The sequence below is a fragment of the Apilactobacillus ozensis DSM 23829 = JCM 17196 genome (genome assembly GCF_001435995.1).
GTDB classification, from domain to species: Bacteria; Bacillota; Bacilli; order Lactobacillales; family Lactobacillaceae; genus Apilactobacillus; species Apilactobacillus ozensis.
Window position 1 is genome coordinate 1 of record NZ_AYYQ01000030.1, and the last position, 57671, is coordinate 57671.

Annotated in this window: 36 protein-coding genes (1 of these 36 running past the window's edge); 22 read left to right on the forward strand and 14 right to left on the reverse strand. The window is 33.1% G+C overall.

From position 1 onward, the window contains the following. The 8 genes from FD06_RS07670 to FD06_RS04105 all read left to right on the forward strand — a co-directional run. Positions 1-1952, forward strand: a 1952-nt coding sequence (locus FD06_RS07670) for a DUF5776 domain-containing protein (RefSeq protein WP_162256012.1), incomplete at its 5' end; no start/stop codon positions are given. 111 nt (positions 1953-2063) lie between these two features. Beyond that, positions 2064-6881, forward strand: a complete 4818-nt coding sequence (locus FD06_RS04075) for a DUF5776 domain-containing protein (protein WP_056966248.1) — start codon at positions 2064-2066, stop codon at positions 6879-6881. 79 nt (positions 6882-6960) lie between these two features. Continuing rightward, positions 6961-7419 carry a hypothetical protein gene (locus tag FD06_RS04080; RefSeq protein WP_056966250.1) on the forward strand — a complete coding sequence of 153 codons (459 nt, stop codon included), beginning with the start codon at positions 6961-6963 and terminating at the stop codon, positions 7417-7419. A gap of 101 nt (positions 7420-7520) precedes the next feature. Next, complete coding sequence (locus FD06_RS04085) at positions 7521-8282, forward strand: WxL domain-containing protein (RefSeq protein WP_054658718.1); 762 nt, start codon at positions 7521-7523, stop codon at positions 8280-8282. Positions 8283-8365: 83 nt separating this feature from the next. Further along, a complete protein-coding gene (locus FD06_RS04090) occupies positions 8366-9352 on the forward strand; it encodes a WxL protein host-binding domain-containing protein (protein ID WP_056966252.1) in 987 nt (328 codons plus the stop codon). Positions 9353-9373: 21 nt separating this feature from the next. Beyond that, on the forward strand, positions 9374-12061 hold the full coding sequence (locus tag FD06_RS04095; protein ID WP_056966254.1) for an L-type lectin family protein: 2688 nt from the start codon (positions 9374-9376) through the stop codon (positions 12059-12061). Positions 12062-12076: 15 nt separating this feature from the next. Further along, on the forward strand, positions 12077-13051 hold the full coding sequence (locus tag FD06_RS04100; protein WP_056966256.1) for a WxL protein peptidoglycan domain-containing protein: 975 nt from the start codon (positions 12077-12079) through the stop codon (positions 13049-13051). 64 nt (positions 13052-13115) lie between these two features. After that, a complete protein-coding gene (locus FD06_RS04105) occupies positions 13116-13370 on the forward strand; it encodes a hypothetical protein (RefSeq protein ID WP_191980344.1) in 255 nt (84 codons plus the stop codon). A gap of 39 nt (positions 13371-13409) precedes the next feature. On the opposite strand, the gene FD06_RS04110 is transcribed toward FD06_RS04105, so the two are convergent. From FD06_RS04110 to rlmD, 3 genes are all read right to left on the reverse strand, one after another. Continuing rightward, entirely contained in the window at positions 13410-15119 is a 1710-nt protein-coding gene (locus FD06_RS04110) for a leucine-rich repeat protein (RefSeq protein WP_056966258.1), read from the reverse strand. Between the two features lie 331 nt (positions 15120-15450). Beyond that, positions 15451-15852 (reverse strand): hypothetical protein, encoded by a 402-nt coding sequence (locus tag FD06_RS04115; RefSeq protein ID WP_054657971.1) that lies wholly within the window; start codon positions 15850-15852, stop codon positions 15451-15453. A 23-nt stretch (positions 15853-15875) separates the two neighbouring features. Beyond that, positions 15876-17282, reverse strand: a complete 1407-nt coding sequence (rlmD, locus tag FD06_RS04120; protein WP_056966260.1) for a 23S rRNA (uracil(1939)-C(5))-methyltransferase RlmD — start codon at positions 17280-17282, stop codon at positions 15876-15878. 576 nt (positions 17283-17858) lie between these two features. Between rlmD and FD06_RS04125 the strand changes: the two genes are divergently transcribed. Further along, positions 17859-18326, forward strand: a complete 468-nt coding sequence (locus FD06_RS04125; RefSeq protein ID WP_056966262.1) for a hypothetical protein — start codon at positions 17859-17861, stop codon at positions 18324-18326. Between the two features lie 107 nt (positions 18327-18433). Here the strand turns inward: FD06_RS04125 and tnpA are convergent, their stop codons facing one another. Continuing rightward, on the reverse strand, positions 18434-18862 hold the full coding sequence (gene tnpA / locus FD06_RS04130; protein WP_056966264.1) for an IS200/IS605 family transposase: 429 nt from the start codon (positions 18860-18862) through the stop codon (positions 18434-18436). A gap of 92 nt (positions 18863-18954) precedes the next feature. Here tnpA and FD06_RS04135 point away from each other — a divergent pair, with 92 nt between their 5' ends. Then, positions 18955-20211: an RNA-guided endonuclease InsQ/TnpB family protein gene (locus FD06_RS04135; RefSeq protein WP_056966266.1), complete on the forward strand. Its 1257-nt coding sequence runs from the start codon at positions 18955-18957 to the stop codon at positions 20209-20211. Between the two features lie 144 nt (positions 20212-20355). On the opposite strand, the gene FD06_RS04140 is transcribed toward FD06_RS04135, so the two are convergent. Further along, complete coding sequence (locus FD06_RS04140) at positions 20356-20622, reverse strand: hypothetical protein (RefSeq protein WP_056966269.1); 267 nt, start codon at positions 20620-20622, stop codon at positions 20356-20358. Positions 20623-20800: 178 nt separating this feature from the next. On the opposite strand from FD06_RS04140, the gene FD06_RS04145 reads away from it, so the two are divergent. Continuing rightward, positions 20801-22309, forward strand: a complete 1509-nt coding sequence (locus tag FD06_RS04145) for a hypothetical protein (protein ID WP_054657979.1) — start codon at positions 20801-20803, stop codon at positions 22307-22309. Between the two features lie 142 nt (positions 22310-22451). Here FD06_RS04145 and FD06_RS04150 read toward each other — a convergent pair whose 3' ends face one another. The 5 genes from FD06_RS04150 to FD06_RS04170 all read right to left on the reverse strand — a co-directional run bounded on the left by FD06_RS04150 (position 22452) and on the right by FD06_RS04170 (position 29215). Continuing rightward, positions 22452-23246, reverse strand: coding sequence for a WxL domain-containing protein (locus FD06_RS04150; protein WP_056966271.1), 795 nt, complete (start codon positions 23244-23246; stop codon positions 22452-22454). 58 nt (positions 23247-23304) lie between these two features. Beyond that, a complete protein-coding gene (locus tag FD06_RS04155) occupies positions 23305-24756 on the reverse strand; it encodes a hypothetical protein (RefSeq protein WP_054657983.1) in 1452 nt (483 codons plus the stop codon). 11 nt (positions 24757-24767) lie between these two features. Continuing rightward, on the reverse strand, positions 24768-25811 hold the full coding sequence (locus tag FD06_RS04160) for a DUF3324 domain-containing protein (protein ID WP_056966272.1): 1044 nt from the start codon (positions 25809-25811) through the stop codon (positions 24768-24770). 167 nt (positions 25812-25978) lie between these two features. After that, positions 25979-28660 carry an Ig-like domain-containing protein gene (locus tag FD06_RS04165; protein ID WP_056966275.1) on the reverse strand — a complete coding sequence of 894 codons (2682 nt, stop codon included), beginning with the start codon at positions 28658-28660 and terminating at the stop codon, positions 25979-25981. Between the two features lie 108 nt (positions 28661-28768). Next, positions 28769-29215 carry a GNAT family N-acetyltransferase gene (locus tag FD06_RS04170; protein WP_054657995.1) on the reverse strand — a complete coding sequence of 149 codons (447 nt, stop codon included), beginning with the start codon at positions 29213-29215 and terminating at the stop codon, positions 28769-28771. A 171-nt stretch (positions 29216-29386) separates the two neighbouring features. Between FD06_RS04170 and FD06_RS04175 the strand changes: the two genes are divergently transcribed. The 3 genes from FD06_RS04175 (at position 29387) to FD06_RS04185 (ending at position 30475) form a co-directional block, all read left to right on the forward strand. Next, positions 29387-29926, forward strand: coding sequence for a sigma-70 family RNA polymerase sigma factor (locus FD06_RS04175; protein ID WP_056966277.1), 540 nt, complete (start codon positions 29387-29389; stop codon positions 29924-29926). Positions 29927-30000: 74 nt separating this feature from the next. Next, a complete protein-coding gene (locus FD06_RS04180; protein ID WP_054657999.1) occupies positions 30001-30204 on the forward strand; it encodes a DUF1659 domain-containing protein in 204 nt (67 codons plus the stop codon). A gap of 43 nt (positions 30205-30247) precedes the next feature. Next, positions 30248-30475, forward strand: a complete 228-nt coding sequence (locus FD06_RS04185; RefSeq protein ID WP_054658001.1) for a DUF2922 domain-containing protein — start codon at positions 30248-30250, stop codon at positions 30473-30475. Positions 30476-30555: 80 nt separating this feature from the next. Here FD06_RS04185 and FD06_RS04190 read toward each other — a convergent pair whose 3' ends face one another. Next, positions 30556-31449 (reverse strand): LysR family transcriptional regulator, encoded by an 894-nt coding sequence (locus tag FD06_RS04190; protein ID WP_054658003.1) that lies wholly within the window; start codon positions 31447-31449, stop codon positions 30556-30558. Positions 31450-31801: 352 nt separating this feature from the next. Here FD06_RS04190 and FD06_RS04195 point away from each other — a divergent pair, with 352 nt between their 5' ends. From FD06_RS04195 to FD06_RS04205, 3 genes are all read left to right on the forward strand, one after another. After that, positions 31802-33922 carry a hypothetical protein gene (locus FD06_RS04195; RefSeq protein ID WP_054658005.1) on the forward strand — a complete coding sequence of 707 codons (2121 nt, stop codon included), beginning with the start codon at positions 31802-31804 and terminating at the stop codon, positions 33920-33922. A gap of 510 nt (positions 33923-34432) precedes the next feature. Continuing rightward, positions 34433-35911 carry a hypothetical protein gene (locus FD06_RS04200; protein ID WP_056966279.1) on the forward strand — a complete coding sequence of 493 codons (1479 nt, stop codon included), beginning with the start codon at positions 34433-34435 and terminating at the stop codon, positions 35909-35911. Positions 35912-36051: 140 nt separating this feature from the next. Continuing rightward, a complete protein-coding gene (locus FD06_RS04205) occupies positions 36052-36933 on the forward strand; it encodes a DNA/RNA non-specific endonuclease (RefSeq protein WP_056966281.1) in 882 nt (293 codons plus the stop codon). 38 nt (positions 36934-36971) lie between these two features. Here FD06_RS04205 and FD06_RS04210 read toward each other — a convergent pair whose 3' ends face one another. After that, positions 36972-37595: a hypothetical protein gene (locus tag FD06_RS04210; protein ID WP_056966283.1), complete on the reverse strand. Its 624-nt coding sequence runs from the start codon at positions 37593-37595 to the stop codon at positions 36972-36974. 173 nt (positions 37596-37768) lie between these two features. Beyond that, positions 37769-38398 carry an SGNH/GDSL hydrolase family protein gene (locus tag FD06_RS04215; RefSeq protein ID WP_054658015.1) on the reverse strand — a complete coding sequence of 210 codons (630 nt, stop codon included), beginning with the start codon at positions 38396-38398 and terminating at the stop codon, positions 37769-37771. 475 nt (positions 38399-38873) lie between these two features. On the opposite strand from FD06_RS04215, the gene FD06_RS04220 reads away from it, so the two are divergent. Together FD06_RS04220 and FD06_RS04225 are read left to right on the forward strand one after the other, a co-directional pair. Beyond that, positions 38874-39710, forward strand: a complete 837-nt coding sequence (locus FD06_RS04220; RefSeq protein ID WP_054658017.1) for an alkaline phosphatase family protein — start codon at positions 38874-38876, stop codon at positions 39708-39710. 96 nt (positions 39711-39806) lie between these two features. Further along, positions 39807-41057, forward strand: coding sequence for a NupC/NupG family nucleoside CNT transporter (locus tag FD06_RS04225; RefSeq protein WP_054658019.1), 1251 nt, complete (start codon positions 39807-39809; stop codon positions 41055-41057). Between the two features lie 58 nt (positions 41058-41115). Here FD06_RS04225 and FD06_RS04230 read toward each other — a convergent pair whose 3' ends face one another. Further along, on the reverse strand, positions 41116-42498 hold the full coding sequence (locus FD06_RS04230; RefSeq protein WP_056966285.1) for an aspartate ammonia-lyase: 1383 nt from the start codon (positions 42496-42498) through the stop codon (positions 41116-41118). A gap of 328 nt (positions 42499-42826) precedes the next feature. On the opposite strand from FD06_RS04230, the gene FD06_RS04235 reads away from it, so the two are divergent. The 3 genes from FD06_RS04235 to FD06_RS04245 all read left to right on the forward strand — a co-directional run. After that, positions 42827-44449, forward strand: a complete 1623-nt coding sequence (locus FD06_RS04235; protein WP_056966287.1) for a glycosyltransferase — start codon at positions 42827-42829, stop codon at positions 44447-44449. 9 nt (positions 44450-44458) lie between these two features. Continuing rightward, on the forward strand, positions 44459-45964 hold the full coding sequence (locus FD06_RS04240) for a glycosyltransferase (RefSeq protein WP_056966289.1): 1506 nt from the start codon (positions 44459-44461) through the stop codon (positions 45962-45964). Positions 45965-46013: 49 nt separating this feature from the next. After that, positions 46014-57671: part of a KxYKxGKxW signal peptide domain-containing protein coding region (locus FD06_RS04245; RefSeq protein WP_202812977.1), annotated on the forward strand (this coding region is incomplete at its 3' end). Its footprint extends 3345 nt past the window's final position; the window shows 11658 of its 15003 annotated nt.

Here is a 57671-nt window from a genome sequence, read left to right on the forward strand (position 1 = left end):
ATGAATCAGAACAAGCAGGATTTAATGCATATAAAGCAGGTAACGAAGGATTAACTACAGCGCAAACAGGAACTACTGCAGATCAGTTAAGTCCAGAACAAAAAAATAATCCAAGCTTTATGGATGGATATCAAGCTGGTCAACAAGGATTAAATGATGGTAAAGCAGGTAAGAATACACCTGTAGCTGATAAATCACAAGCATATCAAGATGCATATCAATCAGCCCAAGCAGCTGCAGCACAAGCTGCTAAAGCAGGAGCTGATAAATTCAACGATGCTAAGAGTAATGATGCTGCGGGTAAAACAGATGCACAATCAGTAGCTCAAAGTCAAGGATATGATGATGCGAAAGCTGGCTATGATTTAGCTAAGGGTAATCAAGAACTACCAAAAGATGCTAATGAATCAGAACAAGCAGGATTTAATGCATATAAAGCAGGTAACGAAGGATTATCGGCAGCCAATGCAGGAACTACTGCAGATCAGTTAAGTCCAGAACAAAAGGATAATTCAAGCTTTATGGATGGATATCAAGCTGGTCAACAAGGATTAAATGATGGTAAAGCAGGTAAGAATACACCTGTAGCTGATAAATCACAAGCATATCAAGATGCATATCAATCAGCCCAAGCAGCTGCAGCACAAGCTGCTAAAGCAGGAGCTGATAAATTCAACGATGCTAAGAGTAATGATGCTGCGGGTAAAACAGATGCACAATCAGTAGCTCAAAGTCAAGGATATGATGATGCGAAAGCTGGCTACAACAAAGCATTACAAAATCCAAATCAAGCATTATCGAATGTAAGTCCAGCTGAAAGTTCCGGATTTAATTATGGTAAGACTTTGGTATCAGGAGTTAATGATTTTGCTGCCGGTAAGAAGCCTACTAGTTCTGATTCAGCATATATGAAGGGTTATAATGCAGCTCAAGATGCTTCTAAACTAGGTTATCAAGATGCAACTAATAATCGTAAAGATACCTTTGCAGATGGTGATACATCTAAGGTTCCAAATGGTGATGATGTTAAAACTTATATTGGTAGCTATGAAGGCTCTTATAACGGTTATAAAGACGGATATTCAGGTAAAAAAGTAGATAATACTACTCAAAACATGCCTTATATTCAAGCTTATAAGAATGGCTTTAAACAAGGCCAATCTGCCGCTGCTGCTGATGCTGCAGCTATGGCTAATAGTCAAAAACCGGTGGACAGTAAAGCTCAAGCTATGAAAGACTTTTCAAGCGGTAAGTTTAACAAGTCTGGTAATCCTGAATACGATAGTATGTATAAAGAACTTAAGACTGGATTTGAAGTGGCTATTAAGAATAATACTAAGACCTTAAATTCTTCAGATTTATATAACTCTGGTTACCAAATGGCTAAGGATGCTTTAGCTGCAATTAAAGTTGCTAAGAGTGGACAAAATGCTGATTTTAATGGTAAATCTAAAGACTTTATTTCTGGAGTTAACGGATATAAAGCCGGTTTACAATCAGCTATCAAGAGTTCTAATAAATCCAAAGAAAATACTGGTATGGTTTATAAATTTGCCTACGATGAAGGATATAAGAATGGTGTAAAACGAGCAATTAAGATAGCTAACAATGATGGTCACAAGGCTGCTAAAAAATCTAAAAAATTACCTAACTTAAAGGGATATTCTAAGGAATATGTTAAAGCCTATACTAAGGCTTTTAAAGCCCAACAATTAGATAATCATTATTACACTAAGATTAGTGGCAGTGGTCATTTTAAAGTTATTTCAGATAGCGGAATATATGCACATAGTTCTAGTAAATTTACAAATGCTAATAAGACAAGAAAACTTCCTAGCAATGAAACTTTCGTTGTGAAAAAAGTTGTTAAAGTTAATGGAGTTACAAGATTTTATATTAACAGTAATGAATACGTAACTAGTAACAGAAATTTAGTTGAGTTTAATAAATAAATAAAAAAAAGCCTAGCAATATTATTTGTTAGGCTTTTTTGTGTATTTATTTTACTAATAGAATTATAATAAATGCGAAAGTCTATATATAATTAAGGATGTGTATACATATTGAAATATAATAAAAATATTTTTGATAAAGTCAATGAAAAAAAGATACTGAAAAAAGTTAAAAAGCAATGGGTAGTGGCATCGGTTACTACACTAGCTTTAATGGGTATGACTGCATTTAGTCTTAATGTAAGTAATGTTACGGTCAAGGCTGATGATGTTAGCGCTACACAAAGCAAACAAAATTCTGATAATACTAGTGAAGATCAAGGCGCTAGTGCAGCTACTAATTCTATGGCTGCTCAGAGTGGCGCAGACAGTACATACATAGATGCATATAATGGAGCTACCGCTGCTAAAAGTGCGTATGACAATTATGCAAAAAGTAATGGGACATCTTCTTATTATCCTGAATATAACTCTCAGGGAGATAGTACTACTTCTTCTAAGGACACCAATGTTGAAAATGGTGGACAAAACGAAGAATCCGGTCAACCTGAAAATAATAAACCAGTTGACAATACTACTGAAACCTCACAAACTAAAAATGCTGATTATGCAACTCAAACTAGTGCCGCCCAAGCCAGTGCTACTAGCTATGAAAGGAGCTTAACTAGCTCTGCTAATAGTAATAATGCTAGTGTTTCATTAGCCGAGGGTAAAGTATCGGTTCCAACTTCTGATAGTACCAAAGATGGCAGTACTAATGCATATAAATATGGAGCTAATTATTTCTTAGCTAGTCAAGGTGCTACTGATGCTCGTACTGGTAAATGGAATGGCTACTATTATGATAAAGATGGAAACAAACAATTGAGTTCCTATGCGCCTGATTCAACCAGTAGTAATGCCTATGACCAAGGTTACTTAGGAGCCCAATATGCTATTAGACAACAGTTCAATCAAGATGATAGCATCAATAGTTCTTTAAGCGCTGCTGATGTTTCAAAAAATAGTCAATATTATCAAGTAGCATATGATGAAACTTTTAAACAAATCCAAAGTGGTACGGCCTTTGTAGGTAATGAAACAGAATTCAATAGCGCTATATCTAACGGTAGAAAATCAGTAAAATTAATCAACGATGTTAATATTAAATCTGATAATACATTCAATATTAGTAATTTAGATATTGACGGTCAAAATCATATTATTGATATGAACAATATTAATGATAAGTTTTCTGGCAATAATCCTAACCTAACTGTGCAAAATTTCAGAACTATTTATGCACAAAACTATTATGGAGCTTTTTCAATTAATGGTAGTGGAACAATTAATTATAAAAACGTTAACTATATAGGTTCGCAAATGCTTAGCGCTGGATTAAATGATGTATATTTTGATGGCAATATTAATGCTATAAATGTTAAAAGCTACACATCTCCTTTTAATAATAATGTGGCTACTAATGGCGATAATCAACAAATTTTAGATGTTAAAGATTTTACCCTAATGCCTAATGCACATTTCTTTGGAGCTACTGCTAAAACTAACGGTGGTGACAATATTGAACTTAGTGGAAACATGATTTTAAGTCAAAATTCATCGATGAATTTAGTGGCTAGAGGTAATTCTGGTGAAAATGCACCTGCTGGTGATTATGCAGTATATTTAAAGAATGGGTCTTCCAATTTAACCTTACAAAAAGGTGCACAGTTAAATATTATTCCAACTACTTCGGATAATGATACTAATAACAATGCTAATGCTATTTACAACTTGGGTAGTATTTATAATAACGGTGGTCAAATTAACATTGAAGCTAATGGAAATTCACAAAATAATAATCGGTTAATTTATAATCAAAAGGATATCAAAGTTACTAATAATGGTTCGATTAATGTTCATTTAGCTAATTTAGGTAATAATACTTCTGATGGTATTATTTATAACGATGGAGGAACCATCTACATTGTTGATCAAGGTAATATGAGCATCAGTGCTGATGGTAGTGGAAAAGTGAATTTGATTAAAGGTAATTTAAATATTAACAATCCAGGTAGCCAAGGCGTTCATTTAGACTTAAGTCAAAATGGTAGAACTGACAGTACTTTCCACGACAATAACTCTATCGTAGCTTATTCAACTAAGGTTGATTTCAATGGTAATACTGAAAATGGTCCATTATATAAGTTTAAGTATGATGGTTCGAATGTGAACTATGTTAAAGTTGATGGAATTAATAATACCGCAACACCAAGTACTTCTATAAAATCGATTAGCTTTAATGGGGTTCCTTCAGTTTCCATGAACAATGTTTCTATTGATAATGATTCTAATGGAAAACCAATTTTAAATGGTTATGTAGTTATAAATAATTACGATGGAAAAGATAAAACCATTTATGTACAGTTTGCTAGTGGTAGTGGTAATGATTATAATCAATTAACACCACTTAATAGTAATACTATTGGCGATAAACCAACTAATGATGCACAGGTCTACAACTTAGTTATTCAAATTCCTAATAATTATAAATCTGGTGATTTGATTCCAATTAAAGATTCTAGTATTCCTTCTCTAAATAATGCTAATGATAAATCCACTGGAGTATTGATGCGCTACGGATTTACTGGTAGTACTTATGTATACAATAATTCTGATAGTACAAATCCTATTTACACTCGTCAAGTTGAAAATATTGGATTAAACAATCAACTTTCAGCTGATAGTACTAATGATTCAAATGCTAAACCATATATAGATACTCAAACTGGAAGTTATAATGACTTTAGGAATGGTTTTAATGACGGGGTTGCAGATGCTAATAACCAAAATGATGATGCTTTAACAAATAGAAATGCTCCGGTAACTGATGTGGACTATCATAATGCATATGATAGTGCTAAAGCTGGTTATCTAGCTTATATTGATAATCCAATTGCTAAAACAGATAATATACCTGATTCAGTGAAAGAAGCTGGGTCTTCAGCCTCTCATCCTAAGTCTTATGTTAACGGATATATTAAAGCGATGAATGATATTGATGCTGCTAAGCAAGATGGTAAAAAAGATGCTACTGATTACATTGTGGCTAATACATCAGCTACTAAACCAACTGATAATTCTTACACCAGTCAAGCTAAGGTTAATGCTTATAATGATGTACAAAATGGATTTAACAATGCAGCCGTAAACAAAGATAACGATAATCCGAATGGAAGTCCAATTTATAATGCGGCTTATAAAGAAACTAAATCTGGCATGCAATCTGCTCATAACGATTGGAATACAGATTCTAACGTACAAGGTAAAGTAAAGCTAGCTACTCTATCTGATAAGGCATACAATGATTTCTTGGACGGATTGCGTAAGGGGACCACTGATGCTAATAACGATTCAGAAGCTGATAAACAATCTAATCAAAGTCCAGTTTATAAATCAGCGTATGCTGATGCTAAAGCTGGTTATCAAGCTTACTTAGGTAATCCAATTTACAGTCAAGAAGTTCCAGCATCAGTAACTACTGATAGTAAACAAACAAATAATCCAGATGCATATGTTGATGGATATACGCAAGCTATGCGTGATATTGATGCTGCACGTGCTAAGGGTCAAGCCTCTGCTATCAAAGATATTGACAGCAATAATTATGGATTAAAAAATGATAATCTAACTACTGCAACTGCTAAAGCTCAACAACAAGCCTTTAATGACGTTAAGAATGGTTGGTTATTAGGTAAACAAAATGCACGTAATAACGTTGGTAATGATAATTATGGTGATAACCCGATTTATCGTGATGCTTATAAGAATGGTTATAATGGTACAATGGACAGCTATCAAGATGTTTTAAATGAGCATACTCGTAACATTAGTAATCAACCGGATTTATACCAAGATGCTTATAAGTTAGCCAATCCAGATGCTTTAAATGATAAAAATGCTGCGCTAAATGATTTTAAACAGAATGTTAATAAATCTAAAGATTATAGCGGAATGGATAAAGTTGTTTATGATCATTTTTATCCAGTAGTAAATGATTACTACATGCCAATGCAAAATAAACGTAATGGATTTAAAGATGCTATTGATAAATTAACCAATATGGATCCAGACTCAATTAAATATAATGACGATTACAAATTAGGAATTAATATGTTAGCAGGGATGAAAGCTGCTCAATCTGAAAATAATTTAACTGAATTTGAAAGACATTCAAAGCCATTAGGTTATGTCGACGGTTTTGATGGTTATAAAGCTGGTTATAAGTTAGGTGCTAGTGGCATTAATTATAGTAAAGCTAACAAGAATAAAGCTTATGACTATGCCTATGCCAAAGGATTTATTGCCGGTCAAAAAGATATATCTAAAGTGGCTGTAAATGAAGCACGTAAACAGGCTAAAAGATTAAAGCCAATGTTAAACCTAGATAATCGTTCAGCTACCTTCATTAACGCTTATGAAAAGGCTTATAAACAAGCTATTAGTAAACTTCTACCAGGATATATTTATAATCGTAGGGCGATTTATACTCATTCCAAGGCTGATTCTAATAAAAATAGTCAAGTTAGCAAATATGATAAAAAATCACGTGTCCATGCTAAAGTTTTTAAGGTTATTGGATATAAATTCAATAAGGCTGGCAATTTATATTATAAGTTAAGCAATGGTAACTACGTAGCTGCTGATAATAGCATTGCTAATTTGTATTACACTAAGTTAGGTGTTAGTAAGAAATATAAAGTAATCTCAAAAAATGGAATTAAATCTTATCATGATGATGCTCTATCTAATCAAAATGGTAAACTAGGCTACAATCATATTTTTAAAGCAGATAGAATAGTTAAAATAGGTAATGTAACTAGAATTCATTTAGTTGATGGTTCTTATGTAACAGGTAATAAAAAATTTGTTAATATAATTACTAAATAAATTAAAGCTTCTTTCTATGTTAATGTAGAAGGAAGCTTTAATAGTTTTTATAAAAATTTTTAATTAGGAGATGTTAAGTTTGTCAATTGTATTAAATATAGCTAATGTTTTAGGATTATTATTATTAATATTAGGCTTCTTGTATCTACTAACACTTTTGTTTAAAAAAGTGTTTTCTAAGCATAAAGAAAAATCTTTCTTCCATAAGTTAGTATACCGTTTATTAGTTATACTTTCAGGGACTTTAATATGCTATGTAGTTTCGCTTAATAGCATAGAATTAAATAACAAAAACACAATTAATAGTAGTGTTGATAATCCTAGTGCAATTACAATGAATCTTCACCAAAATGCTGAGGTAAAGTATTTATATGACAATAAATATGTAAGTTTAAGTTTTGACAATTCAGTGCCTTCTTTTAGGATAAAGGCTATCCCTTCCAAAAATATTAAAATAGTAACCATTCAAAAGTATAAAAATGCTTTTATGGTGAATACGGTTGAAACTACCGAAACAATTATTAAATATTCAGATTAAAAATTAAAATATTCTAAAATACGACATATAATTATTGATTATTGATTATTTTAAAAGTAATATAGTGGTCATGACATAATTGTTAAAAAGGAGTGTTTTATTTGATTAATAAAAAAAATGTAATTGCGCTATTTGCAGGATTAATGTTTGCATCTGTTCCAATGATTAATGTATTTGCTGATAAGACTGATGATTATGAAAATGCACCTCAACCAGTTCATCCAATGGATGGTGTTTATGCAATTAATCAGGATGGTAAAAACGTAAGTAATTCTTCCCAAAGTACATCTGCTAATTCTGATGCTAATGTTATTATCACAAAAGGATATTTAACTTTAGATGCGGTTCCTGATTTGAGTTTTGGGATAGTTGGACAAGGTGGTTCAGGTAATAATACCACTTTAAAACTAGCTGGTAATAATAGTATGATTGATGATAATGGTAATCAAGATGGACTACTAAGAGTGACAGATTCACGTGATGCTAAAAACTCCTCCGATTTGGACGGATATAAAGTAACTGCTAAATTAGGTAATTTCAATAAAATTGGAAGTAATGATTCTAGTTCACAAAGTAATTGGACATTAAATTTAAATCAGCCTAGCGATATTTCTAACGCCAATAACAGGAACGTTGTTTCATTTATAAATGCTTCTTTAGTTTCTGGCGGGAATTCATCACAAACTGTTATGAAGACTACTACAGCAAGTACAGGAACTACCTCTGCTTATTATAAAAATGCTAACAATGCCAGCTTGAATTTAAGTAATAACGTTGACCCTGGTAAATATGCTGCACCTATTACATGGACATTAACACCAGGCACTGCTACTGCTAACGATTCAGATTCTAAGCAACAATAAAAATAATGTTTTATAAAATTCAGCAGAAAAGCACTACCTCTCGGAGGCAGAGTTTTTCTGCTATTTATTTAGTGGGGAATAGTATGAATAATATAAAGGCAAAAATGTTACTTATAGCTTCTTTTATCTTGTTTATTTTTTCATTACAACACAATGTATATGCTGCTAAAGTTGGCGGTATTGCCATGGAACCAGTCTACTCTAAAAACCAAATATCTAAAAATGGTTATTTAAATCCTAGGGTTAAACCCGGTTCCTATCAAAACTTTGATATTAACATCTTGAGTATGTCTGACAAAAATCAAAAAATTACTGTTGAACCTCATACGGCTTATACATCTGATGGAATATCTGTAGCTTATGATAAAGATAAAATTATTAGCAAAAGTAATATGAAAAATGATTTTAGATTTTTATTTAAAAATAAATCTATAACTTTTAACTTGCCAGCTGGCAAGACTTATAGGGTTCGTTTTACTGCAAAAATTCCCAATGAAGAATTTAATGGGATTATTATGGGCGGATTTTATATAACCAACAATGATGCTTTGGAACAAGGTCAAGACACAGGAACCATGATTAATAACAAGTATAGTTATGTTATGCCGGCTGTATTGAATGAAGATGGTAAGAAAGCCGTTCCTAAGCTTACTCTAGATAAAATTGATGCCAACGGTAATATTGTTAGTAGCAAAATAGAAAATAAAAAATCAGCTTATATTGATAGTATGTCTATTTATAGTAAGATTACCAATTCTAGTGGAAAAGTTGTTAGTGAATACGAGGGCAAAGATAAGAGCGTTGCTCCAAATACTAATTTTTACCTAGATAATCTTATGTATTCTGGAAATATAAGGCCTGGGAAATATCATATAAAAATAGTAGCTAAAAGCACAGACCCTTATAAGTGGGTTATGGAAAAGGATTTTTCGGTTTCGTCAGCTCAGTATATAGGTTATATTATTGAATCTAATCAGTGGATATTATACTTGATATTAATTTTACTATTGTTGATTTTAATCCTAATTATATTTATTATTAAGAAAAGGAAAGAAAAAAATAATGATTAACAACAAAAAGGAGGGTAATTAATGAAAAAAATTTTTATTGCAATACTCTTCTTTTTTTTAGTCTTACTTTCATCATCTTTGATATTAATAAAAGCTGCAGATGTAAAAATTAATAAAGCACCACCAGTTTCTGGACCAGCCATAGATAAGCAGTTTAACATTAATAAATATGTTAATGATAAATCTAGCAGTGAATTTAATCAAAGTACTTCATATGGAAATGTTCAAATTATTGCTGATGGAACAGCTGCATCCAAGCAAAGTCTTTGGTTTAATAATAAAGTTAACTTAAAGTATAAGTTTTCTAATGATTTTTATATATATATTGATAGTGATAGTCCTACTGTTGGTGATGGCCTGACGTTTACTATGCAAAACGACTCTTTTTCTGCAATTGGAGTCAACGGTGAATCTTTAGGTTCCTATGGAACTTTTAGGGAATCCAATTATTCTAAGTATATAAAAAGAGCTGTATCTTTAGAGTTTGATAATTATATCAACAGCGATTATAGTGATGCCCAATTGGGTATATCAAGTATAAAAGGATCTCATATTGCTATTGTATATCCTAATGAATTTTTGAAAAATAATGATTATAAAAGTAGTCTTCCTAGAGAAAGTAGAAATCATTTTTATATACCACATTATGATGCTATTCCATTTTCTGTGAATAGGGGTAATTGGGTTCCAGTTAGTATACAATGGACTCCTAAATTTAAAGATAATAACCCAAATTATCTGACTGGGGGGGATTTTAAAGCTATTTATAATGGTGAAAGCGTGGGCAGTGGCAAATATATTCCGATAGGACAATTTACAGGTAAAAATAGTGATAGTAATAATGGTACTGTTAAAGATGTTGACGTCTATTGGGGATTTACTGGAGCTACTGGAGAACAAACTATGATTGCGGCAATTGCTTATGGAAAACTTCCACAGGTTCCATATATTACGCTTCAATACAGAAAAAATGAAAGTGGAGATTATTATATTGATGGAACTACTGTTAATAATAAAAAAATGCCACCATTATCGTTAAGCTATGGCGATACGGTTGAGTTTAAATTGGCCATTAGTAATAATCCTAATAATGGATTAGGAAAAAATTTAGAAAATCCGCAAGTTAGGAACTTTATTGAGCAACTTAAGGCTGATGGAATACAGATTACAACGCTATCTCCCATTCCCAATATTCCTGTAGATGCTTCTTCTGAGCCTAGTGTAGTTTATTTAAAAGGATTTGTGAATAAAAATTATACTGCTGAAAAAAAGTATCATGCTGATATATATTATTCAATCGATGGAAAAAATTATGTATCGCCATCTAATTCTTTAAATGTAAACTACATTCAGCGAAAATTACTGTTAACCAATTCTATACAAAATGTAACAAATCCGAATCCAGATGACACAAGTAACAGTCTAAAAAAAGTTTTTCCCGGTAATTCTAAAAACTCAAATGGTGATGTTATAAAATTTAATTTTTCAATTAGTAATGATGGTAAAATTCCTGGACTTAATAATGTAAACGTTACACAGCCAGTTCCAGCGTTTTTCAATACAGACAATATTTACATTAGTTATGAAAATGGAAACATGCAGAAATTAATGCCTAATCAATACACTGTAACAACTAAGGGTAAATTTAAGTTTATAAATATCAAAAATATAAGTATGAATAATAAAAATAAAATCAACTTTTCAATTCAGGGTCGTTTTTCTAATAATGGTCCAGTAGTTAATGATGGTAGTAGTTATACTCCTTATATAAATAAAAATGGGACTTCTATATCTGATGATATAAATGGATTGGGAGATACCATGGAATTTTCCGATGATTATAGGAATAGAATAAATATATTAAGTAAAAGTAGTTTGAAAAACTTGGGATATAAAGATTCCAAAGATACTGACACTGAATTATATAACGTATTTCCTGGTAATAGTGATTCAACAGGGGATTCTATTGAATATAAAACTTTAATTACCAACACTAAAGACTCAGTATCATCGATAAGTAATTTAAATTATTTTATGGCAATTCCTGATAATTTCAATGTTTCCGAAGTTAAAATAGATAGTTCAGATGTTAAGTATTCCATTGTAAAAGAAAACGAAACTAAAAACATTTTAGTAAAAGGTTTATCTTTTGATAATTCTAATCAGTCTAAGGTTTTGACTATAAAGGGTAATTTTGATTCGGTAGAAAATTTTAGCTATAATAGTAACTTTTCAACATCTTCTAAAATTTTATTAGATGGAGATTATGAAAATATTTTAAGCCAAAGTAATATTATAAAAATGGGCTTTACCGATAATTCTCTTAATTTTAGTGTTGATGATTTGAACTTTGGCCTTCATTCACATTTATATGCAAACCAAATTATTAATTCAACCAACGATGATAGCAATCCGTATGTTGAATTTGAAGATAGAAGACGCCAAAAGAATGCCTTTAGTTTATCCTTAAAGCAAGAATCACCTTACTTTGATGATGAGAATAGCAATGCCGATTTTGAAGGCCATTTACTATATAATAATCAAGATTTAACTTTAGGTTATACAAACTATGCTAATTATGCTAAAAATAAATCCGCTGAAAATATTTATATCGATAAAAAGCCAATTAAACTGAAAGTCTATTCTAACTATAATGTTCAAGGAAACTATAAGACAGTTGTTAACTGGAAAATAAAAAATGGTTTTTAAAGAAAGTACGCTTTTATGATTACAAAAATAATATTAAAATATAAATTAATTTTACTATTATCACTTATTTATTTTATGTTTTTTGGTATTAATATTGGTGCTGATAATATATATCAAGTTAATCCAATACTTCAATCAAACAATTCAAAAAATAATTATTTTTATTATAAATATAAATCTAATCAGGTTTTAGATGTGCCATTTAATGCTCAAAATAACACTAGCAAAAAAATTGTTGTAAATACTTGTTTAAATGACGGCTATAGCGATAATAACGGTTATATAAATTATAATTTATATAACGCAACTTCTAAGCTAACTCGTACAGTCCCTAAAATAAGTGATATGGTTATTGGCAATAGGAAAATTACAATGACTTTAAATCCTTATACTTCACAAAAAGGTAATTTTAAAATAAAGATGCCGGATACTATGAAAGATTTTCATGGAATTTTGTTAGGTGGAATTAATAGTACTAGCGACTATTATATTGATAGTAATAAAAGTAATGTTCGTAACACGATTCAATACTCAACTAGTATTTTAATTAATAATCACGCTCCCAAAACCGACGTAAAACATCTTAGCCTTAAAAATTTTGTTTCTGATGGTAACTTAAATGTCTTAACTATTTTTAATAATCAATCTAATATTATAAATGGCTACAAAATATCAATTTCTTTGTATCATTTTAATCGAAAAGTTTTTAATTTGAATAGTGAAAACTATAGTTTAGCACCTAATTCTTTTGGAAAATATAATTTTAACACTGATAATTTAAAAACTGGCCAGTATAGATTAGTTGTTAAATTAGTAGATTGGGATGGCAATTACAAAGTTATCAAAAAAAATGTCAAAATAAAAGATGATTTATATGTTCAAGCTAATATTAATATGTTTAAAATAAATCGAATTTTTTTACCATTAATTTTGGTGATTTTGATTGTGTTTATATTTTGGATTTTAAAAAAGTTTAATCTAAATATTTAACATTCACTTTAATTAGAACTATCATTAACAATGAGAGTTATTTAATTATAAAGAGGTAATTATAATGGAAATGAATGAAAGACAGTTAATTCAAGAAATTTTAAATACGGTTGATGTTTTATATGACTTTGAAAATGCCGACGAGGATAGTAAGGAATATACATTATTAATTACACGTCAAAATAATGATAAACGTGACCTTGAAATAGTTAACGATGAAATGAAACGTTATTTTAAGGAAGCTAACTTTACTTACGATGAAAAGTTAAATCCTGAAGATACAAAAGCAGAAGTACGTGTAGATATTGCTAGAGGATAAAAAAATCAGGGAGTATTTAATCTCCCTGATTTTTTTATTTTATTTAATTGGCTTTACAAAATGTCTGTTAGCAGTTATAAATTGACCATTTGATAATTGGTAACGCGTCATATCATGGTTTAAATGTTTAATGCCAACAACTCTAAAGTTTTTATTTTTATTTACATGCTTAACAATAAATTTATCGTTAAACTTAATTTTGCTGTAAACATTGATGCCACCATTATTTATAACTTTAACTTTTTTGATATTTCCTGATTGTTGATAGGTACGAATATATTTATTGCCACTTAATATCGTCCCGTTTTTTAGTATAAAGTGTTTCTTACCGTTCTGTTTGAAATTAGTAGCGTTATAATCTTTTTTACCATTAATTCTCATCACTTTAAAAGCTTTAGTATACTTATGGAATATAGATTTGTTTTTACTAATCTTTTTATCTTCTTGTTTATTATTGTTACTGTTATTGTTGTTACTGTTACTGTTACTGTTACTGTTGCTGTTATTGTTGCTGTTATTGTTGCTGTTATTGTTGCTGTTATTGTTGCTGTTACTGTTATTGTTGCTGTTACTGTTATTGTTGCTGTTACTGTTATTGTTGCTGTTATTGTTGCTGTTACTGTTATTATTACTGTTTTCTTTAACTACAACAATATTAAATTTTTCATATGGCTTAAATTTATTTCCTTGTTGATCGGTTCTTTCTATATTTATTAATTGTTGTTTCAAATTATCATTGTAAACATTAATTTCCAAACCTTCATCCATTGTTAAGTTTCTACCAATGATTGCATAGCCAACTTCTGTTGTGTTTTTAGGAATTGTCATTTTATTGATAGCTGTGTCATAGAAAGCGAAATCATCAATACTTTGTAAACTTTCAGGTAAAATCACTTCACTTATTCTTTTGTTATCAGCAAAAGCGGAGTCACCTATAGATACTATGTTATTAGGAATCTCCAGCTTTTCAATTAAGTTGTTCATGAATGCTTCACTTGCTATATTTTTTAAGTTCTTTGATATCTTAAGTGAACTAATTTGATTATTAGCAAAAGAAGTACTTCCCAACTCAGTTAAAGAATCTGGGAGTATCAATTCAGTAAGCTTATTACCATTAAAAGCATCATCTTCAATGGTTTGAATTGACTCTGGTAGCGTAGTTTTTTCAATGTCATTTCCTATGAAAAGTCCATAATTGATAACTGTTAGTGAATCTGGCAACTTAACATTCCTTAAATCGTTATCAGCAAAAGCTTCATCTCCAATTGAATTAACAGAATTAGGAAGTATTAAATTAATTAGCTTATTTTGAGCAAAAGCATCTTTACCAATTGTTTTTAAAGAATTAGGAAAATCTACATTTGATATTTGATTATTGTAAAAAGCACTATTACCGATTTCAGTAAGACTATCTGGTAAAGTTAAACTTTCAATTTTTAGACCTGAGAAAGAATCTTCATCTATGTTTAAAACCTTTTTACCATTAATCTCTGATGGAATTTTTAAAACTATAGGTCTGTTATCTATTTTTTCAATAGTTTCATCTGTTAAACCGGTAATAGTTTGATCTTCTTCATCAAAGAAAAAATCTTTTTCTTCATTAACGACATAGGCATTGTTTTCATTATTACTTTGTTTAGTACTCTCAATGCTATCATCATTAGCTTTCATAGTTGGAATGTTAGTAGCTGAAAGTGCAAAAGCTGTCATTGCACTTATTGCTAGACTTAATATCAGTTTTTTATGCATTAAATATCTCCTTTGAATTTTTCATATTTTAAGTCTCCTTAATAAGCTTAATAAAAAATTAAGATTTGTAATTAACGAATGAAATTATATATTAATTATATATATAAAGTCAAAGTATATATTCAATTTAATGTACAATTTTTGTATATTTTTGTATTGTATTTTACTGTTTCTAATTGTTTTAACTATAGATCTCATTAAAAAAACCTTTTGTAATAATGAGATATGGCTTTTTTATGTACTCATACATATATATAATATTAATAAAATTATTTTTTAATTAGAAAATAAAAAAGGATAGGCATTTAAGCCTATCCTTTTAAAATTTACATTATTTACGTTTCAAATATTTATGTTTATATAATACTTGAGCTGAATGTTTATCACCAGGTACATATCCTAATTTATGCAGGTGACGAACGTACATAAGATTGTAAATACATCCCCACAAAATACTAGTTAGAATGTACGTTACCGTTAATGGATCAAAAATAACCATATTTGCAACGGGTTGTTGAAGCATTGAAACTGCCATATATACAATGGCGTCAACTCCCAGCATACATAAAACATTATAACTATCTGAACGTAAGATAGCTGGTAGATAATGAAAAATAAACGCTGAAATAGAAAATCCAACTTTACCCAATCTAACTTTACCGGTCTTAGGATTCTTCATGGTTATGAAATTAGGGGGTAGGGGAATCATTCCTTTTCCAAAAGGATTTTGCATTATATCCCTGCTTTCTTAAAAAATTATTTTCGAGTAAATTTAACGACTGCTTCACAACGAGCCGTTTGTGGCATCATATCAATGGGTTGAATAAAATCAACATTATATTTACGAGTTAGCTCCACTAAGTCAGCTGCAAGCGTTGAAGGGTTACATGATACATATACAAATTTTTCAGGTGCACTCTTTAAGATAGCTTTGATTAAAGGTGCTGCTAGACCAGTACGTGGTGGATCTACGATAATTGCATCTGGTTTAAAGCCTTCAGATAACCATTCTGGTAATAAATCTTCCGCTTTACCAACTTCGTAAAAGGCATTTGTAATTTTATTAAGGCGGGCGTTGTTATTAGCATCGGCAACGGCTTCTTCAATTGTATCCATTCCACGAATTTCACTAGCGTGTTTAGCTAATGGTAAACCGATAGTTCCAACTCCGGAATATGCATCTACAATTTTTTCGTTGCCAGTTAATTCTAAAGCTGAAATGGCAACTTCATATAGTTGGGGAGTCATAATAGAATTTAATTGTAAGAATGCACGTGCTGACAATTCAAAACTAAGGCCTTTAATTTTTTCAGTAATAGTAGTTTTACCAGCTAGATGGACCGTCTTATCGCCCCAAACTAATGAAGTTTCTCCAGGATTAATGTTTTGCATTACTGAAGTTACTTGTGGTAATTCTTCACTAATCTTTTTAAGCATCAACCCTTTTTTAACGAATTTAGGGGTATTAGTAATAAAGACAACTTGCACGTCATCAGTATTTAATGCGGCTCGTACTGCAACGGTTTTAATGATTCCAGAGGCGTTACTTTCATCGAAAACGGGAATTTCTAATTCTTGGATGAATTCAACGATTTTACGCATTACCGTCATGGTCATCGGGTATTGCACGGAACAGGTTGGTAAGTCCACTAAATCATGTGAACCTTCCTTATATAGTCCGGCCATGACCTTACCGTCTTTTTCTCGAATTTGAAATTGGGCTTTATTTCGATATTCATACGGGTTATCCATTCCCATGGTGGAACGAACTTTATAGTTTTGCCAACCGGCAGGTTTAAACTTTTTTAAGGCTTGACGCATCAAATCTTGTTTAAACTTTAATTGAGCTGGATAGGCTAAACATTCTAGTCCAAAGCCACCAACTTCATTAGCATAACTATCGCGTGGTTCGACCCGGTCAGGTGATTTAGAGCGAAGGTTAATTAACTCCGCTTTTAAAAAGTTAAAATTAACTTTAGTAACTTTAATAGTAACTTTTTCGCCAGGGAAGGCCCCTGGAACAAAAACTAATTTCTTTTCGTAAAAACCAATTCCTTCACCATTAATCCCCATGCGAGTAATCGTTAGCTTTAACTTTTGGCCAACTTCAACTTGCACTGGTACATATGGTTTATTGGTTTTGTAATTTTTCTTATATGTCAATTGCGACTCCTTTACATCCGATAATCAATATTCAATACCTTCATATTATATAATAATGATGGACTTAATAAAAACTAAAATCATTTAATTGCATCTTTAAAGTTTTTTAAGTTCACTTTAAGCCGCCTTCGATAATATATAACATGTACTCAACCAAGAGTAACAAAAAATTAAAGGAGTTGGTAGTAATGAATTATGAAATCAGTCCGTTGCACATTAACCAGTTAACGAAAGCATGGTGGGAAACAGTATAATCGCAGTATGAACTAACTAACTAACAACAAAACTCCCCCTAAAAAAATAAAATTGCTGAAATTAATAAATAAACCTAATTAGAATTCAACTGATAAATAATATAAATATAAAACCTCCAAAAAATCGTTAAAAATGTGTAAAAGTGTTTTGACTTAAATGAAGCACTTGCTAAAGCGTACTCTAATTTATAGAGTGCGTTTTTTATTTTATAAATTTGTATAAAGGTGATGCTTATGGATTGCTTTTTATTACAAAACGTTGTAAATTATTACATGAAGATTACAAAAACATTACTTGTGAATTACAAAAGGAGAGATAACTATGAAGTTTAATAAATTAACTAAAGTATTTTTAACCGCATCAATGGTATTACCATTAGCGGTAGCTCCAGTAGCTGCCAATGCTTCTCAAAATGGTAGTAACGCTAAAACTGAAAAGGTAACTAAAAATAACAAAACTCAAAGTTTTGCATTAGGTGAAGCTGGTAATAAGTTCAAAAAAGCGAAAGCATACCACACTAAAGACAACAAACCAGTTGTTTACAAAGCAATGTTCATGGCTGATCAACCAGTCGTTGAATTAACCGCTACTAAACAATTGCCTTCATTACGCAAAACATTATATGTTGACCAACAAATTAATGTTAAAACTGGTAATAAGTTGTCAACTATTTTGAAAAGTAAAAAAGCATATAAAGCTGCTAAAAATGTTTCTTACTCCCACGTAAAAGGGTACGGTTGGGTTAAAACATCTGAATTAACTAAAGGCATCTTCATGTCAGCTGACTAATTTAAAATTATAAATGAAGAAGCTATCCCGTAGAAAACAGGATAGCTTCTTTTTTAATTATATTTGGGCGGAAATCCCCTCACTTTATTGGGGATGAATAGCCCTATTTACTTATTTTTCTTATTATATCTTTGATTGTTGATGTATTTTTCTACAACAGATTTACTCATATTACCTAAAGAACCAATGTAATAGCTAGACGACCAAAGATGTCCGCCCCAACACTTATCTTTAGTTATTTGTGGGTGTGATTTGAGAAATATGAAAGCACTTCTGCCTTTTAGGGCTTTTACTACATCAACGACTGATTTTTTAGGTGGAAAGGACACCATTGTATGCACATGGTCTGGCATTACTTCTAACTTTTCGATGATAATATCATTATCATCTGCTACTTTTTGTAGTGTTTCTTTCATATCATTAATCAGACCCAAAGTAGTAAAAATTTCATTTCTATATTTAGTACACCATATCAAATGGTAATGTAAATTATATACACATCTTTTTGCATATACTGCATCATTAATTTTAGTCATCGTACATCTCTTCTTTCTTTATATAGCAACGATTGTAATTGACATTGTATTATCATAGTCATACAATATATTATATAAGAGGAGGTGTTAATATGCAAACGATGGCTAAGTTGCCATATCATTATGGTACTAAGTTTAGGATATTTCCAAGTAGACAACAAAAAGAATTGATTAAACTTAACTCAGATATTAGTAGAACTATTTATAACAAACTGATTGCGATTGATAAAGAAATATTTCAACTTTCTAAAGTCAAAATTCCTATTATACAAGTTAAACAAAGAATTGATGACCTAAATAGTCGTAAAAATATGAAAAATCTTGCTAATCATTACATCTATATGAACAATAAGAATATTGATAGTTTAGCAAAGGCTAACGCCTCTCAAAACTACAAAAAAGCATGGAAAATGTACCGTAAGGTACATAGTGCAGGCACACCTAATTTTCATAAAAAAGGTTATAGTGAAAGTTACCAAACTAATTGTCAATATTCTAAGAATAGCGAAATGAATATTTTTAGTGGAACAATTAAGTTTCTTGACCGTAAACATATTGTTTTACCTAAAATTGGTAAAATTCGAGTTAAGGTTTCTAATCCTATTATTTTTGATAAAAGTAATATCAGAATTGGTACGGTTACCGTCAAAAAAGACAGTTATAATAAATACACTATTTCTTTACAACTCGCCTCAGATACTCCTTTTGTGGAAAAATTAGCTAAAACTGATTCACAAGTTGGAATAGACTTAAATACCGATAATTTTCTTACTGTTAGTGATAAAGCACATACCGTTATTGATAACCCTAGATATTACAGAACTATCAAAACTAAATTAGCTAAAGCACAAAGAAAATTATCTCGTAAACAAAGAAGAGCAATTAAAGAACACCGTAATCTTAAATTATCTAAAAATTACCAAAAGCAAAGGCTATTAATCGCAAGATTGCATGAGAAAATCAGACATCAAAGAAATAACTTTTTGAACATTATCTCAACTAGACTTATCAATAACCACGATTTGATAGTTGCGGAGAACTTAAAAAGTAGTAATATGTTGAAAAATCATGCTCTTGCCATGTCGATTGCCGATGTTGGTTGGCGAACTTTCCTAGAAAAAATGACTTATAAGGCTAAGTTATATGGTCGTAAGTTTATTTTAGTCAACCCTCGAAATACCACACAACAATGTGCCGATTGTGGTTTCGTCATGGGAAAAGAGGGTACTAATAAATTATCTCTAAAAGATAGAGAATGGATTTGCCCTAAATGTCATACCCATCATGTTAGAGATTATAATTCTAGTCGCAATATTCTTGCCAAAGGTCTATCAACATTAGAAAAATAAAAATATTGTCCGTTTGGCAACTTGCGGACACTAAAGGCATTGGTAATTACCATGTAAGACATAACGTAAGTTATGCAAAGGTGTATCTATGCAAATTATGGTCGAGCATATGTTGTTTGTATGCTTTCTCATAAGCCCCTTACTTTAGTAAGGGGTAGTTGACTTTGCAACACCAACTAACCAATCATTACTAATTAATTGATGAGATTTTTTTGTAACTGGAATCCATAGTTTTTCCTTTGCAATAGAATACAGGGATGACCAGAATAATTTGTCGGTACGATATTTTTTATCGATGTTAAGTTTATAAGTTTGATTGTTTTCGTCGATTACAAGAAATTGATGGTTACCACAGTTCTTTAGTTGCGCTGAAATAATTGGTTCAGCATTTTTGACATCGTCTAATAACATAGCGAAACTTCCTTTCTAATTACACTATGGTCATATTAACTAACATCACTTAATTATAGCTTAAAAATATTCTTAAATTTGCTAAGGCAATATTTTAATTTGTTTACAAAGGTTGATATATGTCTAAAAAACAGTTTAAATAGTAATTGTAAGTAATTTTACTTGTGGGGGATATTTTATGAAAAAAAGCATTAAAGTGGGGATTGCAGCAGCTTTAACCACTGTATTATTCGGCGTAGCTGGTACGCGTCCAGCACATGCCGATAGTATATTTATTCATGATTCATTACAAAATCCAAAGGTAGAACAGGTATATCGAGGCAATGTTTTAAGCGGATACGATGACCCTGACCGTTTGGATAAGATGACTAACCCAATGCCTAATGTGCAACATCAAAAGAAATTTGCACGTGTAAAGGTTAATATGTTGGGTAATACGCCATTACATAACTATCCAACCGCGGATGATAGTGGTGAAAAGAACGCTTTTAACACAACTTTATATTTACCAACTGGTTTTAACGTTTCGCCTAAAGAACACGGTAACTATCAAAGTGTGGTAGTTGCTAATGACAGTATCTATTTAGTTGAATCAATGGGAACCGGAACTAACGAAGGTGACATTGTTCGTTTCAAATTAAGTGATTTAGAAGACTTAGGCTTATTTAAAGAAGGCGGCGCAAGTCTATTACTTCAAGCCTATGACTTTACTAATCCTTACAATAATTCCAGCAATAATATGCAAATGTTGATGGCTTTAGGGGATGTTAAGAAGTCCATGGACGCCCAAAATGGTCTTCAAACCACTATCAACAATATGCAAACGCAAATTGATGCCCAAAATACCAGTGTAAGAAATTTGAATACACTGATTACCAAGGCTCAAAAGAATAAGAAACTTAAAGGTAAAGATAAGAAAAATACAATTAATGGTTACAAGAAACAAATTGCTAATACTAAAAAGCTGATTAGTAACTTAAACCAACAATTAGCAACCCCTAAGCAACAATATCAAGCTAATGAAGATACAATTAATGATGCTAAGCAAAAATACCCATTCTTGAATAATTTATCTAAAATTCAAAAGGCGGTTCAAATTAGTCCATTAATCAATGTGGGGCATGGTCAAACCCTAAGTTGGAATCCTAAGACACAACACTTATACTTGGCACAAGATGAATCACTAAAAGATTTAACACCTGGTCAAAATAATAATGTAACTGAACTAGATCCAGATACTTTGGAACCAATTCGTCAATACCATTTCCGCTTACAACAGGGTGGAACTTCAATGCAAATGCATACGCTAACCTTTGATAATGATGGGAATGCCTACATTGGCCGTAAACGTGGCGGTAACTATGTTATCTTTAAAGGTCGCTTAGATACCAACAACGTTAGCTTTAAACCAGTTGGACAAATGCTTAACTGGTGGAAGGGTGCTGCGAACCAATGTCTAAGTTACAATGCCGCTAATAACCGTTTATATGTTGTTTCTAACGATGCGATTGTTTCAGTTCCAGTCGATAAATTAGGTAATGGCATTTTAACGGATAACGATGTTCACTACACCACCTTTAATACTGGTCGTGAATTCGAAGGCTTAGGCTTTGATAGTAGTGGTCGTGGTTATATGTTAATGCTATGGAAACCAGAATTATTACAAACTCAAGACCCAATGAACTAGCTTCAATATATAATAAAAATCCTCAATCTATTTAATAATGGATTGAGGATTTTTATATTGAATATTAATCTCGAAAAGAACATATCAATATAATATATACTTAAAAAATTCTATATTTTTATATTAAAGTTAAATCAAATTGCTAATTGGATGGTGAGCTAGTTAAGTTCCAAGTAATATTAGAAGTGTACGATGTGTTAGCTTTAGCGGTGTTACCAATTACTCGCAATTGAACATTATATGGATCAAATCTTTCTAACCAAGTACCAGCTCCGGTACCACTAGTAGCGTTCATCAAGACCTGAGCATTATTACTTAAAATAACAGTACCTGGGTTAATTGTAGGTGCATGAACACTATCAGCATCATAACCTTCTGAAGATGGGTTATTATCATATCCACCAATAGCGGTTCCGTCTAAACTTTTTAGACTGAGTTGAGCACCTCTAAGTTGATCACCATTAGCACTAACAAAATTATCAGCACTAGCACTTAAACTCCATCCTTCATGAGTACCTCTTTTATCAGTTACTTGAACAAATGGATGATGCTCTTTATTAACACCTTTATCATCAATAGCATCGTTTAAAACGTAATTTTTAGTGTAACTACTAATTTCGTTATTACCAAAATTAAAATTGGGTGCATAATCTATAGTAAGTGGTCCTTTAGAACCAGTACCTTTATTACCAGGATCGCCAGGGTCGATATTCCTATCGCTAGGAGCTGGATGCCCAGGATTTGTTGGATCTACAGGTTCAGTAGTTCCGGTTCCACCTTTAAAATTAATCAAAGCCTTTGAAACATAGTTGTCACCAAGATTACCATTGCCATCGGTCGTAGTATCTGCGTTTAAAGTAACAATGTTAATTAGAGTAAAACAACAAACGGCAGTTATTAAAGAGTAAAAAATATTATTTATAAATTTTTTAATCATAATAAAAATCTCCTTTAGAGAAGCGCAATAACATATAAATATAGAATTATTAAAAATATCATGAAGGTCCTTTTCGTATGTTCCAAGTTGCAGTGCCTTCGTAGTTACCAGCTTTTATTCTAGAAATAGGGACAATCAATCTTAAGTCATTTTTATTTTTTTTAATTGTATTACTACCGTTAGGACTGTTTATAGTTTTATAATACATGAAATTATCACCGTAATTATATAAATTACCATCAAAATAATAAACGGGGTTTAATTCATATCCGTCAGCATTTTTTAAGTTAGAGATGCTTAGATATAAGCTATATTCCCGACTATTTAAACTGGTTACCTTAGAAATTAATTCGTTATTTAAACTAATACTTGTAAAGTTATTGATAAAATGTGTTCCAAAATTTAAATTTGGAACAACTTCCATTCTTAAGTATTTAAAATTTATTAGGACATTTTTCATTTTTGTAATTGTATTTTCAACAATATTGTTAATTTTTTCGCTGGTTTTATCATTATAGTTTGCTTCTTCGTCTTTAATATCATTTATATTATAAGTACCAAAGCTACTATCTAAGGAACTACCTAGTCTATATTTTTGTATTTCTGCAAGTATGTGCTCTTTTATATAATCGTTATAAGGCGGATTATCCAATTTACTTATTTGATTGTATAGCTCGGTATATTCCTGGTCTATCTTATTTTGAGCTTTATCTTTAAGTTGTCCTAGAACAAATGAATTATGCTTGTTACCTTGTAAGTCATCATAATCGATTATTCTTAAGGCTTCAAAAGTAGGATATACAGCATCACTACCATTTTTTTTGCCATCAGCTCTATAAATGTGTAAGGTATTCGAAATCATATGTGTGTATATTTTTGAACTTTTTTTAATGAAAATATCTTTTAATTTCACAATTATATTTGCATTACCACCATTAGAGTCGCCTAAATAGCTACTTGATACGTAGGTATTAATTCCGTCACTATCCTTAGTTTTAAAATCTTTACCGTTTAATGAGTAATGGTAGGGACTCGGATTTAATCCGTTGTTATTATATCTTCTCTCGTTGTCATTACCCGGCTTAGATTCTTTAATACCAATAGGTTCAATGTCAAATGAATTTATAGCATCTGCTAAGTCGGCTGAAGGTTTAACTCGATACTCAATATATCTTCTGGCTCCACTTTTGTTCATAGGAACTCCCATTCGATAATTTATGATGTTATAGTTCTTATCTTGAAAAGATGGTTTTATTAAAGAAAATGGTGAATATTTAGACTCAAAATCATATCCATTTCTAGTAGAATAGTAGTTTACATAGTATTCTTCGTTCTCATTTTTTGGAAATCTTAATCGTGTTAAGTCATTTATTTCTGCATAAGGTTTAATAAGTTTGTTTTTAGAATAGTTATAATATTTTACATATGCCGTAACGTTAGTTACATTAATGCCGTAAAAAAACATTATGATTAAGCTATAGGATAACAATAAAAGCATTATTTTTTTCATTTAAATCATCCTTACTTATCATTTAAATGTGATCCTTTTTTTCTTCTTACGATTAAATATATGATTATTAATATAAAAATGATTATCAAAATAATTAATAAAATAATAGTTATGTTGTAGTGAAACGGTTCTTTAACAACATTTTTGTTAACATAATCAAAATTTTCACTAGTAATGTTAAATGATTTTTGCCATTTCCACGAATGACCATCACCATCTTTGGCCGTACCATATAAAGTATAACTTCCGGTTGGTAGGGTGTTTTTGAATGGAATAATTATATTGAATCGACTGTTGGGTGCTACTTGACCTAAAGTTGTGTTGTGTTTTTTAACGATTTTATTATTGTCATCCCTAATTACTGAACTAGTAGATAGTCGTCTTATGTAGTTAGGTTTATTATTCTCAAAAGATGTTTTTACTACCGGGCTGTAATTTTCCACGCTTTGTACAACTTTATTGAATTGTAAATTGGGAATAATCTTTTTATGATTATTTCTGATAATAGCAGCAATAGAATATACAAATTTATTTTTAATGCTAAACGTTTGGCCATCAGAATTATTGTCTTTACTCATTATTTGAGCGTCTTTTTTAGCATCTTCATACATGGAAACTCCACCCATTACAATCCCATTAAATTCTTCCTTAGGAGTTTTAATGTCAAAGTGTATTTTTTGCTGGCTTTTTGGTAATAATGATATATACATTTTTCTATTTTTACCCTTTAACATATCCAAGAACTGTGGATGACCAATTATGGAATTTTTGGAACTTAGGTAATCTATAGAAGGGCCATCACTAGTAGTTGCATTGTTGGCTTCAATAATGAAATGTCTTTTTACGTTCGAATAATTATGTATTTCAAAATTTATTTGATGATTTGTATTAGGTTTCATCAATATATCAACGTAATTAATATTTTTGTCAATTTCATTATCGTGTATAACGTTTATGTTGAATGGAACTTCTGAACTAGCATTGGCTTTAAAATTAATAAAAAATAAACTTAAACACGAAAATAATATAATAAATAAATATTTTATATTTCTCAAAAAAAACCCTTCTTTTAATCTTAAATTACTTTGTAACTCAATAGTATAATAAAAAAATTAATAGACAATAAATTTGAATTATAATTGTTAGCAAACTTAAATTCTTAACATTTAGTTAACTTTTACATAAAAAAGGTTCTACATATTTTGTAGAACCTTCTTTTATTTTAATGCTGTTTCACAAACTTGTTAGCCTTAATAAATCCGCCTTTAACTGCGTAAACCTTGCTACTATGCTTATCGTGTTTATATCGATTAGAATAGTCGATATATTTAATTCTTTTAGTAATATGTTTATTTAAAACGCCTTTCTTTATTTTTAAATTAACATCTTTATATAGGGTAACTTTCTTTTTAGTGGTAATAGTTTTTACATTATATGCATGTGCTTTTCCAGTAACAACATATTTTCGATTCCCAGTTATATATTGACCATTGGATAATTTATAACGACTGGTTAAGTTGTGTTTTACTAGCTTATTCACACGTAAAATTGTACCTTGTTTGTAGTGCTTTACAGCTTTCATTTGTTTAGGATTTTTATATCCATAAATTCCATAAGGATTAATGACAGTTACGTATTTAGTTGGATTTTGATAGTAAGTAGAATTAGTTAACCCTTTTTGCACTGGGATGAATCCAATTTCGTTATGGGTTTTAAATTTTTTGTTGATGTCTTTAACTAAATAAAATTGTTCATTATGCTTATTTTTAACGAGTTTAATCACTTTAAACATAGGACTCTTATTGATAGGCTTTTTAAAGTAAATATTTTTAATATTGTTCTGAATAGCATTTGGAGTTTTATACATATTTATTCTATCAATAGCATGGATTACCATGTTTGGTTGTGCAGGTTGAGATTGATTATTATTTTTATCAAAATTATCAGAAGAACCATTATCCTTTTGATTGTTCGAGTTATTATCAGAACTATCAGGGCGATTAGGAACTACTTGATATGAATTGTTATCATTATTTTGATTTTTACTTGGTACATTATTTTCATCAACTGGATTTTTTTCGTCTGGGCCTTCCTCGTTATCACTATCAGTATTCTCAGAAGGGGTTAAGGTTTTCTTGAACTCTACAATTGCTTGATTATATTGACCTTGATAAGTCTTGCCATCTTTAATGGTTTTAGGATTTACCGTAATGATTTCTTTTTCATTTAATGGCCTATTTGTATTGATATTAAAATTACCATTTTCATCAACATTACCGTGGCCCAATTTATCGCCATCATTATCATTAATAGTGATTTCATCATTTGGAATTCCTTTACCAATTACCTTATTATCATTCTTAACAATTTTATCGATACTAGGTCTGTGTTTTTCAGAATTGAATTCAACTGTTCTATCGTTAATGTAGCTATATTTATTTTCACCATTGTAATTAGTTTCAGCTTGAGCAGTTATGTTTTCTAATTCGCTTAATGGTCGTTGAACTACAATACTAAACTTATCTTTGTTGTTTACAACGCCACGTCCAAGTTCATTGCCGTTACTATCCTTAACAATAATGGTATCATTTTCGACACCATTACCCTTAACGATGTCGCTTTCATCGAACATCTTTTCTAAAGTAGGTGTATGATTTTCAGGACTGTAATCGACATGCTTAGTATCAGCATCACCATTATAGTCAATTCCATTATAAATGGTCTTAGGCGTAGCTTTGATAACCTCACGTTCTACTAATGGACGATTTGTAGTAATTGTAAATACGCCATCAGTTACTTTGCCATGACCGATTGTTTCGTTTTTATCATCCGTAATGATGATTTCGTCATTTTCAACTCCACGGCCAGTTACTTCGGTAGCGTTTGCAGAAGGGATGTTTAGCTTTGGTTTATGATTTTCGGGACTATAGTCAACGCGTTTATTAGTTTCATGCCCACGAAATTCATGTTCTTTGTATTTAGTGACTGCTCTAGCTTTAATTAGTTCTCTTTCTGTTAAGTCATGATTGGTTTCAATTTTAAAGTTTCCATTGTCATCAACCATACCACGCCCAATTTCTGTATTATTTTCCGTAGTAATGATTATTTCATCACCAGGTTTACCATGGCCGGATATGTATTTTTGACCTGACTTAGGAATGTCTAGTTCCACGTCATGTTCATCAATTTCATATACTTTTTTGTAAATTAGATTTACATTGACATCCTTGTTACCTAAATAACCGGAAGTGTTTTTTGCAGAACTATATTCATATTCACCAATCATATGGGGAAATCTAGTTATTTTATAAGTTTGACCATTATATTCATTGTAGGCCTCGGAGTTAGCAATGTTTTTATTTTTGCTATCTACATAGTTAACAATTAAATTTACTTTATCTAGATCATTATATGGGACTGATTTTCCACTAGAATATCCAAACCATCCAGTAAAAGCAGATTGCTTAGGATTTGAAAAATAGAAACTACGTTGTCTAGATATAAGATTACCCTTACCGTTGGATGTTAACGCATAGGAGTCATCATCTTTTTCCATTTTTATCGATATATTAGGGAAACCAACATTTTGCCAATTGTTAGTTATAGGTATGCGATGTGAAATCTTGCCATTTTCATATACCATTGAATAATTTTTGCCGTCAGATTTATCCAGCGAAGTTACTAAGTACGAATTATCATAATCTCTGATTTTATATACCGCCGATGTAATCGTATTTTCAGTTGGATCATTGGCTAAATTATTCTTCTGCGGTTCAAAAGTAGCACTACTAAGAAATTCATTGCGATTAGTGACCGTTTTGCTTTGTGCCATGGCACTAATTCCAATAGCAATACTAATTACCATTGTCAATATGGCAGTGCTAATATTTTTTAATTGAAACATTAAATCACCCACCTTATATTTTGTCTTACTTCATAAGAATATTATTCATGGTAACTATAATCAAATAAAAAGCATTACTATAAGTAAAAAACTGATTTCAAAATGAAATCAGTTTTTTTGTACGTTCATTGTCATAGTAATATGGGGCGTGTGATGATAAGTAAAGACTTCACTAATCGCTTTAAACCCAAACTTTTCATAGAATAGTTCTTTGTCGGCCTGCGCATGAATGGTAATAGTGGGATTATCGTAATGTTTTTGAATACTACTTAAAATATGTTCAACTAGTTGCTTACCTAATCCCTGACCACGAGCTTTGGATGCAGTGAGTACGCGGCCAAATGATATGTAGTCGTTTTCTTCGTACATCCGAGCGTACGCTAAGACTTCACCATCTTCTTCAGCCCAGAGGTGTAATGCAACGTGGTCTAAATGGTCGGCTTCTTGATAGGGACGTTCTTGTTCGACTACAAATGTGCTAATGCGCGCCGATAGAATTGCCCACAAGTCCGCCTTAGTTAGTTCATCATAAGTTTTTAAATGCCATTTAATCAATATAATCACTCCCATAGAGGTTTGATTAAAGCATATTCCACTTGATGTATGATTTCAATGCAAAATGCGGTAAAACGAGCGATATTTACGCTATCGTAATATTTATTAGTCCTTGTTACATTATTACTCGACCAAGGGCCCTTGGATTATAACCGCTAAGGATGATTCAAGATGAATAAAAATGAAAATAACGACTATCAAGCTAGTTTCAAATATCTAATGGCGAACGACCATCAAGTATTGATTTATGGAGTGTTAAAAAAACTAAATATCCGTCCATTTAATCAACTGTATGATGATTTGTATCAAGAAGGGGTCTTAGCCTTCATTAAGAAATATAATCAGTGTCCAGCCGATAAAACCGATAAACAACGCTTAGGGTTTATCTATCAAGGGGTGTATTGGCAACTATTAGACTATTTACGTAAGGATAGTTTAGTTGGTACTCGTCAAGAAAATGATGATACTGAACTTGCATATTTGTCAGCTAGTGATGATTCCAATGCGTTGATAGAAAAAAAGCTATTGCTGCAAAAATTACAAACTATTTGCACAAAAAAAGAATTATCCTACCTATATAATAAGCACGAATTAGGGATGTCGGTAACCGAGTTGGCTGAACAAGAAAATATATCACGTCAATCAATGCATAAGCGACTTAAAAAACTCCATCAAAAAATAAAATTGAATTTAGGGGTTACACATGGGTAGTTCATTTCGTTACTAGTAGATGTAAGGGTTGGCCGACACTTATCAAATCTAATTAAAAACGGGAGCTTACACAAATGAATAAAACTTGGTTGAAAACAAATATCGTCTATACAATGGTAAACAAAGAAAACGGCAAGGTCACTAAACGTTCTTTTGCGAACCTAGTTGAAGACGTAACGGACCAACAAGTCGCTGAATTTGGCTCAATTTTAGAAACCTTAGCAAGTAGTAACTATACCGGCGCTATTGTCGACGATAAGACACAATATTTAGTTTAAAATTACTAATCCAACTTAATTAAATCAATGGGGGCAATATAATATGAAGCATTTAGAACTTACATTCCAATCTGAAGACCGTAAAATCAAGACTTTCAAACTTAACTACGCCAATGAAGCACTAGGGGTAAACGAATTACAAGGGGCGATGAATCGCATCGCAGCTTTGAACATGTTCGAACGTGATGGCATTCAATTATATAAAGTACCAGTCGCCGCACGTTATGTGGACACTAATACTAAAACCATCTTCGATACCCGTAACAAGTAACATGTAACAAGTAATAGGAAACATCAAATAACTAACTAGTCTAATTAATTTAAAAAAGGTCGCCATGTTTGGCGGCCTTTTTACTTACATAAATGTTCAGGATAATGTTTTTCAATAAATTGTTTAATTGTTGAGACCATCTTCGCATTCGCTGGCGCTTTGGTTTCAATCGAATTAATGATGAGATAAATATCACGGTAAAATTCCTTATCAAAAGGGTAGGCGTTAACTTCGCCGGAAGTCTTGATCAACGCTAACTTCGGCAATATGCCAATGCCTAGACCAGCTTCAACCATGGCGATGATTGACTGGTCATCAATACTGAACTGCAGGGATTGTACGGTAACGTTGTAGTGGTCTAATACGGCCTTAGTGTCACCGATGTAATCGGAATGTTGTAGGATAAAGCTTTTATCGATGATGTCAGCTTGGGTGATGCTGTGACCATTAATGGGGATGAAGTCAGTCGGCGTAATACAATAGAACATATCTTTAATTAGCGGGACCTTAATCACCGCATCGTTTTTAGGATCACAGGTAAAGCCTAAGTCTATTTTTCCGCTACGAACGTCACTGGTAATGTTATTAAAGGCATCTTGTGTAACTTTGATTTTAATCTGGGGATAGTGCTTTTTAAAGTGACGTAAAATAGGTGGTAACCAATTAATGCACACACTACTAAATGCGCCAATGCGGACAATGCCTTGGCTAACTCCAGAAATATTAGCAGCTTTTTGTTCTAATAGTTGTTCATCAGCCAGAATCGTTTGAATCATTGGCAGAATCTCTTGGCCATTTTCAGTTAAGCGGACACCGGCACGGTTACGTACCAGCACTGAAAAGCCTAATTTTTTTTCTAGTTGATTAATTGAATGTGAGATCGCCGAAGGGGTAACGTTTAATAATTGAGCAGCTTGATAGAAACTACCCGCTTCGACCACGGTGATAAAGGCTTGATAGGCAAACGGTAGCATATAATTACTCCAATCCAGTATTTTTAATGCATATTTTACCCTAAAAATTAGGAATTTTATAAAATGTGAGCCAATTTTTGACTTTTTTACGCCATTGACTTATATTATTAACTAATGTATGGGCAGCCTACATATTACATTTTAGTTATTTAAGTAACACTTCTTTGCAAAAGTATTACAATCTAATTATTATGGTTGCGAAACACCTATGAGATGTCTATACTATAGAATGTCATTGTAATTGTTAAGCGATGCATGCAAGTTAAGTTATTTATGTTTAACTTTCAGTTTATTCATGATATAATACTTGTGCTTGATAAATTACATACTAATGTATTGGAGGAAATATATAATGCAAAAAAGTTTAAAGAAATCTTTATACTTAGGTTTAGCTGCATTGAGTTTTGCTTCAGTAGCTGGCGCAACTAACGCTAACGCTGCTAAGAAACACCACTCAAAGAAGACAGTTAAGACTGTTAAAAAAGCTAAGCCTGTAACTTATACTTCAAGTTACAATCTTGATCAATCAGTTGTTTACTCATTAAACGGTAGCAACGCTATCTACACTAAGCCAGGTACTGTTAAAGGTGCTCGTGTAGTTGCATCAAAATCTGATGTAAAATCTGTTGCTAACTCATCAAAGGGTTACTTCATGGCTTACGGTGAAGCTAAGACTTCAAAGGGTGCTCACTACTACAAGGTAGTTTCATTCGATCACAAATACCGTGGTTGGGTATACGCTGGTTCAGCTAAGAAGGTAGAATCAACAACTACTGCTACTGACACACCTAAGAACAATGTTGTTTACTTGAAGAGCCAAGTTTCAAACACTCTTTGGGACGCTCCTAAGTACTCAGCATTCAAGACTACTAAGGCTGCTAACAATAACTCAGCTATTGCTAACGACCAATACGTAGTTGACAAGGCTGTTAAGTTAAACCGTGAAGGTTGGACTTACTACCATGTAACTAACAAGACTAATGCTAACTACAGTGGTTGGGTATGGGCAGGCGCTACTAGCGATGCTAAACCAACTGATAACTTTAACGCTGCTAAAGATGTTAAAATCAACTTCACTTACAACGGTTCAACTGTTAAGTCATCAGTATTCCATGCATATGATGCAAATATGAGAACTAACAACTCAAATGTATTTAACCAAGATGATTTAAACAGTAAATTGTTTACACCAACTACATTGAGTAACTACAACAACCGTAAAGTTGCTTGGTTAAACGCTCAATTAGCTGGTACTGGTTACCAAGTTACTGATAACCAAGATGCTAAAGGTTTTGACACTAACACTCATAACTATTCCGCATTGAAAGATGTTAAGTTTGGTGACACTGTTTACTTGTCAGTTGTTAAAGCTGATACTAACTATGGTAAGTTAAGTGCATTTGCATTGAACAACAACCAATTCGTAAACGGTTCTACTAGATTAACTGCTGATAATGTTTTATTCCCAGCTATCTACAACAATGATTACTTCTATAATCAAAATGAAGTTCAAAACGAAAAAGCTATTGCTGCATACTTTGGTTTACAAAATGGTAGTTCAACACCACAATACAATGATAAATTAGCAGGTGCTCAAAATGCACTTAGAGTTCTTGTTTCTAAGAACAACGTTACTTTACCAGATGTTGGATACAACAAGTCTGTATACAAAGACATCAATGCTGCTATGGATGCATACAAAGCTGCTATTGCAGGACAAAAAGTTTCTTCAGTAACAACTAATGTTAAAGGAACTATTAAAGGTGCAACTAACGATTACCAACAATACAATGGTTACACTCTTGTAGAAGTTAAAGATGCTAACAATTCTAACCAATCAACTGATTTAATTGTTGACGGTAACAACGCTGTTATTGCAACTGCTAAATATGGTTCAGAATTAAGCTTAAACAATGGTGCTAAATTATTTGCTACTAAGGCTGATGCTGATAAGTTAGGAACAGCTGAAGCTATTAAGGGTGCAACTAATGCTACTGCTAAATACAATGGCTACAAGCTAATTAAAAATGCAGATGGTAGTAATGGTCAAGTTGTTGATGACAAAGGTTTTGTCGTTGCTAACATTAATGGTCACAATGATTCACAACCATCATTAAACTGGGGTGCTACACCTATTAAAGATGTTGATGGTTATGTTAAGGAATTGAATCCTTCAACTGTATCTACTAATCAATACAACTTCTCTGATTTCGCTGGAATCAATGGTGGTTCTAAACCTTACGGTTCATTTGATACTTCATCAAACAACACTGATAGTAAGTACATGAAGACAGCTACTGGTGCTAATGGTGAACAATACCACATGGTATACTTCTTAGCTCCTTCTGCTACTAACTCAGAAATGGGTAACAAGAAGATGGCTGATGGCGTAAGCTTCTATTACTACGCTGTTCCAGTTGCTGGACCTGTTACAACACAATCAAACAACACTCTTGATTACTTAGCTAAATAATCTTATTATTTAACTAAATAAAAAAAGAACTCCGAAGAGTTCTTTTTTTATACATATTTTTACAAGAAATTACTGATTATATTTATTAAGGTGACTTGGATGGCTTCATTATACAATAATTGAATAGTGGTGTGATTAGAACGAATAGTAATTAAACTTACAATGGAGTAAGTCATCCAATTTATATTTACTACAATTCAAGTGCTTCGATTACTATTAATGCAATTAACAATACACCAAGCACGCCTGCGAATAACTCAACTTCAACTAATACAAATACGAACATAAATAATTCAAAAACTGCCGATCAATCTCAAAATGGCAATAATTCTGAAAATAAAAATAATCAACAATCAGGATAAAGTGGTCAACAACCAGGTCAAGGTCAACAAAATGCCACAGGTATTCAGAAAAATAAATAATAGTTATATAAATAAGGGACTTGTTCCCTTATTTTTTAGTTTATTCATGTTATAATTTAACCAATAAAATTACAGGGGGCATATTTATATGCAAACTAGATTGAAAAGATCATTGTATGTTGGATTAGCTGCGTTAACTTTTGCATCCGTTGCAGGTACTGCAAATGCTAATGCTGCTGAAAAGACAAACACTAAGAATGATACTTCTAAGGTATCTAAGGCTAAAAAGGCTACTCCTAAAAAGAAAGTAGCTAAGAATAATAAGAAGAAGGCAGCTCAACCTAAAAAGACTGCTGCTAAAAAAGAAACTCCTAAAAAGGTAGCGCCTAAGAAGGAAAAGACATATCCTACTTTTGAATATAACGATTTAGAATATGATGCTGCTAAATCAAACGTTGTAGCTACAGGAACTGCTGGCTTATACAATAAGCCTAGTTCACGTAAAGACGCACGTTTAGTGGCTAGCAAGGCTAAAATGAGCCAATTAGCTAACTCTAAGAGTGTAGGGAACGTCTTTTACGTTGATGCAATGGCTAAGAACAGTAATGGTACTTTATATGCTCGTGTAACTTCAATGAGTAAACAATACCACGGTTGGATTTATGCTGGTCGTACCGATTTCTCAGACGATTTAAGCCAAATCACTGGGGGAGTTAGTTACTATGAAACTATGACCCCAGCTGCTTTGCCAGCTCAAACTGATGGCTACTACTTGAAAGGTGCTTTATGGACTACTCCATGGAGAACTCAAAAAGATAGTGCTAAGGTTGGCCTAGAATCAGCTTCTGGTTACCGTAATACTGATACTTTCCGTATCGACAACGCCGCAACAGTTCGTTCTGGCGGTCTATACTACCACGTGGTTGATAACAATATGCCATCATTAACTGGTTGGGTCTACAGTGGTAATTTAAATGGTTCCATGACTTCTGACTTAGGTTATACCATTCGTTATGTTGACCAAGCAACTGGGAACACGGTTGATACTAAGACGGTTCCATTAACTGCACTGGGTCAAATGAATAATGGTGATAACGTTCAATTTACTAATGATTCAGCTAACAAGTACATGCCTGCTGGCTACAAACTTGCCAACTTAGGTAACGTTGATAATGTTAAAGCCGGTGGTAATGGTTTAGTTTACATTTCTAAACTTGCTAGCAACACTTCACAAATTAAATTAAACGTTTTAGGTGATGGAATTACTGGCTCAACTCAACTAACTGGAAACGATGTTCAATCAATTCCAAACTTGAACACTAACCAAACTAGTAGCTTAAGTGGTAACCAAGGTTTAAATGTTGATATGAACAGCGTTGAAAATCAACTATTTAACACAGGCGCACCACTAAGCCAATTTAACGGTAAGACGGTTACTGATGATAATGGAAAAACTTATTACTACTACTCATACACTTATAACTCATCCATGACACGTCAAGCCAATGCTAACAGTAAGTACGGTAATGTCTTAAATGTTTACTACAACCGAACTAAAGTTGCTACAACAAATCCTAACTCACAACAAAACACTAATGCAGGTAATCAAAATTACCTAGCGCAATAATTATTTAAAATTGCTAAAAAGCTCTGTCATAATCTTGGCAGGGCTTTTTTGTATTTTCTTATATACTTTTAAGTAATATAATTATTTCTATAAAGAATATAAATATATTTATATTTTATTAATTACTTAGGAGTGATTTTTTGAAAAAAACATGTTACATATTTACTGTATTAATATCTTTATTGACGGGTGCAGCACTTGTTCCTGTAAATATTCATGCTGAACCCTACGTCTATACGACTCAAACTGGCAAGCATTATTTTTACAATCGTCATGATCGCGGATTGAGCCATGCTAAAAAGATATATCATGAACCCTTGTCGAAAGCCAAGGCTCGTGGTTTAACTTTATCAGGAACGGAAAGTAATTACGCTAGTAAAAAACGGAAAGTTATCCGTAAAGCTACAGTAAAACATATAAAAAAAGCAGCTAAAAAAGCTCGTAAAACTTCAGGAACGAAGCAATTAATTGATAACCATCAAATCACAATTGTAAATAATAACAATCCAAAATTTAGCAGAAGCGAGCTATCAACCAAACATAGGGCCTGGGCTAAATATGGTCATTTAGATCACTTAAATCGTGCGACAGCCGCTAATGCTTTGTTAAATAAATCGTTAATGCCTAAACAGGCTCGTGAACCATTACATGTCAATCCAACTGCCTGGCGTAATAAACGTGCTAATGGGAGCTGGTTATATAATCGTAGTCATCTGATTGGCTATCAATTTACAGGTCAGAATAATAATTTACGTAATTTAATTACTGGGACGAGGGCTTTAAATGACCCGGGAATGAGTAGCTATGAAAACCAAGTAGCTTCGTACTTACGTATGAACAAGCATCACTATGTTCGCTATGAAGTTATTCCACACTTTAAAGGTAATAATTTATTAGCTTCAGGGGTGCAGATGAAAGCTCAATCAATTGGTAACGATGATGTTCACTTTAATATCTATATTAAAAATGAAGAACCGGGATTTGTTTTAAACTATGCTAATGGAACTAGCAAAGTTAGGTAGTAAAAAAGCGTTACGAAAATATTCGTAACGCTTTTTGATTATTCATATTCATTTAATTTCTTTTTGATAACCGTGTTAGTAGAATAGTTAATAAAATCAACGATTGATAACTGTTCAACGAGATTATTTTTGAACCTTAAATATTCTAAATCGGCATGGTATTCGTTGCCCCAATAAAAGCTAATTTCTTGCATGAAACGATCGATTGTACACTTCATTTCAAAAGCTCGGGATTTCTGTCGTAATATGTAATCGACTTTACTTTTCATCTTAATACTAATTGAACTATTGATTTGTACGTTAATGTATTCGTCATTAATATCGGGCATAATTTTGCAATTTGGATTATAAACAATCCAAGAACGATTGTTACCGTTGCGATTAATCTTTTGTAGCGGTAATAATAAAAATCGATTGTATAAAAAAGGCGGATTATTATGAAAGCCTAAAAAACTAGCAAACGTCTTATTCAGTCCACGATTAGTTAGTTGATTACTATTCCAAAATGGTCTCAATAATGTATTGGTAGTCACTTCAGTCATAATGAATCCGTATGGATATTCAACAATGACACTATTGTATTTTTGATACTTACCTTTTATATCAATTATCAAGATAGTTTTACTTAAATTTAATTGATAGTTTTTTACTTTTCGATGCACGTTGCTGGGGGATATCTTTTCAATGTTAATGATTGAACCAAGTTGATTTTTTTCGATGATTTGTTTATCGACAGAATCAAGAATGACTGAAACCTCCTAGTAATTTAAAAACACACAAGATTTAAATATAGCAGATTTCAGTCATTAAAACAATCTTATATTAACAATATTTATTATTTTATTGTATTGCGAAGATAGTTTGCGATATTGATTGCGATTTCTTGGTAAGTTTGACCGTTGGGATGCAAGTGGCAATCATTTAATTTGTTTTGATAATTATGGTTATTGATAAGATTTGGATTCCATACTCGCCAGTCTAAGACGTCGATATTTAAGACTTGATAGGTTAATTTTAAAGCATCTAATAAGTCGTTAAAAGTATAACCACCTTTACAAAAAACATCACTAGCGTTTTTGTAATCATCATATCTGGTAGTAGGTAATATGCCAATGATTTTTACATCAGGGTTAGCTTGGCAAATTATATTGATATTGTTAGCTAAGGTCAGGCTAACATCTTCAATTGAGGCTTTACTATGGCCATAATCGTTAGTTCCGTAAAAGCAGATAGCTAATTGGTAATTACGCCAGTTAATGCTTCTAATCTTTTGTGGCATATCGATTTCACGAGTTCCGGTGATGGTAGCACCATTTTCACCAGCGTTATCAACATTAGCGTGCAAATAGTAAGCTAACCATTTGGGGTAGTTACTACTTAAAACTTCATGCCCATTTGAACCCTTAGTGATGGAGTCACCGATGGCTATAATTGGACAATTATTAAAATTAAAAGTCTTTTTCAATATGATAACCTCCTTAGAAATAAATTATATTGTTGTTGAATAGGTTGAAAAAACGATATTAAATTGTTACGATTAACATACTTATTGATATGGGGAGAAGTAATTTACCAAGCGATAAATATCAATATAATTATCCATGTTTTTACCGCCAAACACAAATTACTTTTCATATTGTTAATCTAGTTAATAGAATTAACTACCATTAATTATGACTAAATAAATGGGGCGAAAACAAATCGAAAGTTCTTCCAAATGGATACTTAGTACAATCTTCCTTATTGATAATTAGGCTTATGAATTTTTATTTTATAAAGATTCGTAAGCCTATTTTATTTGCAAATGTTATAATATAGTTCCTTGGCAGGGGCAACAACTAGCTGCACTTTTTAAAAGTGTAGCTTTTTTAATATTTACTTAATTAATATCTTCTGGTAAAATACTTAGTTAAAAATAAAAATAGATATGGAGGGCATAAATGATGGATTTAAATAGAGTGATTGTATTAGATTTAGCTTCACTTGGTATGGGCGAAGGTCCAGATGCTAACCGTTTTAATTCTGTTAATGCTGATACTATTGGTCATTTAGATGCTTCATATGCTGACAGGGTGGTAGTGCCTACTTTAATTGATTTAGGGTTAGGTAATATTCGTTGGGATAATCCGCTGGCACATATTCCTGAAGTTTCCACTAGTCGTGGTTTCTATGGCAAAATGTGCAGCAAGGTAAATTCTGCCAGTGTTAATTCAGGTCTACGCGAAATGTTTGATTTTAATGCTAGCACCCGTACTCTTTCTATTTTTGATTTATTGGCTCGTCAATTTAATAATGTTTCAATTATCGCAAGCTTTGCTAATTATTTGGAAAATCAGAATATTAATAATTCTGTTCAAGTTCCAGATGATAGCAAAGCTTTTATTGAATTGTCCAATAAATTAAATTCACAACACGATGGGTTTATTTACTGTCAGCCACCAGAACTGAAGAGCTATGCTAAGGCTAAAGATGCTGATGGATATGTTCGTCAATTAAATTGGTTAGATGGCAAGATTCAATCACTTTGTGAAACTTTAGAAAGAGAAGATTTGTTAATCATTACCGCTAATTTTGCCAATGATCCGACTTATCAAGGTCAGCAAATTACTCGAGAATACTTACCATTGTTAATTTATACATCTAGTATTGAACATGGTCGTTCGTTAGGTATTAAGCGTTCATCTGGAGTAATTGCATCAACTATCTTGGATGTTTTTGGATTATATGATGCTGATACAATGGAAAATCCTAGTTTGTTGCATAATTTAGAAAACTAGTATTTATTGAATTTAAGGGGGGTGATGAGCTAGTTTTTATTTATTAAGCAGCATGATTTGTGGTCTATTAATTTATAGAGAGAGGAATTTATTATAATGTATCTTTTAGTTAATATCTTAGGTATTTTTGTATTTTTAGGTATTGCGTTACTTTTTTCAAAGAACCGTAAGGCAATTAATTGGCGTTCTGTAATTACTGTTTTAATTTTGAACTTATTCATTGCTTATATTCTTACAGAATTTGCTTGGGGACGTGCGGCTGTTAATGCTACTGCTAATGGTTTTACTGAACTAGTTAAAGTTGCTAATGCAGGGATTTCTTTTGCTTTACCTAGTTGGTTGAATATGAAATCACCTGATTTTGTAACTAGTTCACTATTACCAATTCTATTAATTGTACCTGTTTTTGATATTTTAACTTATATTGGTGTACTTCCATGGATTATTAAATGGGTTGGCCGTGGCTTAGCATTCATTACTGGTCAACCAAAATTTGAATCATTCTTTGCAGTTGAAATGATGTTTTTAGGTAATACAGAAGCACTTGCGGTTTCTGGTCTTCAATTGAAGAAAATGTCTGCCGAACGTAACGTTGTGATTGCAATGATGTCAATGTCTTGTGTAACTGCTTCTATTTTAGGTGCTTATACTCAAATGGTTCCGGGTCAATACGTATTAACTGCTGTGCCTTTAAATATTTTAAATGCTGTTATTATTAGTTCTATTTTAAGTCCAGTTAAAGTTACTCCAGAAGAAGATACAATTGCTAAGATGGGTGGTTCAGCAGCTAATGACTCAGCCGAAGTAGCTGAAAAGGTTGTTGATAAAGACAAACCAGCTGAAAAAGAACCTTTCTTCTCTTTCTTAGGTGATTCAATTTTAGGCGCTGGTAAGTTAATCTTAATTATTACCGCTAATGTGATTGCATTCGTTGCTTTAGCGGCTTTAGTAGATAAGATTCTTAGTTTTATTAACCCTAATTTATCATTAGAACACATTTTAGGTATTATTATGTTCCCATTTGCATGGTTAATGGGTTCAGATGTAAACACTGCCTTTAATTTTGCTCAACAAATGGGAACTAAGCTAATCACTAACGAATTTGTGGTTATGGGTAAAGTTAGCCCTCATATTAATGATTTTGCACCTCACTACCGTGCACAATTAACTGTTTTCTTAACTTCATTTGCTAACTTATCAACAGTTGGTATGATTGTTGGTGCTTTCAAAGGATTAGTTGATCGTGCTAAGAACGATGTTATTTCACATAACGTTGGTTACATGTTACTATCAGGGATTTTAGTTTCACTAATGTCTGCTGGAGTAATTGGTTTATTCGTATGGTAATCAAATAAAAAAGAAGCGGTAAAAAATTTATCGCTTCTTTTTTTGTGTAATTTAGTATTTATTGAATTGCACTGTCTTGGTTATCACAGTTAGTTAGTACTTCAGGACTAAATAGATTTTCAACGGTTGCTGAATCCAATAGTTGTTTATCTAGCACTAATTTTTTAACTGATATATTTTTGTTGAGAGCCTCTTTTACGATGCTAGTTGCTTTTTCATAACCAATCTTGGGGGTTAGTACCGTCGCGGTGATTGCAGATTTTTCCACATTCTTTCTATTATATTGTGCATTAACTTGAATGCCTTTTAGACAATTATTAATTAGGGTTTCTATGGCTTTAGTTAAATGCTCTTCAGAAGTTAAGATATCACGGAACATAATTGGTTCAAAGGCGTTTAGTTCTAATTGACCACCTTCAGCGGCTAAGGATACGGTTAAGTTTTTGCCAATCACTTCAAAGGCCACTTGATTAACAACTTCTGGAATCACTGGGTTAATTTTACCAGGCATAATAGATGATCCAGCAGCTTTCTTAGGTAAACTAATTTCGTTTAAACCAGTTTGTGGACCACTTGATAGTAATCGTAAGTCGTTAGCAACTTTAGATAAATTCATAGCTAGAGTTTTTAACGCTCCTGAAAATTCAGCGAAACTGTCACAATTTTGGGTTGCGTCAATTAAATCATCAGCTTGTTGTAGATTGAGTCCGCTAACTTCGCTTAAGATAGGTACAATATTATTTTGATAATATTCACTAGCGTTTAATCCGTTACCGATAGCGGTACCACCTAAATTAATGATGGTTAGATTTTTGGCAGCGTTGCGAATCCGTTTATAGTCGCGTTTGAACAGGGATGCATATGCTTTGAACGACCTGCCATATGTAGTTGGAATTGCATCTTGTAACTGAGTTCTTGCGATTTTAATTGTTTTTTGATGTTGAATGCTAAGCTCAGTGAACTGATTGATTAGATTGTCGATTGACTGGAGCAACTTAGGAGCTAATTTTAACATGCCCATTTTACCAGCCGTTGGGAATGTATCATTAGTGGATTGCGATTGGTTGACATCATCATTGGGGTGAATTTTAATATCAGTCATCTGATAAGCTAGCTGTGCTACGACTTCATTAGCACTCATATTAGTCGATGTTCCGGCACCACCTTGAATAGCTGGAACTATGAATGCTCGATAATCATGGTTATCAATTAACTTTTTACAAGCATTAATAATTGCGTCGGCTTTACTTTTTGATAAAGTATCAGCCTTGAGGTTAGCTTTAGCAGCAGCTAATTTGATTTCTAACATACTCTCTAATATAGCTGGATGAACTTTCTCACTAGTAATAGGGAAATTATGAACTGCTCTTAATGAATGAATCCCATATAGTGCATCGTCTTTAACTTCCATTTTTCCTAAACAATCTTGATCAATTCGCATTTTAGCATCTCCTATGTAATATTTTGTTACACATTTCAATGAATTATAGGCGATTTTTTTAGGAACGTCAATACATAAACAACCTTTCATGAAACTTTTTGTTGATCTCACAGTATTTACGGAAGGTTTATTTGATGTTACAAAAAATAACACTAAATACATTTTTCTTTAATCCTTAAGAATATTTAAACATTATAAAAGTATAAGTCGAAATATTTAACTTATAAGAAGAACAAGCGTAACGTTAAAAGTGTATATTAAATAATTTATTATTTCTAATAATTTTATTAATTTTAGTATACATATAGAAACATTTGGAGGCGATTTAATGAATTTTTTCATAAATACTACTTATAATGAGAAGAATTCAGGAATTGAACATGCTCAAATTAAAAGAGCAAAACTATTTAGAAATAATAAAGCACCATTTAAATTAATTTTTAGGGATTGGAATCCAAAAGAACATTTTTATTTAAATGCTGCTGATATCAAAGATGATGAAATCCTTAATATGTTTGATTTTTTCCAGAAAGCAGAAAATGTTGAAACTAAAAAAAACAACGTTATGGATATCGATTTTGGATTAACGGGTTTAACTTATAATGATGAGCCTAACAACAACAGATACATAGTGTTAAAAGATAATGCAATTGTTGCCAGAGTTAGATATTTTGATGAAAGCATTAGTAAAGATAAACAAGTTAGTGCCGTTGAATACTTTGATGGTTTCGGGAATCTATACCGAGTAGATTTTTATGATACTCGTGGATTTCAATCAATGGTTGAATGGTATACACCTGATAATAAAGTGGCTACTGACGTTTGGTACGACTTAAATGGAAAACCTGTTTTAGAAACGTATTATCGTAAAAATGCTAAGGGCAAGATGGAACAATCAGCTTGGAAAATCATTGAAGATGATGGTTCTATCAAGATTGTGGATAACATTGACGACGTGGTCTTTGAATTTTTAAACAAAGTTAATGATAAATATTTCTCTATCAAAGAGCCTAATGTATTTGTTTTAGATCGTACCAATGTAGCTGATTGGATGGTTCCTAAGTTACATCGTCCTGCTTACTATGTAATGCATCTTCATAACTCTCAAGTGGGTGATCCACAAAAGCCAGATACTTCGATTTTGAATAATAATTACGAGTTCCCATTATTTACTGGTAATGATTATGACGCGATTATTACAGCAACTGAAAAGCAACGTAAAGATGTTATGCGTCGATTCAAGCCATTAGCTAAAGTCTTTACGATTGCGGTAGGAATAGTGCCTAATGAACAATTTGATAAGCCTCGTATTCCAATGAGTGAGCGTAAGCCTAATAGTATTTTAGCGACTGCTCGTATTGCTCCAGAAAAGCAATTTGGTGATTTAGTTTCGGCAATGGGGATTGCTAAAAAAGAAATCCCAGACATTAGTTTAGATTTATATGGATATTTGGACCATTCTCAAAATGACCGTGCTAAAAAAGAAATTGATAAAGCCATTAAGAAGTACGATTTAAAAAATCAAGTTCATATTCACGGATATACAACGGATGTTGGCAAAATTCAAGACCAATATCAGGTTTATGGTTTAACTTCAGTCATGGAAGGATTTAATTTAGCCATGATGGAAGCAACTTCACACGGTGAAGTAGGAGCTACTTATGATGTTAACTATGGTCCTAATGAATTAATTCAAGACGGTGAGAATGGGTATGTTGTTGATTATGGTGATTATAAAGCTTTAGGTGAAAAGTTAATTTACCTATTTAAACATAAAGATGTTCTTCAAAAAATGTCCGATGCCTCATACGATTTAGCCAAGCGATATTCTGAAGAAAGCGTTTGGAATGAATGGAAGTCCCTATTGAATGACGCTCGTGAAAATTGGGATAAAAAGCTTAAAGATTACAGAGAACCAATTAATCAAGGCTTAAATCAAATGGAGGAGTAGGTGAGTTATATGTATTATTTTGTAAACGAAAATATATTTACTTTTAATTCAGGGACTGAATTTTCGGCGATTAATCGTCAACAAGAGTTTAAGAAAAACGGTATGAAATCAAAAATTGTAACCAGAAATTATAATGGACGTATTCATGCCGATGCTAAAGATCACGGTTTGGACGATGATGATTTTATATCTATGTATGATTTTTTTCAGGGAACAACTGGAGTCAAACGTGAGCATAATAAACTAAGATATTCAGATATTGTTGATAAGAGAAATTATCACATTGTTGGAATAAACAATAATAGTTCTTTGATTAAGTATCATGGTAATACAGTTGCTAAGGTTGAAATTGCACCTGGAACCATTGGTGAAATTGGAACAATTATTTACTATGATCGTTTTGGAAATGAAACTAGTAAAGATATATATGATTCGCGTGGGTTTAAGTCCAAAACAGTTTATCTACATCCTAATGGCGAAACTGGTCATGAATTACTTTACGATATTGATGGCAAACCAGTTATGGAAATTACGCATATGTTTATAAATGGTAAAGTATTTCCAACCATGTATAAACTACTAGATTACAACGGTAAGAATTTGAGGTTCAATACTGAAGATGAGTTGTTTACCTTCTTTATTCAAGAACTACTTAATCAGAAAGAAGGTGTAATAATAAATGATCGTCCAAGTTTAATTGAAGCAATTGCAAATGTACAAACTAATTGTCATAAATATCAATTCTTGCATGGACCACACACGACAGACGTCAATCTTGGTGGCAGTAAATATGGTAAGGTGTTTGAAAATCTACGTCCATTATTTGGTAAGTTTAAATCAGCTTATAGTGGAGTTATAGTTCCTACTGCTGAACAACAAAGCGAATTACAAAAGTTCTTTAGTAACTTTAATATATATAACATTGCTGATTTTACTGTTGATGGTGAAAACTTTGTAGATGAAAATAATCAGCAAACTGATAGTAAAGACATATTATACATTGGACGTTTGTTTGAAGACCGTCATATTGACCATTTACTAAAGATTACACAGTTGGTTAAAGCTGAGTTTCATGATGTTAAATTGCACTTAGTCGGATATTTTGGTTCTAAGGAATATTCTGACCAGATTAAAAAGCAAATTGATGATATGAAACTAAAAGATAACGTCATTATTGAAGGCTATCAATTGGGTGACAAAAAATCTAAATTGTATAAGAATGCCGATGTAGTGGTTTCAGCAGGAAATGCTGATGCACTTAACATCTCAATGATTGAAGCTTTCACTTATAAGACACCTTTTGTTAGCTATGATGTTAAATATGGTCCAAAAAACTTTGTTAAAAATGGTAAAAATGGTTATTTAGTACCACAGGGTAAATTTAATGATTTTGCCGCTTGCATTATTAAAATAATGCAATTGCAAGATGATTGTAATGATGAGAAAGGTTATTTAGAGGCTATTCACAATTTTGACTTTCATAATTTCGCTCAACAATGGGCTCAAGTTATCTAAACCATTTTGTCTATAAGCTTTGATTATTCCTTCAAGGAGGGGATTTAGTTTGAAAGATAAGAATGGAAAAGATTTAAGTAGATATACAAACGATAGTGGTGATTTTGATTTAAAGAAAACCCATTATCGGATGTATAAATCAGGTAAAAAATGGCTATTTGCGGGTATTACGATGGCTTTTTCACTTACGATGGCAGGTACTATGAATAATTTAGGTGTGCATGCCGATGAAAATAGTAATAACAATAGTGAAGAAGTTGGCGAACAAAATACAAACGTCAAAAGTGGCTCTCCAGATACTCAGGTAACAACTAATAATAATACTGGTAAGCAAAATAACAATACTACCACTGTTAATCAAGATGAAAATGCTACTTTGGGTCATTTAGGTGACAATAATGAAAACACACAAGCTACTCCTAGCAAACCTAATGACAGCCCACAACCATCGCAAGATGATGCTAACCAAAATTCAGGTAAGCAAAATCCAACTACTACTGGTGGTAGCGTTACAAAAACAGATGGTAACAGTAATCCCACCAATGCTGTTGATACTTCAAAACAAGACGTTCAAGAACCATCTAAGCCTTCTTTAGATAATAATGGTCAAAAAGTAGATGATGTAGAAGGTAGTTCTAAACCTGATTCTAATAAAAACGTACTAGATCTTAGTAAGTATAAAGACGGAGGAAAGATTGATCCGTCTATGCTAGCGACCAACTTAGTTGAATCTCAAGCTAACAATCAAGGTAATCAGTTAGCAACAAACGGCAGCATGACTCCAGATCAAATAGCGATGTCACAAGCTTCTGCTACTTCTAATTCTGTAAATAATAGTGTTGCTTCACAAGTTACTAATTTAGATAAAGAAAAAACACAAGCTCAATCAAGTAATGCTTATCGTGATGTCAATAGTTGGCAGCAATTTAGGGATGCCTTTGTTAATGATGGTGTTCACTACATCAATATGACTGGTGACATTAGCTTTAATGCATCTTCTGGTTCTACTGACCGTGCTTTAACTGCGTCAGATGCGCATAGTGATGGCTCATTAATTATTAATGGTAATAATCACATCTTAGACTTAGGTAAAAATGGCATTTTACCATTTGGGACCCCAAGTGCTGACCAAGCTTATGGTGACGATCGTCCTAATGTAACTTTAACTGACATTAAGTTGCATCAAAATACCGATATGACTTCGACTGATACTTCTACTACTGGGATTGGTCAGACTAATGGTACTAACATTGTTGCATTAACAAGCCAGGGTGCATTTGGAAACTATGTGTTCAACTTCAATAATATTCATATGACTGATAACAAAGGTAATGATATTGATCCAGGAGCATACAATGGTGACCAATATGCTAACCGTTTAATTGATGCAGACCATTCATTAGTTAGATTTTCCGGTGATAACTATTTTGTAGTTAAAGCTGAATTAGCTAACTTTGGTAGTGTACAAATAGCAAATAATACTAATTTAAATGTTCAAGAGACTTACAATGGTAGTGCTTCTAGACCTGTATTTTTAAGTTACGGTGAAGCTGGTCGTTCTATTTCTAACGATACTGATACCGGTAAGGACCATTCATTTACAGTTGGTGATAACGCTAAATTAAACTTTAACAGTAATTATCGCCAGATTGGTTATGCGCCTGTTTCTAATAATTGGAAGACTATTAAAGTTGGTAATAATGTTACTTGGACTCAAAATAATTTTTACTACTTAATTGATAATAATACTGGTGATAGTGGGTATGTTTCTACAACCACTCCAAGCCGAAACGTTAATTTTGGATCTAACGATAATATTAATGTTAGTGGTGCATACCTACCAATCTATTCTGGATATGGTTTAAATGCTTATTTTGGACCACAGTCTAATATTAATATGGATTGTAATGGAAACACTGTTTACACTTATGGTTCTAACACGATCAAAGTTAACTTTGATCGTCCAAAGGAATTAAATCTAACTACTACCGGTGGTAAAGTATTTAACGTTAATACAAGCCAACAAACACCTGACACTAACGTAAGTATTACTGAAGATGGTTATCCAGATGGAAATGTAACTTTTACTGGTAGTACTAGAGCTTCTAGTGAGAAAAATAATTTCAAATTAAAGACATTAGACATTAACTATAAAAACAATAGCAACGGTGGTGGTCAAGATTCATTGGCTAACTATTATGTTTACAACTCCAACAGTATTAATGCTGTGAATGTAAAACAAAATATTCCATCTGAGCATATAGTAAATTCTCCAGATGCTGAGGTTTCACCTGAATCGGCTGCATCAATGGCTGCTAATGCACAAAATAGACCTGCTGTGCGTCAAGTTGCTAATAAAGAACAAGAAAAGCAACAAGCTAAAGACCAAAATGCATATCAAGAAGTTCATAATTGGCAAGAATTTAGAGATGCTTTTACTAATAATAATATTCACTATATTAATCTAGATAACGACATTATTTTCCATGCTTCAGTTAATGGTCAATCTGGTGGTGATCAAGCGCTTACAGCTGCTGATGCACATAATAGTGGTTCGTTGATTATAGATGGTAATAGTCATTTATTAGATTTGGGTAAAAATAATACTTTACCATTTACTTCACCTTCGAATGATAAATTGTATGGAGATAAGAATCCAAATGTTACTTTAACTGATCTTCGAATTCATCAATGTAGTGATACCACAGCTACTGATACTACTACTAATGGGAATCCATATCCTGCACAATATGGTAGCAATGTTATTAGTATAGTTGCTCCAGATAGTAACTCGCCAATTCCTTATGGTGCATATGTATTTAACTTTAATAATATTCATATGACTGATACTGATGGCAAAGATATTGATCCAGGTTTACAAAATCCAGCTGGCGGAAGCTCATATTATGCTAACCGATTCATCAACGGTGATCATACATTGCTTAATTTCTCCGGTGATAACTACTTTGTAACTAAAGCTGAAGTTGCTAACTATGGGAGTATCGTTATTGCTAACGGAGCTAAGATTGTAACCCAAGCTACTAACGTCGGAAGTTTATCAAGACCGGTATTTGAAAACTACGGTGGCGGTGGTAATATGGTTTCACCTAAGGGTGCTACTGGATACGATCATTCATTTATTGTCGGAGATGGTGCATCGCTAGATTTTATCAATAACTATCGTCAAACAGCTTATGCTCCTATATATTACAATTGGCAGAGTATTAAGGTTGGTAATAATGTAAGCTGGCATCAATATAACTATTGGTTCTTCATTGAAAATTATATGGGTGATTCGGCTTATCTATATAATGGTAATTATGCAGATAATAATTATCATCGCACGGTACATTTTGGTTCCTTAGATAATATTAATGTTGAAAATGCATATTTACCTTTTGACTCTGGATACGGTTTGGATGCTTACTTTGGACCAGATTCCCAAATTTCAATGAAGTCAAATGGAACTACATTTTATTTATGGGGTTCCCATACCAACAATATTGTTTTTGATCATCCAAAAACGTTACAAACATCTTCTGGATATTCTAGGACTGTAAGTATCGGAATCTGGCCTTCACAAAATCCAGCTTCACACATTTTAGTAGATGAAGGTAATAAATTATCTGATATCACATATAAAGGTAGTAACCGTAACAATAATGAAAAAAATGTTTTTGATTTTGACAACCTAAACTTTGTATATGATTTAATGCGATATAATAGTGCTTCTTCAAAGGGTGGAGCTAACCCTAACGCTGCAGGTAATTTCTTTACTAATAATAACGGTTCCATTAATGGAATTATGATTAGACAACTAGCTAATTCTAAAGGTGATCCATACAATAGTTCTAAAAATAATGAATCAGTTAACAATGCTCAACAAAATAGTTGGGATGCTGAAGATAATTATAATAAAGCATCTATAGCTGCTTCAGTCGCTAATGTTAACTACAGTGATGCTAGTCATAACTTATCTCTAGCAAGTATGAACTATAATCAAGCTTCTCTAATGAAATCGGAATATGACGATAGCTATAATAAGATGACGCCTGATCAACAAAAATCTAACGCAAACTCGTATAGTGCCGTTAAAAATTATTATCAAAGTGCTACTGATGCTTATAATGATGCTACTGGCCAATTATCATCTGCTAGTTCTTACTATAATAATATAAATTCTAGTTTAGCATCTGCCTCTCAAGCAGCTGCTGATGCTGCAAATGCATATAGTGTAGCAGCATCCAAATCGGATGAAGCTGCTCAAGATGATTTAATAGGGAATTCATATGCTAAGGATGGTAATACAGCTGAAGCTGAAAGATATTGGAAACAAAAGTCTGATGCTACTAGTGCTGCAATTAATGCCGCCAGTGTTGCTTCATCAGCTGTTGCTTTCAATAGTTCAGTTGTAGCTAACATTAGTAGTAATGCCGACTTAATTACTGCTAATTCCAATGCTATTATTAAAGATTCTGATGCCATTAAATCAAATGTACAAAGTTTGGCTGATGCAACTCACTTTGATCCTAACAAATATGGAATCATGAATGATGCTAATAACGCTGCCGTGTATTCACAAATGGCATCGCAAGCTGCTCAAGCTGCTAGTTCACATAATGCTTATGGCGCAAATACAATTGCATCAAGTGCTAATAGTGTTGCATCAAGTGCAGCTACTTTGGCTAATTCGCTATCAAATAACGTTTCTGATTCTAAAAATGTTTATACAGGTAGTCAAATGACTAGTATGTCAATGCAAGCTAGTCAAGCTGCAAGTAATGCTAAATCTGCATATCAAGTTGCCTCTAATGCAGCTAATTTAGACAACAATATGAACGAAGCTAGCTATGCTGCTGCGATTGCCAATGCATCTAATTCGAACATTCAAGCTTTGTCCAATGCTTACCCAGATGATACAAATATTAACAGTATAGCTAATAAAGCATCATTAGCAGCGACATCTATTAATAATACTTACTCAAGTGCTTCTTCTGCTGCGATTGCTGGAAATGTTAATGATGCTACTAATTTAGCTAATCAGGCTAAATCTCAACAACAATCAATGCAAGCTTATTTTGATGCCGCTAACAGCTATGCAAAAGATGATGCTAAACGCAACCAAGTAAAATCCAATGTAAGTACAGCTGAAAATGATTCTGTAGCTGCTTCATTGTCATCTAGTCAAGCCTCGTCAGCATACTCAGCTGCTCAAAGTAGTGCTAATGATACGTTTAAATCAGCTATGAGTAGTAATAGTGTAGTTGCTAGTCAGGCAGCCCAAGATGCTTCCAGTGCATATAGTGCAGCTAGTCAAGCCGCTAATAAACAATCGCAAGACACGAACAAAGATAGTGCAAATAGTGATGCTGCAGTGGTTTCAGACCAAGCTAAAAAGGCTAGTGAAGCCGCTGTGAAAGCTGCTTCGGCCGCCCAAGCTATAATGAATGTTTCCAACCAGAGTATGAATTCTTTTGTAGCTAGTTCGGCTGGTAGCTTATCAAATAGCTTAGCTCATAAAGCCAATAATGATTATAGTTCATTATCTAGTGACAGTAATTATGGTTCAGGTGTTAAATCAGCAGCCAGTCAAGCTAATGATTCAATTCAAAATGCGAAAAGTATTGCTTCATCAGCTGCTAAAGCAGCAAGTCAGGCTTATGATGATGGTCAAAAAGCACCAAATCCTAAAGATGCGCAAAGCTATGCTGATGAAGTCGCCAAACAAGCTAGTTTAGCTAGCTCAGCAAATCAATCGGTTATTGATGCTAACCACGATTTAGATAATATCGTTAATGTTAATTCTAATGATTCACAAGCTTCCTCGTTAGCTAAAAGCACAGCTACTATTAATTCTGATGTTGCTTCCATGAATAGTAGTGCTCAAAATAACGATACATTTAGTCCTTCTATAAAATCTGCAGTTAATAGTAGAGCTAATATAGTTAGTTCTGCCAATGTTGCTGCATCTAATGCTGCTAATACAGCCTCTGTTTCAGCAAGCAACATGGCTAAAGCAAGCGATTCATCTGCTGCTCAAAGTTATGCAAATCAAACATCGATAGCAAAATCGGTTGCACAATCTGCATATAATGATGCAAGCTCAGCTGCTCAAATCATTACAAATGTTGTTAACGGTCAATCTAATGTAAATAAAGCCAATTCAGCAGCTAATGCTGCATCATCAGCAAATGCTAAGATTAATGCTGCTAACACTTCGGCTCAATCTAACGCATCTTATTCTCCAAATATTAAATCAGCGTTTAGTCAAATCGCTTCTCAAGCTAGTTATAATACTTCGGTAGCTAATTCAGCAGCTATAACGGTACAAAATGCATCAATGAATGCTGCAACTGATTCGGATGCTCAATCAGCGCAAAGTGATGCCAATGCTGCTTCAATAGCAGCATCGCAAGCTCAATCAGCTAATGATGCTGTTCAATCAAGTGCTGAAAACATTAAGAATATGACTTCTGCTTTTGATAATTCAAATGCAGCTAGTCAATCATCTTCACTAGCTGGTAGTATAGCTAGTTCAGTTAGTGCTATGAGTTCTAATGCATCAAACCAATCAATGTCCGATGTTACTAAATCTGCAATTAGTGATGCTACTAGTGTTGCAAATGAAGCATCAAGAAATGCTAGTTACAATGCATCCATAGCTAGTGATGCCGTACAAAATATGCAAAAAGCATCTAACGCTAGTGATGTACAGAGCTACGCCAACACTGCATCTCGTTCCGCATCTTTGGCTTCTCAAGCAGTAATTGATGCAAGTTCAGCTGCACAAGATGTTAGTGGATTAATCAATAGTGGTAATGATGCTGACAGAGCTTCTTCTAATGCTGACGCTGCATCACAAGCTTCAAGTTTAGCTAAATCAATCGCTGACTCAGCTGCTAAAGATAATAATAATGATGCTACTAAATCATTAATTAATAGTGGTGCTACAATTGCAAGCTCAGCTGCCAATGTAGCTTCAAATGCTGCTAAATCTGCTGCTTCTGCTTCTAGTCAGGGTAATAAACCTGGGATTGATTCTGATGCTGCCAAGAGTGCGGCTAGTGCGGAATCATCGGCTGCTAGTTTAGCAAGTTCAGCCAATAGTACAGCACAATCGGCTGCTAAAACAGTTAGTGATGCTGCTAACGTTAATAAAAATAATTCAGCAGCTAGTTTAGCTAAATCAATTGCTGATTCAGCAGCTAGTTTAGCTAGTGAAAATTCAAATGCTGCATCTAAAAATACAAGTATGACATCTGCTGAAAGTGCTGCAATTTCTTCAGCTAATAGTACAGCTAGTCATGCTAAGGATATGGCAAGTTCAGCCGCACAAGATGCTTCTAATGCAGCTACTAATATTAATAGTGATACCGATTCATCAGCAGTGCAAAGAGATAGTAGTAAAGTAGCTAGTGCACAAAGTGTAGCCCAATCAGCAGCTAGTGTAGCCCAATCAGCAGCTCAAAATATTACTAACGTTACAAACAGTAGTAAAAATGCTGACCAAGCTAGTCAAGCTCAATCGCAAGCTTCTGCTGAAACTAATACTGCTAACAGTCAAGCACAGTCTGTAGCTAATGACAATAATTACGATCAAAATACTAAACAAACTGTTAATACAGCTAGTCAAGCAATTAGTTCAGCTAATCAAGCTGCAATATCAGCAGCTAATGCAGCTGCTAAGGCTGCTACTGATGCAAAATCAGCAACTGATGGTTCTGCTGTACAAAGTAATGCTGATGTTGCTAGTCAGGAAGCTAGTATAGCTGCAAGTGCTGCGAAAACAGTATCAGATAATTCACAAGCTATTGATGACATTGTAAAGAATGCTTCCTACAGTAGTATGGCAAATGTTGCAGCTAGTCAAACCTCAATGATAAATAGTGCTGCACAATCTGACAATGGTATTAGTAGTGATAACAAGGCTAGTTTATCAAGTTTAAACACGGTTACTTCTACTGCTGCTCAAAACGTTAATTCTTATGCATCATTAGCTTCATCAGCAATAACAGCTGGAAATGTATCACAAGCTAATAATTACACTAATCAAGCTTCACAAGCTAACTCAACTGCAGTTTCTGCTGCTTCACAAGCAGGTACTATCTATAATAGTGCTACTTCTGATTACAATGCTGCTGTAAGTTCTATGCAGGCTAGTTTAGCTTCACAAGCTGCAAGTATTGCTGCCAGTCAGGCTAAGTCTGATAGTCAAGCTGCTGATAAAAATATTGATAGTTATAGTTCAGCTGAAAGATCTGCTATCAGTAGCGCTAATCAAGCCGCTTCACAAGCTGCACAAGATGCTTCTAATGTTGCAAGTCAAGCATCTAGCGCTGCTAGTCAAGCAAATGTAGATTCTCAAAATAATAGTTCAGCTGCAGCTCAAAGTGATCGTTCAAGCGCAGCTTCATACGCCAAATCTGCAGCAGATAAGGCCTCTGAAGCCGCTTCAGCCGCTCAGAATGTTCATAATATAGTTAATAAAGACTCAAATGCTAGTGATGCAAGTGAATCTGCTAAGAATGCATCTAGTGTCGCAAGTCAAGCTAGTGCTGATAGTAGTACTGCATCATCTGCAGGTAATTTAAATTCAGCAGCTCAATCAGCAATATCCAGTTCTACAGATGCTGCAAAATCAGCAGCTCAATCAGCTGCTAATGCATCGACAGCAGCAAGTCAAGCTGCATCGAATGCTAAGACCGCTACAGATTCATCAACAGCGCAAAGCAATGCAAATGAAGCATCGAAACAAGCAAGTATTGCTGCATCTGCTGATGCTGCTGCTAAGTCTGCCGCTCAGAATATTCATAATGTAGTTAATAGCGATTCAAATGCTAGTGCTGCAAATGAGTCCGCTAAGAATGCATCTAGTGCGGCAAGTCAAGCTAGTGCTGATAGTAGTGCTGCATCATCTGCAGGTAATTTAAATTCAGCTGCCCAATCAGCAATATCTAGTTCTACAGATGCTGCTAAATCAGCAGCACAATCGGCTGCTAATGCATCTAGTGCGGCAAGTCAAGCTGCATCGAATGCCAAGACAGCTACGGATTCATCAACAGCGCAAAGTAATGCAAATGAAGCATCAAAACAAGCAAGTATTGCTGCATCTGCTGATGCTGCTGCTAAGTCAGCTGCTCAAAATGTCCAGAATGTAGTTAATAATGATTCAAATGCAAGTGCTGCTAGTCAATCGGCTAAAAATGCTTCAAGAGCTGTCAGTCAAGCTATTTCCGATAGTACAGCTGCATCCACAGCAGGTAATTTAAGTTCAGCTGCCCAGTCAGCAATATCCAGTTCTACAGATGTTGCCAAATCAGCAGCACAATCGGCTGCTGATGCATCTAGTGCGGCAAGTCAAGCTGCATCGAATGCTAAAGCAGCTACAGATTCATCAACAGCGCAAAGTAATGCAAATGAAGCATCAAAACAAGCAAGTATCGCTCAATCAGCTGAATCAGCTGCCCAATCAGCTGCTCAAAATATTAATAATATTACGCAAGGTAGTATGAATACAAGTATCGCTCAATCAGCTGCAAGTGATGCTCAGCAAAGTGCTGATAAAATGGATAAGGACAATGCATCTGCCCAATCTAATGCTAGTTTATCTTCTAATGTTAAATCTGCTGTAGATAGCAATGCTAAAATTGCTAATTCAGCCGCTAATGTTGCTTCATCTGCATATAGTGACGCTCAATCTGCCTACGATACGATGAACTCAGCAACTGATTCATCAGCCGTATCAAATGCTGCTAGTGCGGCATCTAGTGCTGCCAGTGTAGCTCAATCAGCTGACAATGTAGTTAAGTCAGCAGCTCAAAGCACACAAAATATTTACAATGTGGACTCTAATGCAAGTGCAGCCAGTTTAGCTGCTTCAACAACTTCTAATGTTAGTCAGCAAGCTTCCTTAGCTAACCAATCCGCTAGTCAAGATACTTCATTGACTGCAAATGCAAAGTCAGCTATTAGTAGTAATGCTGACGTAGTTAAGTCTGCTGCAAGTTTGGCAAACAATGCTTCAACTGCAGCCAGTGCAGCTGCATCAAATGCCAAAACAGCAACTGATTCTTCAGCTACGCAAAGCTATGCTGATGAAGCATCAAAACAAGCAAGTATTGCCCAATCAGCCCAATCTAATGCCCAAAAAGCGGCTCAAAGTATTAGCAATGCAGCCAGTGTTGATTCCAATGCTTCGTTAGCATCTAAAGCAGCTATTACAGCATCTATTGCGGCAAGTCAAGCTAGTTATGATTCACAAAATGCAAGTGGAAATTCTGCAGTTAAATCAGCTGCTAGCTATAATGCAAGTGTTGCCAGTTCTGCTAACAGTCAAGCCAGTGAAGCCGCTAAGTTAGCAAGTGACGCTGCATCAAATGCTAAAACAGCAACTGATTCATCAGCTGCGCAAAGTTACGCTGATGAAGTTGCTAAACAAACTAGCATAGCGCAATCAGCTGAATCTACAACTTCTAAAGCTGCCAAAGCTACACATGATACTGTAAATGTTGACTCTAACGCTAATACGGCATCTTCAGCTGCAAATGCTACAGCAAGTGCTACAGCAGAATTAAATTCTGAAAATTCAGAGGCTCATAATAACAATAATTATAACCAAGCTATTCAATCGGCAATTAGTAGTGCTGCATCTGAAGCTTCAACCGCTAACTCAACTGCTTCTTACAACGCAAGTATAGCTAGTTCCGCAGCTTCAACTGTACGTAATACTAATAACCCATCTGATGCTGCAAGCGCTGCTAGCGTGTTGTCACAAGCTGCGAGTCAAGCTAGTTCTGCCAGTTCATTAGCACAATCATTAGCATCAAATGCTAAACAGTTATTTAATGGAAATAGTTTAGCTAACCAAAGTATGACTAATTATGCTAATGTACAAAGCATAGCTGGTAATATGAATCAAGTATCGAGTGCTTATTCTCTATATCCTAGCAATGCTACTTTATCGAGTGCATATAGTAGAGCTAACTCAGCCTATAGTGATGCAGTATTAAACTCTACAGCGTATGACTCTTTAGCTAAGAATTATTCTGATGCAGTATCTAATAATAATATCAGTCAGGCAAATAGTGCTTTATCATCGATGAGTAGTAATTTAATTTCAATTGCTAATGATAAGTCTATAGCTGCAGACGCTTTATCTTCAGCTAACCAAACTGTTCAGCTGATGCCAGCTTATGTTCAAGCAAGTAATAATGCTAGAAGTGCAAGTTTGAGTGCTTCATTAGCTGATTCTATGCGTGATGATAATCAAAACAACGCTAAATCATATTATGCTAGTTTGGCTGATTCATTTGCCTCTTCTGCTAGTGACTTAGTAAAATCTGCTTCTAATGACATGAATAGTGGTATTTCATCTAACATGGATAGTTATGTTAATGGAACTAGTTCTGCTGCTTCAACAGCAGTTTCATTAGCGGATAATATTAGAATTATGTCTAATGTTGTTGCTAACTCTAATGCTGCTAATAATGCTAAGAATTATATAGATAGTGCTAATGCCACTCTTTCAAGTATGGCTACAAATAACATTAGTAATTCTTATTATCAACATGCTTTGTCAGTTGCTAATTCAGCGGGAATAGATATGAATACTGTTGGTGGATATATTAATTCTGCTAATAGTAACTATGCTAATTATTCACAATCACAAGGCAGTTATAATGCTTCGATGGCATTAGATGCGGCTAAG

Coding starts and splice junctions, on each gene's coding strand:
- FD06_RS04090 (WP_056966252.1), top strand. CDS start 8,366: ATGAATAATATAAAGGCAAAAATGTTACTTATAGCTTCTTTTATCTTG.
- FD06_RS04095 (WP_056966254.1), top strand. CDS start 9,374: ATGAAAAAAATTTTTATTGCAATACTCTTCTTTTTTTTAGTCTTACTT.
- FD06_RS04100 (WP_056966256.1), top strand. CDS start 12,077: ATGATTACAAAAATAATATTAAAATATAAATTAATTTTACTATTATCA.
- FD06_RS04105 (WP_191980344.1), top strand. CDS start 13,116: ATGGAAATGAATGAAAGACAGTTAATTCAAGAAATTTTAAATACGGTT.
- FD06_RS04110 (WP_056966258.1), bottom strand. CDS start 15,119: ATGCATAAAAAACTGATATTAAGTCTAGCAATAAGTGCAATGACAGCT.
- FD06_RS04115 (WP_054657971.1), bottom strand. CDS start 15,852: ATGCAAAATCCTTTTGGAAAAGGAATGATTCCCCTACCCCCTAATTTC.
- FD06_RS04125 (WP_056966262.1), top strand. CDS start 17,859: ATGAAGTTTAATAAATTAACTAAAGTATTTTTAACCGCATCAATGGTA.
- tnpA (WP_056966264.1), bottom strand. CDS start 18,862: ATGACTAAAATTAATGATGCAGTATATGCAAAAAGATGTGTATATAAT.
- FD06_RS04135 (WP_056966266.1), top strand. CDS start 18,955: ATGCAAACGATGGCTAAGTTGCCATATCATTATGGTACTAAGTTTAGG.
- FD06_RS04140 (WP_056966269.1), bottom strand. CDS start 20,622: ATGTTATTAGACGATGTCAAAAATGCTGAACCAATTATTTCAGCGCAA.
- FD06_RS04145 (WP_054657979.1), top strand. CDS start 20,801: ATGAAAAAAAGCATTAAAGTGGGGATTGCAGCAGCTTTAACCACTGTA.
- FD06_RS04150 (WP_056966271.1), bottom strand. CDS start 23,246: ATGATTAAAAAATTTATAAATAATATTTTTTACTCTTTAATAACTGCC.
- FD06_RS04155 (WP_054657983.1), bottom strand. CDS start 24,756: ATGAAAAAAATAATGCTTTTATTGTTATCCTATAGCTTAATCATAATG.
- FD06_RS04165 (WP_056966275.1), bottom strand. CDS start 28,660: ATGTTTCAATTAAAAAATATTAGCACTGCCATATTGACAATGGTAATT.
- FD06_RS04175 (WP_056966277.1), top strand. CDS start 29,387: ATGAATAAAAATGAAAATAACGACTATCAAGCTAGTTTCAAATATCTA.
- FD06_RS04180 (WP_054657999.1), top strand. CDS start 30,001: ATGAATAAAACTTGGTTGAAAACAAATATCGTCTATACAATGGTAAAC.
- FD06_RS04185 (WP_054658001.1), top strand. CDS start 30,248: ATGAAGCATTTAGAACTTACATTCCAATCTGAAGACCGTAAAATCAAG.
- FD06_RS04190 (WP_054658003.1), bottom strand. CDS start 31,449: ATGCTACCGTTTGCCTATCAAGCCTTTATCACCGTGGTCGAAGCGGGT.
- FD06_RS04195 (WP_054658005.1), top strand. CDS start 31,802: ATGCAAAAAAGTTTAAAGAAATCTTTATACTTAGGTTTAGCTGCATTG.
- FD06_RS04200 (WP_056966279.1), top strand. CDS start 34,433: ATGCAAACTAGATTGAAAAGATCATTGTATGTTGGATTAGCTGCGTTA.
- FD06_RS04220 (WP_054658017.1), top strand. CDS start 38,874: ATGATGGATTTAAATAGAGTGATTGTATTAGATTTAGCTTCACTTGGT.
- FD06_RS04225 (WP_054658019.1), top strand. CDS start 39,807: ATGTATCTTTTAGTTAATATCTTAGGTATTTTTGTATTTTTAGGTATT.
- FD06_RS04230 (WP_056966285.1), bottom strand. CDS start 42,498: ATGCGAATTGATCAAGATTGTTTAGGAAAAATGGAAGTTAAAGACGAT.
- FD06_RS04235 (WP_056966287.1), top strand. CDS start 42,827: ATGAATTTTTTCATAAATACTACTTATAATGAGAAGAATTCAGGAATT.
- FD06_RS04240 (WP_056966289.1), top strand. CDS start 44,459: ATGTATTATTTTGTAAACGAAAATATATTTACTTTTAATTCAGGGACT.